At 63.3% G+C, this 57,671-nt stretch carries 48 protein-coding genes and 1 pseudogene (1 of these 49 running past the window's edge); 16 read left to right on the forward strand and 33 right to left on the reverse strand.

The window, feature by feature from the left end:
• From IE187_RS19735 to IE187_RS19835, 21 genes are all read right to left on the reverse strand, one after another.
• Window positions 1-422 (reverse strand): ArdC-like ssDNA-binding domain-containing protein (locus tag IE187_RS19735; protein ID WP_438810940.1); only part of this gene is annotated, 422 nt, incomplete at its 3' end.
• A gap of 95 nt (window positions 423-517) precedes the next feature.
• The gene (locus IE187_RS19740; protein ID WP_189677723.1) at window positions 518-2,581 is read right to left on the reverse strand and encodes a ParB/RepB/Spo0J family partition protein; all 2,064 of its coding nucleotides are present in this window, start codon (window positions 2,579-2,581) and stop codon (window positions 518-520) included.
• Between the two features lie 125 nt (window positions 2,582-2,706).
• Window positions 2,707-6,927: a strawberry notch-like NTP hydrolase domain-containing protein gene (locus IE187_RS19745; RefSeq protein WP_189677724.1), complete on the reverse strand. Its 4,221-nt coding sequence runs from the start codon at window positions 6,925-6,927 to the stop codon at window positions 2,707-2,709.
• A 177-nt stretch (window positions 6,928-7,104) separates the two neighbouring features.
• Window positions 7,105-8,007, reverse strand: a complete 903-nt coding sequence (locus tag IE187_RS19750) for a replication initiator protein A (protein WP_133192380.1) — start codon at window positions 8,005-8,007, stop codon at window positions 7,105-7,107.
• A gap of 265 nt (window positions 8,008-8,272) precedes the next feature.
• The gene (gene repC, locus IE187_RS19755; protein WP_189677725.1) at window positions 8,273-9,607 is read right to left on the reverse strand and encodes a plasmid replication protein RepC; all 1,335 of its coding nucleotides are present in this window, start codon (window positions 9,605-9,607) and stop codon (window positions 8,273-8,275) included.
• Between the two features lie 675 nt (window positions 9,608-10,282).
• The gene (locus IE187_RS19760; protein ID WP_189677726.1) at window positions 10,283-10,753 is read right to left on the reverse strand and encodes a MarR family transcriptional regulator; all 471 of its coding nucleotides are present in this window, start codon (window positions 10,751-10,753) and stop codon (window positions 10,283-10,285) included.
• The gene (locus IE187_RS19765) at window positions 10,723-11,202 is read right to left on the reverse strand and encodes a hypothetical protein (protein ID WP_189677727.1); all 480 of its coding nucleotides are present in this window, start codon (window positions 11,200-11,202) and stop codon (window positions 10,723-10,725) included. Before IE187_RS19765 ends, IE187_RS19760 begins: the two co-directional genes overlap by 31 nt.
• Window positions 11,203-11,222: 20 nt before the next feature.
• On the reverse strand, window positions 11,223-11,564 hold the full coding sequence (locus IE187_RS19770; protein ID WP_189677728.1) for a hypothetical protein: 342 nt from the start codon (window positions 11,562-11,564) through the stop codon (window positions 11,223-11,225).
• 28 nt (window positions 11,565-11,592) lie between these two features.
• Window positions 11,593-12,084 carry a helix-turn-helix domain-containing protein gene (locus IE187_RS19775; protein WP_189677729.1) on the reverse strand — a complete coding sequence of 164 codons (492 nt, stop codon included), beginning with the start codon at window positions 12,082-12,084 and terminating at the stop codon, window positions 11,593-11,595.
• A 234-nt stretch (window positions 12,085-12,318) separates the two neighbouring features.
• A complete protein-coding gene (locus IE187_RS19780; protein ID WP_229839580.1) occupies window positions 12,319-12,630 on the reverse strand; it encodes a hypothetical protein in 312 nt (103 codons plus the stop codon).
• Window positions 12,631-13,302: 672 nt separating this feature from the next.
• On the reverse strand, window positions 13,303-13,635 hold the full coding sequence (locus IE187_RS19785; protein WP_189677730.1) for a copper-binding protein: 333 nt from the start codon (window positions 13,633-13,635) through the stop codon (window positions 13,303-13,305).
• The gene (locus tag IE187_RS19790; RefSeq protein ID WP_189677731.1) at window positions 13,632-16,793 is read right to left on the reverse strand and encodes an efflux RND transporter permease subunit; all 3,162 of its coding nucleotides are present in this window, start codon (window positions 16,791-16,793) and stop codon (window positions 13,632-13,634) included. The genes IE187_RS19785 and IE187_RS19790 overlap by 4 nt, the downstream gene beginning before the upstream one ends.
• Entirely contained in the window at window positions 16,790-18,007 is a 1,218-nt protein-coding gene (locus tag IE187_RS19795) for an efflux RND transporter periplasmic adaptor subunit (RefSeq protein ID WP_189677732.1), read from the reverse strand. Before IE187_RS19795 ends, IE187_RS19790 begins: the two co-directional genes overlap by 4 nt.
• On the reverse strand, window positions 18,004-19,257 hold the full coding sequence (locus IE187_RS19800) for a TolC family protein (RefSeq protein ID WP_189677733.1): 1,254 nt from the start codon (window positions 19,255-19,257) through the stop codon (window positions 18,004-18,006). Before IE187_RS19800 ends, IE187_RS19795 begins: the two co-directional genes overlap by 4 nt.
• A 90-nt stretch (window positions 19,258-19,347) precedes the next feature.
• Window positions 19,348-19,716, reverse strand: a complete 369-nt coding sequence (locus IE187_RS19805) for a hypothetical protein (protein WP_189677734.1) — start codon at window positions 19,714-19,716, stop codon at window positions 19,348-19,350.
• Between the two features lie 135 nt (window positions 19,717-19,851).
• The gene (locus IE187_RS19810; RefSeq protein WP_189677735.1) at window positions 19,852-20,241 is read right to left on the reverse strand and encodes a DUF305 domain-containing protein; all 390 of its coding nucleotides are present in this window, start codon (window positions 20,239-20,241) and stop codon (window positions 19,852-19,854) included.
• A 94-nt stretch (window positions 20,242-20,335) separates the two neighbouring features.
• Entirely contained in the window at window positions 20,336-21,604 is a 1,269-nt protein-coding gene (locus tag IE187_RS19815; protein ID WP_189677736.1) for a copper resistance protein B, read from the reverse strand.
• Window positions 21,601-23,577: a copper resistance system multicopper oxidase gene (locus tag IE187_RS19820; protein ID WP_189677737.1), complete on the reverse strand. Its 1,977-nt coding sequence runs from the start codon at window positions 23,575-23,577 to the stop codon at window positions 21,601-21,603. Before IE187_RS19820 ends, IE187_RS19815 begins: the two co-directional genes overlap by 4 nt.
• A gap of 67 nt (window positions 23,578-23,644) precedes the next feature.
• Entirely contained in the window at window positions 23,645-24,214 is a 570-nt protein-coding gene (locus IE187_RS19825) for an RNA polymerase sigma factor (RefSeq protein ID WP_189677738.1), read from the reverse strand.
• On the reverse strand, window positions 24,211-24,651 hold the full coding sequence (locus IE187_RS19830; RefSeq protein ID WP_189677739.1) for a periplasmic heavy metal sensor: 441 nt from the start codon (window positions 24,649-24,651) through the stop codon (window positions 24,211-24,213). The genes IE187_RS19825 and IE187_RS19830 overlap by 4 nt, the downstream gene beginning before the upstream one ends.
• Window positions 24,648-24,923, reverse strand: coding sequence for a hypothetical protein (locus IE187_RS19835; RefSeq protein WP_189677740.1), 276 nt, complete (start codon window positions 24,921-24,923; stop codon window positions 24,648-24,650). Before IE187_RS19835 ends, IE187_RS19830 begins: the two co-directional genes overlap by 4 nt.
• Window positions 24,924-25,049: 126 nt before the next feature.
• Here IE187_RS19835 and copC point away from each other — a divergent pair, with 126 nt between their 5' ends.
• The 4 genes and pseudogenes from copC to IE187_RS19855 all read left to right on the forward strand — a co-directional run bounded on the left by copC (window position 25,050) and on the right by IE187_RS19855 (window position 29,410).
• A complete protein-coding gene (gene copC, locus IE187_RS19840; protein ID WP_189677741.1) occupies window positions 25,050-25,418 on the forward strand; it encodes a copper homeostasis periplasmic binding protein CopC in 369 nt (122 codons plus the stop codon).
• Window positions 25,419-25,422: 4 nt separating this feature from the next.
• Window positions 25,423-26,349, forward strand: coding sequence for a copper homeostasis membrane protein CopD (gene copD, locus IE187_RS19845; protein ID WP_189677742.1), 927 nt, complete (start codon window positions 25,423-25,425; stop codon window positions 26,347-26,349).
• Between the two features lie 418 nt (window positions 26,350-26,767).
• Window positions 26,768-29,030, forward strand: a pseudogene (locus IE187_RS19850) (heavy metal translocating P-type ATPase).
• Entirely contained in the window at window positions 29,027-29,410 is a 384-nt protein-coding gene (locus tag IE187_RS19855; RefSeq protein WP_010165232.1) for a MerR family DNA-binding protein, read from the forward strand. The pseudogene IE187_RS19850 and the gene IE187_RS19855 overlap by 4 nt, the downstream one beginning before the upstream one ends.
• Before the next feature lie 214 nt (window positions 29,411-29,624).
• On the opposite strand, the gene IE187_RS19860 is transcribed toward IE187_RS19855, so the two are convergent.
• The 9 genes from IE187_RS19860 to IE187_RS19900 all read right to left on the reverse strand — a co-directional run bounded on the left by IE187_RS19860 (window position 29,625) and on the right by IE187_RS19900 (window position 39,128).
• Entirely contained in the window at window positions 29,625-30,311 is a 687-nt protein-coding gene (locus IE187_RS19860; RefSeq protein ID WP_189677743.1) for a ZIP family metal transporter, read from the reverse strand.
• 10 nt (window positions 30,312-30,321) lie between these two features.
• A complete protein-coding gene (locus IE187_RS19865; protein ID WP_189677744.1) occupies window positions 30,322-31,278 on the reverse strand; it encodes a cation diffusion facilitator family transporter in 957 nt (318 codons plus the stop codon).
• A 126-nt stretch (window positions 31,279-31,404) separates the two neighbouring features.
• A complete protein-coding gene (locus IE187_RS19870; protein ID WP_189677745.1) occupies window positions 31,405-34,647 on the reverse strand; it encodes an efflux RND transporter permease subunit in 3,243 nt (1,080 codons plus the stop codon).
• On the reverse strand, window positions 34,644-35,804 hold the full coding sequence (locus tag IE187_RS19875; protein WP_189677746.1) for an efflux RND transporter periplasmic adaptor subunit: 1,161 nt from the start codon (window positions 35,802-35,804) through the stop codon (window positions 34,644-34,646). Before IE187_RS19875 ends, IE187_RS19870 begins: the two co-directional genes overlap by 4 nt.
• Window positions 35,801-37,060, reverse strand: coding sequence for a TolC family protein (locus IE187_RS19880; protein ID WP_189677747.1), 1,260 nt, complete (start codon window positions 37,058-37,060; stop codon window positions 35,801-35,803). Before IE187_RS19880 ends, IE187_RS19875 begins: the two co-directional genes overlap by 4 nt.
• 53 nt (window positions 37,061-37,113) lie before the next feature.
• Window positions 37,114-37,458 (reverse strand): hypothetical protein, encoded by a 345-nt coding sequence (locus IE187_RS19885; protein WP_189677748.1) that lies wholly within the window; start codon window positions 37,456-37,458, stop codon window positions 37,114-37,116.
• Between the two features lies 1 nt (window position 37,459).
• Window positions 37,460-37,810 carry a DUF3147 family protein gene (locus IE187_RS19890; RefSeq protein WP_189677749.1) on the reverse strand — a complete coding sequence of 117 codons (351 nt, stop codon included), beginning with the start codon at window positions 37,808-37,810 and terminating at the stop codon, window positions 37,460-37,462.
• A complete protein-coding gene (locus IE187_RS19895) occupies window positions 37,810-38,001 on the reverse strand; it encodes a DUF1289 domain-containing protein (RefSeq protein ID WP_189677750.1) in 192 nt (63 codons plus the stop codon). Before IE187_RS19895 ends, IE187_RS19890 begins: the two co-directional genes overlap by 1 nt.
• Entirely contained in the window at window positions 38,001-39,128 is a 1,128-nt protein-coding gene (locus IE187_RS19900) for a nickel/cobalt efflux transporter (RefSeq protein ID WP_189677751.1), read from the reverse strand. Before IE187_RS19900 ends, IE187_RS19895 begins: the two co-directional genes overlap by 1 nt.
• 42 nt (window positions 39,129-39,170) lie before the next feature.
• On the opposite strand from IE187_RS19900, the gene IE187_RS19905 reads away from it, so the two are divergent.
• The 12 genes from IE187_RS19905 to IE187_RS19960 all read left to right on the forward strand — a co-directional run bounded on the left by IE187_RS19905 (window position 39,171) and on the right by IE187_RS19960 (window position 54,580).
• Entirely contained in the window at window positions 39,171-39,545 is a 375-nt protein-coding gene (locus tag IE187_RS19905) for a metal-sensing transcriptional repressor (RefSeq protein WP_438810941.1), read from the forward strand.
• Between the two features lie 389 nt (window positions 39,546-39,934).
• Window positions 39,935-40,228, forward strand: a complete 294-nt coding sequence (locus tag IE187_RS19910; RefSeq protein ID WP_189677752.1) for a PepSY domain-containing protein — start codon at window positions 39,935-39,937, stop codon at window positions 40,226-40,228.
• 30 nt (window positions 40,229-40,258) lie between these two features.
• Window positions 40,259-40,936 carry a winged helix-turn-helix domain-containing protein gene (locus tag IE187_RS19915; protein ID WP_189677753.1) on the forward strand — a complete coding sequence of 226 codons (678 nt, stop codon included), beginning with the start codon at window positions 40,259-40,261 and terminating at the stop codon, window positions 40,934-40,936.
• A complete protein-coding gene (locus IE187_RS19920) occupies window positions 40,929-42,284 on the forward strand; it encodes a sensor histidine kinase (RefSeq protein WP_229839581.1) in 1,356 nt (451 codons plus the stop codon). Before IE187_RS19915 ends, IE187_RS19920 begins: the two co-directional genes overlap by 8 nt.
• The gene (locus IE187_RS19925; protein WP_229839582.1) at window positions 42,281-43,624 is read left to right on the forward strand and encodes a TolC family protein; all 1,344 of its coding nucleotides are present in this window, start codon (window positions 42,281-42,283) and stop codon (window positions 43,622-43,624) included. Before IE187_RS19920 ends, IE187_RS19925 begins: the two co-directional genes overlap by 4 nt.
• Window positions 43,621-44,646 carry an efflux RND transporter periplasmic adaptor subunit gene (locus IE187_RS19930; protein WP_189677754.1) on the forward strand — a complete coding sequence of 342 codons (1,026 nt, stop codon included), beginning with the start codon at window positions 43,621-43,623 and terminating at the stop codon, window positions 44,644-44,646. The genes IE187_RS19925 and IE187_RS19930 overlap by 4 nt, the downstream gene beginning before the upstream one ends.
• Window positions 44,643-47,753 (forward strand): efflux RND transporter permease subunit, encoded by a 3,111-nt coding sequence (locus tag IE187_RS19935; RefSeq protein WP_189677755.1) that lies wholly within the window; start codon window positions 44,643-44,645, stop codon window positions 47,751-47,753. Before IE187_RS19930 ends, IE187_RS19935 begins: the two co-directional genes overlap by 4 nt.
• Before the next feature lie 213 nt (window positions 47,754-47,966).
• Window positions 47,967-48,644 carry a winged helix-turn-helix domain-containing protein gene (locus IE187_RS19940; RefSeq protein ID WP_189677756.1) on the forward strand — a complete coding sequence of 226 codons (678 nt, stop codon included), beginning with the start codon at window positions 47,967-47,969 and terminating at the stop codon, window positions 48,642-48,644.
• The gene (locus IE187_RS19945) at window positions 48,631-50,040 is read left to right on the forward strand and encodes a sensor histidine kinase (RefSeq protein WP_189677757.1); all 1,410 of its coding nucleotides are present in this window, start codon (window positions 48,631-48,633) and stop codon (window positions 50,038-50,040) included. The genes IE187_RS19940 and IE187_RS19945 overlap by 14 nt, the downstream gene beginning before the upstream one ends.
• A 67-nt stretch (window positions 50,041-50,107) precedes the next feature.
• Window positions 50,108-51,112: a YncE family protein gene (locus tag IE187_RS19950; RefSeq protein ID WP_189677758.1), complete on the forward strand. Its 1,005-nt coding sequence runs from the start codon at window positions 50,108-50,110 to the stop codon at window positions 51,110-51,112.
• A gap of 71 nt (window positions 51,113-51,183) precedes the next feature.
• The gene (locus IE187_RS19955; protein ID WP_229839586.1) at window positions 51,184-51,807 is read left to right on the forward strand and encodes a phosphatase PAP2 family protein; all 624 of its coding nucleotides are present in this window, start codon (window positions 51,184-51,186) and stop codon (window positions 51,805-51,807) included.
• Between the two features lie 205 nt (window positions 51,808-52,012).
• Complete coding sequence (locus IE187_RS19960; protein WP_229839587.1) at window positions 52,013-54,580, forward strand: TonB-dependent receptor; 2,568 nt, start codon at window positions 52,013-52,015, stop codon at window positions 54,578-54,580.
• 302 nt (window positions 54,581-54,882) lie between these two features.
• On the opposite strand, the gene IE187_RS19965 is transcribed toward IE187_RS19960, so the two are convergent.
• From IE187_RS19965 to IE187_RS19975, 3 genes are all read right to left on the reverse strand, one after another.
• Window positions 54,883-55,164, reverse strand: a complete 282-nt coding sequence (locus IE187_RS19965) for a hypothetical protein (RefSeq protein ID WP_229839588.1) — start codon at window positions 55,162-55,164, stop codon at window positions 54,883-54,885.
• Window positions 55,165-55,576: 412 nt separating this feature from the next.
• Complete coding sequence (locus IE187_RS19970) at window positions 55,577-56,392, reverse strand: class I SAM-dependent methyltransferase (protein WP_189677762.1); 816 nt, start codon at window positions 56,390-56,392, stop codon at window positions 55,577-55,579.
• Between the two features lie 308 nt (window positions 56,393-56,700).
• On the reverse strand, window positions 56,701-57,671 hold the 3' portion of the coding sequence (locus tag IE187_RS19975; protein ID WP_189677763.1) for a polysaccharide deacetylase family protein. Its footprint extends 7 nt past the window's final position; 971 of the gene's 978 nt are visible here — the last part of the coding sequence; the start codon falls outside the window, past its right edge — the gene reads right to left on this strand; it ends in the stop codon at window positions 56,701-56,703.

Consider the following 57,671-nt stretch of genomic DNA (forward strand, 5'->3'; position numbering starts at 1 on the left):
CAGTTGAACACGGCGTAGGAGCGCAGCACGCGCCGCATCTCGTCGGTCGTGTCGCCGGTGACGACGGATTCGACGGTCTTGCTGTAGGATTTGTAGAAGATCGCGATCTGCGAGCGTTCGCCCTTGCGGACCTGGCCGCCAAGTGCCTGCGCCTGTTTGTACGTCATCCAGGTGCGCGAGTTGTAGCCGGTCCCCTCCGCACACAGCCACAGCCAGAAGCAATTTATGCCCTTGTAGGGGTCGCCGGTCGCGCGCAGCGGACGGCCGCCAAGGCCGGGGCGCCACGGCTTAACCCAGGGACGCACCCCGGATTCGAGCTTGTCGATGATGGTGTTGGTGATGATGTCGGCAGGCGAGGGCTTGTCGGTGATCTGTGCCACGATCGTTCTCCTGATTGAATTGAGGCAAACCCGCGTGAGCATCCTCCCCTCTGGAAGGGCGGTGCCGGGTCACAAAAAGAGGGGCGACACTTGCGCGAAGTGCCGCCCCCAGTTGCCTCGAAACGTGCAAGCCGGCGTCAGGCCGCTTGGCTGAAATCCTCCTCTTCCTCGTGATCGATCACTGCGTCGTCACCGGAGTCGAGATCGGTATCCTCGTCCTCGTCCGGATCGATGCCGGTTTCGTCATCGACGAAGCTGGAGCGCAGCGGCGTGCGCGCCGCCTTCTCTTGTCCCTCGAAACGCATCGCGTCGGGCAACCAGGCCGTCGCCTTCTCGCGGATTTCGGCTTCGACGATTCCCTGACCGTTGCACAGCGAGGCACAGGTGCCGGCAAGGTCGCCCTTCTTGGCGTCCTTGTAGCGGCCGCGGAGGATCGGGCCTCCGATTTCCTCGAGCGCGTCGAGCATGACGGTCTTCTTCACCCGGCCGAAGAAGTTCTCGGCCGTCGGACGCCACCAATTCTCGACCTGAATGTCGAGGAGGCGACCGAGATGGTCGTGGAAGCCGTTGCTCCGATAGCCCTCGGCGACGTTGAGCGTCGGTTCGAGAGTTCGTGCTATCGAGTATGCAACCCAAGCGCCCCGGGCCTCGTCGTCGAGCGCCCGGAAGGCGTCGAAGCGCGCGGTCATGGTGGGCAGACCCGCCCAGCTCGTGTCGAGCCGTTGGCGCTGGTCGTCGATCGTCTGCGACGCCATCGATCCCTCGTCGCGGAAGGCGAAGATCGGGAAGGCCGCGGCGCTCGACTTCAGGGTCGAGTGGTTCGGGATGTGCGCCTGCTCGAAGACGACATTCTGCGCCATCAGGAAGATAGTCAGGTCGAGTGCTAGTCCCGGGTCGCTGGTAACGTGAGCGGCGAGGATCTGGCGGCGCTGCGTCGCCAGTTCATCGATCAGCGTGGCGCTGAGCTTCGGACCCTGCTCGGCGTCGCCGGCATCGCCGTCCCCGGTTGCGCCGCCCGACTCCTTGGGCGGGGCGTTCGGATCCACGACCGGCTTTTCGCTGAAGAGGCGCGTGTGGACGCGGGGTTCGCCATCGCCCCCAATATAGATGAACGTCCCGATCTGCGCTTTAAGCGCCGGATCGATCTCGTGACGGGCGTCCTCGATCGTCTCCAGTTCGCGCTCGATCGCCTCGATACGCGCGTTCGCCGCCTCGGCTTCGGCGCTGCCGTCGGGCAGTTCCTGCTCGAGCTGGTCGATCAGCGCGTCGTTTTCGGCCGACAGGACTTCGACACGCACGGTCTCGTCCTCGGTGAGGGCGCGGGCGGGTGCGTGATACTCGTGAAGCTGGCGCTCGAGGTCGTAGGGGACGTGCGTCGCCGCGATCGGCGTGACGAACGCGAGGCCCTGGTCTCGCGCCAGTTCGGCCGCTGCGGCTTCGAGCTTCGAGGCGGCAAGCGTCTCGATCAGGTCGACGTCGATCCAGTTCTCATCGCCTTCCGTGGCGAAGAGGTCGCCCTCGATGCGACCGCCAGCGGCGACATAGGATTCGCGACCGACGAAACGGGCCTTGGCGTCGTTCGCCTTGACCGTGCCGTTGAGAATGGCGCGACGGATGTTGTCGGGATTGTCGCTATAGTAGGACGTTTTCATCTGGGCGAACACGCGCGTCTGGCGATCGACGTCGGTGGTGACGGCGTAAGCTTGCGCAACGCCGAGCGTGATCTCGCCGGCTGCGAGCGCCTCGAAGACAGGCGGGGCCAGCTCGGCAAGGCGCACGCGCTGCTCGACGAAGCGGGTGGTCACGCCCTGACGCTTGGCGACGTCCTCGGCGGTCATGCCCTTCTGGATCAGGAAGTTGAACGCGGTGCATTCGTCGGCCGGATTCATCGGCACGCGCTGGAAATTCTCGGCGAGGCTTGCCTCGATCGCGTTGTCGTCGTCGCTCAGCACGAGGACCGGCACGGTGTGGTCAGCGGGGAGGTCGCCCTGCTGGATCAGGAGTTGGAGCGCGCGGAGACGCCGACCGCCCGCCTTCACGGTGAACGTGCCCGCTTTCTTCAGCGGAGTGACGATCAGGTTCTGCAGCAGCCCTTGCGCTGCGATGTTCGCGGCGAGGGTGTCGATCCCTGCGTCACGGTTGGCTTTGCGCACATTGTCCTTCGACAGCGTCAGGTTCTTGACCTTCACGGACTGGATCATCGGTCATACTCCATTCGAGATCAGCGCGCCGTTGTTCGACGGTCACGCGAGCCTGCTCATCAAGCTCAAAAAGCCGAAGGCTCCCTCCCCTCCCTTTGATGATCGGGAAGAGAGCCTCGCTCCGGTCAGGCGGTAATGCGGTCGATCACGGTCGCGGCAGTCGCGACGGGAATGAACATCCGCGTCTTGTACTGGATGATTTCGGTGAAGCATCCGGCCGCCTTCAGCTCGGCCAGTCGCGTGTGCGGCCAGTCGAGCAATTCGAGGCGCTGCTGGCCTGCGACCAGGCTGCGCTTCAGCCGGTACGCACCGAACGCGGTGATCTCCCCACTGCCCATGACGTGCCTGGCGGTCTCGGCATCCGACACCGTGATGGTCGCGGCGATGCCGAAGGCGTCCGCGAGCTTGGTGACGAGCGGGGCGGGGACGATGCGGCCGAGGAAGGACTGGCCGTCATCGGTGTTGAGGCGCCAGACCTGGACGTGATCGTCGGGCAAGCGGTCCCAGACCGGCAGGAGCAGGCCGGTGACGAGGTAGAGCGTGTTGGTGCGGGTCTTGCCCGACATCTCCTCGACCTCGGCCTGCCAGAGCGCGGAAAACTCCGCCTCGCTGGCGTCTTCCCACATCGTTTCGAGAAGAAGATCCTGGCGCATCCGTTCGGTGCGCGTCGGGCGCACCAGCTCGTAGCGGCGCACGATTTCACCATCGTCATCGGTGAGCGAGTAGGTGCTGCACCGGATCGCGGCCTTGCCCGACTTGCGGTTGACGATCGGACGAGCGTCGTCGCCGAGGATCCGCATAGCGCGATCGAGCGCGAGCGGCTTGTAGCGTTCCTCGGTCTCCAAGCGGAGGATCTCGGTCTCGGCGCCGCTGGTCTGGTCGCGGCGGATGACGGTGCGATCGAGGATCGTGATCCGCTCGGCGTTGATGCTCTCGACGCCAAGATCGAGCGTGCCGGCTTCCTTCGCCGCCTCGATCCGTGCCTCGATCAGCCCGAGATACTCGTCGAAGATCGCGTTCTGCATGGCGATGCGCAGCGCCAGGATGCGATTGAGCCAGCGCTGGATCGGGGGCATCTCCTCCTTGAGCCCGCCACCTTCGCCCTCCAACTCGAGGCCGGTCAGCTTTTGGAACTCGTCCAGCGTGGTCGAGCGCAGCTTGCCATTGGCAAGCAGGCGAAACCACTGTTCGAGCGACTCCTTGGCATAGTCGCTTTCGAGGTTGTCGCGCGGGTCGAACAGGCCCTGACCGCCAGTCTGTCGCTGGCCGCGGGTGAGCGCGCCCAGGCTGTCGAGCCGGCGCGCGATCGTCGAGATGAAGCGACGTTCGCCGCGGCAGTCGGTCGACACCGGCCGGAACAGCGGTGCGATCGCCTGATGGGTGCGGTGCGTGCGTCCGAGCCCTTGGATGGCGGCGTCAGCACGCCAGCCCGGCTCGAGGAGGTAGTGATTGCGGCGCGACTGGTTCTCGCACGTCAGGCTCGCATGATAGCTGCGCCCGGTGCCGCCAGCGTCGGAGAAGATCAGGATTTTCTTGGCACCGCGCATGAAGGCGTCGGTTTCGGCCAAGTTGGTACGGGGCGAGCGGCTTTCGACGCGCTGGCGACCGTGCGCGTCCATGATGACGCGACGGCTACGCCCCGTGACCTCGGCGACCGCATCGGTGCCGAAATGCCCGATAATATGGTCGAGCGCGGACCCGACGATGGGTAGTGCACAGAGCTGCTCGAGGAGGTTGTCGCGCATCTCGAGCGCCTCCTGGCTGAAGACGGGGCGGCCGTCTTCGTCCGACATTGGTTCGGAACGGGTTTTGCCGGTCTCGTCGACGAAGGTCTTCATCTGCCGCACCGGGAAGGCGGCCGTGAGGTACGACATGAGGAACTCGCGGGGGGAAAGCTCGATGTCGAGATTGGCGCGTTCTTCGACGGTCAGCGCGGCCAGTGCCCGGTTGAGCATCGCCTCGGACGTCGAGACGAGCTGGATCACCACGCTCTCGCCGCGCGCGAGATCGGCGCGGACCGCGGGAACGAGTGAGGGCAGCTTCATGCCGATCAGGAGTTGGCAGAAGAAACGCTGCTTGGTGGACTCGAAGATCGACAGCGCGGCCGCCTTGGCGCCGCTGTTATAGGTGTCGTTCGAGAAGCTGTCCGTCACGCGGGTCGCGTCCAGCGCCGCGCGCAGGTTGCTGTGGATGATCGCCCACGCATCGGCATAGGCGTCATAGACCTCGATCTGGTCTGGTGTGAGGTTGTGCTGGAGGATATCGTATTCGACACCGGCGAAGCTCAGCGCGCGCGAGACGTAGAGGCCCTGCATTTTCAGGTCGCGCGCGATCAGCTCCAGCGCGGCGATACCGCCCCGGCGCAGGGAGTCGACGAAGGTCCGGCGATCGGCGAACGCCGTGCCCGGACCCCACAAGCCAAGCCGCGTTGCATAGGCAAGATTGTTGACGTCGGATGCACCGGTCGCGGAGACGTAGAGGACGCGGGCGCGCGGGAGGAGGTTCTGGAGACGGACGCCGGCGATGCCCTGGTCGGAGCCTTGTTTGGTGCCGAAGCTGCCTTCGCCACCTGCGACACCGGCCATCTCGTGCGCCTCGTCGAAAACGATCATGCCGTCATAGTCGTCGCCAACCCATTCAAGGATCTGCTGGAGCCGGGTGCCCTTGTCGCCGCGATTGGAGCGCAGCGTCGCATAGGTGAGGAACAGCACGCCCTCGCCAGCACCGATCGGCGTTCCCAGCTTCCACTGGTTGAGATGCTGGATATCGAGTGCGAGACCGCCAACAGCGGTCCAGTCGCGACGCGCATCTTCGAGCAGCGTCTCGGTCTTGGAGACCCAGATGTGTTTTCGGCGTCCGCGCAGCCACTGGTCGAGGATGATCGCGGCAACCTGACGGCCCTTGCCGGCCCCGGTGCCGTCACCGAGGAAGAAGCCGGTCCGGTAGGGACGCCCATCCTCGGACGGTGCGATCGAGAGCCCCTCCTCGACAGGTTTGAACAAGCCGGGGATATCGCGCTCGAACGCGTCGCCGGCATAGATCAGCGTTTCGAGCTGCGCGTCGGAGAGCGTCTTCGCATCGACGACGGCTTGCGGCAGGGTCGGGACATAGATCGGCCGCGGTGCGGTGATCGAGCCCATGGCGATCGATTCCACCAGAGCGGTTGGATGCGCCGATGCGCAGCCGATCGCGATGCGGCTCGGCCGATAGGGCAGGTACACACCGACAGACTCGCCGGTCGGGAGTGGCTCGGCGAACACGGTGTAATCGATCGGCGTCGCGGTCTGCGACCTCGCGGCTTTTGCAGGTGGTGCGTTGAGGCGCGGTTTGCTGGCGAGGCCGCCAAGCAGCGAGCTGCGCCCTGCAGGGCGCGCGAGCAGCGAGGCGATGCGCGGGACAGGCGCGGATACGGGGGAAGCGGCCTTTGCCGCGATCGCCGCGAGCGCCTCGGCGAGCGTCGCGCAGCGGATCAGTTCGGCCGGCGTGCCGGTGCCTTTTTCCAACACCATGATCTTCACGGCCTGGCTGGTGCCGTGCTTGGCATAGGCATTTGCCGGCAGCTCGAAGTGCAACGTGAGGGTGCAACCCTCCGTCGCTTTGGCCCAGGCGCGGCTCGATGTGTCCACGCGATCGGGCAGGATTGCGGCGCAGCGGCCTCCGGTGCCGAGACGCATCAAGGCGGCGCGAAGATGCCGGAACGCTGCCAGCGGGTCGGCGTGGCGACCGATGCTGCGCGAGAAGGGAGGATTGATGAGGACGGCCGTTGGCCGGATCGTTGGTTCGAGTAGATCGTGGATCAGCTCGCCGTCGTGCCGCGTGACAGCAACGCCCGGGAACGCGGCAGCGAGCATCTCAGCGTGCGCCGGATCGATCTCATTGAGGACCAGGCGGGCACCGACGCGGTGCGCGAAGGCGGCGAGTAGGCCTGTCCCGGCAGACGGTTCGAGGACCAGATCCGTGGCCGCGATCCTGCCGGCGAGCGCAGCGAGGTAGGCGATCGGGGCCGGGGTCGAGAATTGCTGAAGCTCGATCTGCTCCTCGCTGCGAACGGTATGCGTCGGCAGGTTGGCGACCAGCTCGGTCAGCGCGGCAAGGCAATCGCCGGGTGTGGACGGCAGGTCGGCCTTCGCCAGGTGCATGACCTCGGCGAGTTCGAGCATGTCGTAAGCGTCGCGTAGCGACCAACGACCGTCGGCCGAGGATCCGCCATAGGCTTGCTCCATGACCCACAGCAGCGTGTCGCGCTGGAGCGAACCGTTCCTGGCGATGGTGTCGGCGACCGCCTTGGCGGCCGTGATCGAGGGTTCGGTGAAGTCGAGTTCGAGAGCTGCGGCTGAGGTTCGCATCGAGGGCTTCCTTCTTGTCGCCCGGTGCTCATCACCGGATCAACAAGCCGAAGGCTCCCTCTCCTCTGAACGCGTTGTGCCCGACGAAACTTCGCTACCGCGAAGCCATCGTCCAAAGCTGGTCGGGACACGTCTGCCGCAGCTAGTCGCGCAGGCCGTCAGGCCTATGGATCGATATCAGGCGGCCAACGCGGCTCGACTTCCTGTCAAACGATCCTTGGGCTTCATCACAACAACCGTCTCGGGCTTCCCGACCCGTCGGCCTAGTTTATCCCGCGCAGGGACTTCCGGAACAACTTCCCGCACTTCGATTGAGTAGCTCGGCATTTTATTCTCGGCTGCGATCTTCTTCAGCTGACTTTTCAACGTGCGGAGCGGCGACGTTGAGCCGATCTTCGCACCCAGCATTTCCAGAGGCATTTCATATTCTTCATCACGACAATAGCAGTGCGCCAATTCATAAAGGCGTCGTTCAATCGAGCCGAGACGAAAATAGTCGTTGTGGTAGTCATAGATACGGCTGTCACGAGAGACCGCGCGGACGAGCCAGTCACAGAGCTGGACGCGGACCGGCATGAGTTGATCGACGCCGCTCGCCGTTTCGCGAGTGGTCGCCTGCGCTTCCGCGAACCAGGAGAAGAAGCCCTTCGTCCCGACGGTTCCAGTTTTGATGTTCGTCCGGATCTGCGTGCCCTGCAAACGACCGAGCGCTTCGATGAAGCGATCGTAATCACGCTTTGATGGGCGTCCAACGCCGGTCGCCCGGAAGAAGTCGTGTGCATTGAAGGTGAAGACGTTCTGTACTTCACCCCCGGTCCGACCAATATGCTGCACCATTAGCGACAGGACGTAGATCAGGACCTCTTTATCCCACATCGTCGCGATACCGCTCGAACTGGGCTTGATCTCGATTTTGACGCCGTCCATCTCGTAGGTCATCGCCTCCATCTGAGGCCGCTTCGCTAACGAGAAGAGTGGAAAGTCCATGATACTCTGCTCGCCACGGACTTTGCCGTGCAGCGGGCTGTCGAGATAGTCGAACAGCTTACCCTGGGTGAGAGCGACTTCTCGCGAATCCATCGTCGGGGCTCCCACCAGCTTCACTTAGCAAAGCCGCTTATAGCGGATCGGCCGCAAACCTGCAGTCGGATAAGCGACCGCGTTATCGATAGCACGAGGATTTGGAGCGATTTAGCCGGTAAATCGGGGTGTGTTTCACATTTCGGTAGGTGCGGGCCACCGCAAACTCGGTCGGGACTCGTGCTATCGGTAACGCCGTGAAAGCCGTTCGAAGACCAGGTGTGCAGTACGAGGTCCAGGCCTTTGAAAAGATGACGAGATCCCGTCATCGTAGTCCGGCTCCCCGGGAAACCAGCCGCGACATCAGGCTCCCGATCGGCGTCGCATCGGTCCCATCGGACATCCCCCGCATGGCGACCGCGCGGCTCGTGTCCTTGAGGCCGTGGAGCGTCCGCCCAAGGTTCAATTCGCCCTTGTCAGCTTTGCTGCTCATTCCGCGAAGATACGCGCCGGGCCGCTGAACCTCGCCGCGCCGGTATTTCTGGATGGTGGCGATGACGGAGGCAGCAGCACCTCGCTGGCCCATGATGCGACAGGCTTCCTTGAACGCGTGATTGCTAATCCCCGACTGGCCCGCAAGCCGCTCCGCGGTGGCGACCACCTCGCCCCACGATCCATCGCGGTAGAGCAGACCGGAACAGAGCTCCGGCGCGATCGACATCATGAATTCCGGGTCAACACCGTGTTTCTCCAGATCGTCGTCGACTGCAGTTTGAGGTTGAGAGGGGAGGGCGTCCCCATCCTCACTACTTCTATTCGCCAAGCCACTACGGTTATCTGCTTTAGCAGATTGGAGTTGGTTTGTAGTTGTAGAGTGGATGTCCTCAGGTCCATCCCAGCATGAACAATCATCCTGATCGCTAACCATATTGGGGACGGCAATCTTGGCCGAAACAGCCTCGGCAAGACGACGCGCACGCTCTTCGATCTGCTCCACACAGGCCGTCAGAAGGCCGGCATCGCGGACGCAGCGCATCTGGTCGGTGGCCATCAACGCCAACGCGAGATCGTCACCCGCCTTCAAATCGTGAAGGTCGGCGTCGAATGCCGTTTGGGCCAGAGCCCTGATATTCCTGCGGGCAGCGGCAAGGCGCTTGCGGAGCACTGTCAGTGCCGCGTCCTCTGCGGCTCCCTTGGCCGCGCGGGCAGCAAATTCTTGAAGCCTGGTCCCGATCGGAGCGAGCACGATGCCGTAGCCCCACGTGATGAAGCCGTCGGCCCCGCGGCGTCCACCACGATGACCGTTCGGACTATCCCGAAAGCTGATCAGACCGAAGGCCTGTGCCTGATTCAAGAGCTTTTGAACCTGTCGGACGGTTACGCCCAGCTTTTGCGCGAGCAGGTCGTTCGACGGCCAAACGACGGGGATTTGTCCACCCTGCCAGTCCTGCGGCTTCGTCCAGGCAAACAGGAGATCGATGACGGAGACCACGCGCAGGGGGACGCCCATATAAGGAGCCGCCCTTTTGAGCGCGGCAAGCGCGTTGGAAGGTGCCATTCCGGTCTCGAGCCCGCAAAACTCATCGACAAGCTTCGTCGCCTTGGCGGCATGCTCGTCAAACCGGCGTAGTCCCCGACCGGGGCTTTGGGCAGCAGCCATTGTTCGTTCTCCCTGGGAGGGGAGCCCGTGCAGACACAGCGACACCGTGGCGCCACGGTCGACGCTTTGGGGTAGCAATATGAAAGGGAGCCAGCTAAGTGAGGGTTCTCACATCCGCCCTAGCAGGCGTCCCGAAAAGCCCGGCCTCGTGCCGGGTTTTTCATGTCCGCACAGCGTCCCCCTTGATCGTTGTGGCGCCCGCCCGGGTGGACGGCGGCGGTCAGCGTCGAGCCGATCCACAACGTCGATTGTTAAGCATCGCTGGCGGGCCGGTCGTGCGCGATGAATCGTGCTATCGGTAACGGGACGGGCAATAATCACGTGCTATCGGTAACGAAGCGTCGATCTTCGCTCGTGCTATCGATAACGCCGTGCCGCCGAGACACGTGCTATCGATAACGCCGTCGCGCTCTCGCTCGTGCTTTCGGTAACGGCGTGAGAATCGGGCGATTCGGCAGCCTCACGTAACATGTAGCGCAGAAGCAGGGCGTCCTCCTCAGCGCCGGGCAGGCGTGGCGGGGCAATGGCATTTAAGTTAGCGAGGGATTGCAGGTTCGGGCTCGAAATTGGCTGACGCCGTCTGTCCAAGCGGTAGATCGAACGAGACCTTTTCAGTCGTTCGATATGTCACTGATGACCAAAAGAACGGAGTCTAGTGTGAGCCGTAGAAAATCGTCAGCCCGATCGCCGATCCTGTATTCGGGACTCCGCGATTTGAAGATCGAGCCACTGCTCCGAAGCAGCAAGAAGGGGAGCGAGCGTGCCGACGATCAGGCGGCGTCCGTCCTCGGGATCCGTTTGTCTGACTATGTATCCAAGCGCCTCGAGATGCTCGATGTGGCGCAAAGCGGTGGTCGTCGAGCCTCCGCTAAGCTTACAAAGCTGGGACACAGCGATGCGGCGCCGCTCGCATGTGGCCACGTAAAGCTCCAGGATCATGTCCCAGCTCGGATCATAGAAGCGGACCCCGTTGAAGTGGGTCGCCCGCCGACGCCGGCCGACCAACACCGCCCTGGCCTCGGCAAGCCTGCGCTCGGACAGCTCTCTCGCGTCTGGCGGCATAGACAGCAAAGTGTCCTCGATCGCCTTGCGCGGCAGCCGCACGACGACGTCAATCAGGTCGTCTCTTTCAAATGCTGAACCCATAATCGTCTTGATCCGTTTCGGATGTATGGCTCGGCGTCGCGGGGCAGGCGGAACGTGCCAAGCGCAAGGGCTCCAAGCGCGAGATAAGCATAGATCCCGAGCCCGGTATGATAGGCGAAGAGCGGGATTCCAGGCAGCAATGCGCCGAGAGCGCTCATGAACAGATCGCCGAGCGCAAAACCTGCCGCCCAGATCGGCCAGAAGCGGGTCGTGGTAATGCCCAGCCAGTAGAACCCGAGAGCAACCCCGAAGTCGATGGACATGATGATCACGTCGGCCGGCGCAAGGCGGGCTACGTCGTTTAAACGAAGAACCGACGACACCATAGAGGCAACAACATTGATTGCTGCCCCGCAGCGCTCAGGTCGACCGCCCCGGAAGAAAGCAAAACTGCAGATACCCACGAGAGTGGAATTGAACAGTAATGCCAAAAATATCCCGAGCGACATCGATTCTCCGTTCAGACAATTTACGCTGCCTCCAAGGCCATCTCGGTCAGCGTAGCCGTCGTCGGCTTCGGCGTGCCTTCGCCCCAGTTTGTCTCGGTGAGACCAAGTTGTCGGCCAACCCGCTCAACGGCCAGATGCGCTCGCATAGCCATATGGTCTTGGCCCTCAACCAACGACGCGAGCGCTGCAACGGTTGCCTTCACCGTCCGCTGCGTCATTGCAGGCGAAAGGCTATGCACCTCCGTCGCGTCGAGTGTCGTCAGAAGAAACTGAGCAGTGTCGCGCGTGGCGAGGTTGATCGACCGCTCCGCCTTGCGGAGCTCATCCGCGATTACCCGGCTCGTATTGGAAAGTCCTTGCATTACGGCTCCCTTGGACGACCAGCGCCCATCATAGTGGTTTCAGCCCGAGCAGAAGGAGCAGCGTAACGATCGCCATGCCGGCCGCAGTCAGGCCCAAGGGGGTCACGATCGAGATGATCGCGGTCCAGAAGGCAACCTGCTTCCAGGTGAGCATATTCGCTGCCGCCCCAGCGGTCGGCAACGGGAGGGGAAGCGGGAAAGTTGATGGCGCGGAAGGTAGGTCGTTTGCAGGGGGTAAAGGCTCTACCCCTCCGTCGTACTCCGCCAGGAGCCGCGCGGCATCGAAACGGGTCGGCACACCGAGGATATTATTGGCCTTTAACAGCTGCTTATCGACCGCCCGGTGGCTGCTACCCGTGGCCGCCGCGATCTCCTTCGAGTTGCGGTTCTGAAGCACAAGACGGAGATAAGACCGTTGCCGATCGGTCAGGCGGGCAATGCGATCAGGTGCGCTTACATCGGGCGTCGGGGTTGGGGGCGTCTGTTCGGCAGGACGTCTGCCCGGTTCGTTGGTCAGCATGCTCTCGAAAATACTCGCGACGCGGAATGATTCGGCTCCAGATCAGGGATAACTCCTGACGGGCTCTGTCGATCAAATTGACATCGCGAATGAGTTGAGTCGGCGCGCGAACGCGGCGAACAGGTCACGTTCGAGTGCCCACGACGCGTCGCCGAGTTCTAAATTTCGAAGCAGGGCGAAACCATGCGCACCTCGGCGATCGGCAGCGGCCGCCACTCAGCATGAGTGATAGCCCTAGTGAACGGACGGAAATTTGCCGAGAGTTGCGGCTGTGTCGTTCAAGCGTGAAGCCCAGAAGGAAAGGATCTGTCCCTCGGCAGGGCGATCTTCGGCTGTATGCGCCGCAAATTCGGACAGGGTGCGGGCGAGTTCGGCGCCTGTAATCACGCGTTCGCGTTCCAGTATCGTGGCCAGAAGAGCCAGCCAGTCACCATGTGCCTGCACCAGCGCTTCGACCTGAAGCATTCCCGAACCACTTCCGGAGAAACCCTTTGAAGGGCTTTGATGCCGGCGGAACCTCGTAAGCAAACTTTTGATCAAGGACATGGCGCGCGTTCCATCAACCGCCCGTAGCCGGGACGGTTGAACACGCGGGAACACTGGTAACCACGCCCCACGTATTCCCCGCACCGACAAGCGGTAGCAAGGTCTTGTATTTCGCGGGCCGCCCGACGGAAATCGGGGACCCAGCATTCGACCGCACATGCGGGCCAAGGATGGTGTTCAAGCCATGCCCAAGCCCGACCGCTATGGCACAAGGCTCAGGCGAAAACACGCTGTCATTGCAAATCCAAGCAGACCCCAGCATCCTGGAAGTAGGCGTCGCGCTCGTTGCCGGATCGATCTGCCGCATGGCGGGCGGCGCGGGAGCTCGCCCGGACGATCGTAGTGTCGATCGCCTCCGTGGGGGGAGGTCATCAACAACGATCGGCATTGCTCGCGCGGTGCGCGTCCACAGGTGTGCCACGTGGCACACCTCAAGCGAGGATCCTCACCCGCGAGGGCAGAGACGCTGGCACGGTGGCTTAGTCGGCGCAAATGCGCCGATGGAGCCTTGCCCGGTAGGGTCGCGCCCGATCATCGGCAAAAGAGTATGTTTCTCACAAGCCGGCAGCGGCGACTGCTACCGCGAAGATCCGGATACTTGGGGGGATCGGCTGAGTTCGGGAAGGTGCGATGGTCGCCGCGTACCGATGGAAACGATCGCACCGCCCAGGATCAACGAGCGCGGATCGCTGTAACCTCCGCCACGGAACCGCGCATCCTCATGGCAAAGTCGACCCGCTGTCCGACTTTCACGGTCTTGAGCAGTGCCGGTGGGATTGCCGTGAACGCCATCGTCATCGCAGGCCAGCTCAGTGCCGCGATCGGCCCATGCTTGATCGTCACTTTGGCCGCCTTGAGATCGATCGCAGTCACGACGCCACTGCCACGCCCGACCTTCACGGCCCCCTTCATCGGCATGCCCTGAATAAAAGCGCCCGCCTGCGCCGATGCTGTGGTCGTCGTGAGGCTGGCGAGGACGGCGAGTGCCAACAGGGTCTTCTTCATAGCGTATTCCTTTGCAGCGGTGGGACTGGGGTCGAAGGGTAAGGGGAACGCCGGGAGCGCCGCAGCAGCAGGAACGCTGCCGGCAGTACCAGCATCGAGAGCAACGGTGCGGTGAGCATGCCTCCGATCATAGGAGCCGCGATCCGGCTCATCACTTCAGAGCCGGTGCCTGTACCGATCAGGATCGGAAACAGGCCAGCCAGGATCACCGCGACGGTCATCGCCTTGGGCCGGACACGAAGGAGGGCGCCTTCGCGCACGGCAGCCTCGACCTCGGCATCGTCCGGCACCGGGCCCCGGGCATCCAGCGCATGCTTGAGGTAGATCAGCATCACCACGCCGAACTCCGCTGAGACACCGGCGAGCGCAATGAACCCGACACCGGTCGCGACCGATTGGTTGTAGCCGAGCAGATAGAGCAGCCATAGACCGCCGGTGAGCGCGAACGGGAGCGTGCCCATCACCAGCGCGGCTTCATCGAGCCGGCGAAAGGTCGCGTAGAGCAGCAGGAAGATGATGACCAAGGTCGCCGGAACGACGATCTTCAATCGCTCGACCGCGCGCTGCAGATACTCGAACTGGCCGGTATAGGTGACACTGACGCCGGGCGGCAGTTTCACCTTGGCGGCGATCGCGTTTTGCAGATCACGAACGATGGTGGTGAGCGGCGCGCCGCGTCCATCGATGTAGATCCACGTCACCGGTCGGCCGTTCTCGCTGCGCAGCATCGGCGGTCCATCGGTGATGCGAACGTCGGCGACGGTGCCGAGCGTGATCTGCTGCCCTGCCGGCGTCAGTACGGCCAGGTTTCGCAAGCCATCGATGCTGTCGCGCAGCTCGCGCGGGTAGCGCACGCTGATCGGATAACGCGCCAGTCCCTCGACGGTCTGGCCGATCGTCTCTCCGCCGATCGCGCCCGACACGATCGACTGCACGTCGGCGACGTTGAGACCATAGCGTGCCGCAGCGACCCGGTTGGTATCAACATCGATATACCGCCCGCCGGTGAGCCGTTCGGCGAGCGCAGACCCCACCCCCGGCACGGTCTTCGCGACCTGTTCGATCTCGCGCGCGGCCGCGTCGATCTCGGCGAGGTTCGCGCCTGCCACCTTGATCCCGATCGGACTCTTGATGCCGGTCGACAGCATCTCGATCCGATTACGGATGGGCGGAATCCAGAAATTGGCGAGGCCCGGCACCTTTACCGCGTTGTCGAGCTGATCGATCAATTTGTCCTGCGTCATGCCCGCGCGCCACTGATCCTTGGGCTTGAAGCGGATCGTGGTCTCGAACATTTCGAGCGGGGCAGGGTCGGTCGCGGTGTCGGCGCGGCCGGCCTTGCCGAACACGCTTTCCACCTCGGGTACGGTTTTGATGAGCCGGTCGGTAAGCTGGAGAAGCTGGCCGGCCTTGGCGGTGGAAATGCCGGGAAGCGCGGAAGGCATGTAGAGCAGGTCGCCTTCGTTCATCTGCGGGATGAACTCGCCGCCTAGCTGGCTGATCGGCCAAAGGCTGGTCGCAAACACGAGGCCGGCGATGACCAGCGCCTGTTTCGGCCGCGCCAATACCCAGTCGAGCGCGGGACGGTAGATGCGGGTGAAGACGCGATTGATCGGGTTGGCATTCTCGGACGGGATGCGACCGCGGATCAGCAACCCCATCAGCACCGGGATCAGCGTGATCGACAGGATAGCTGCACCCGCCATCGCATAGGTCTTGGTGAAGGCGAGGGGCGCGAAGAGCCGCCCCTCTTGCCCCTGAAGCGAGAAGATCGGCACGAACGAGAAGGTGATTATGAGCAGGCTGAGGAACAGCGCCGGGCCGACCTCGACCGCCGCGGCGGTGATCACGCGCCAGCGCTCGGCACCCGCCAATGTCTCGTCTGGATGATCGTGCGCCCAATGCTCGAGATGTTTGTGCGCGTTTTCGATCATGACGACGGCCGCATCGACCATTGCGCCGATGGCGATGGCGATGCCGCCCAGCGAGAGGATATTGGCGTTCAGTCCCTGCACGCGCATCGCAATGAAGGCGATGAGGATACCGAGCGGCAGAGTGAGGATGGCGACCAGCGCCGAACGGACGTGCCAGAGGAACAGCGCGCAGACGAGCGCCACGACGATGAACTCCTCGATCAGCTTGCCGCGCAGATTGTCGACCGCGCGATCGATCAGGCCCGACCGGTCATAGGTGGTGACGACCTCCACGCCGGGTGGCAGGCTTTTCTTCAATTCGTCCAACCGGGTACGAACCCCGTCGATCACCTCGCGCGCGTTCTTGCCCTGACGCATCACGATGACGCCGCCTGCAACCTCGCCCTCGCCGTTGAGCTCGGCCAACCCGCGCCGCATTTCCGGACCGATCTGAATTGTAGCGACGTCGCCGAGTGTCACGGGCACGCCGCCAACCGTCTTGAGCGGCACGCTGCGGAAATCGTCGAGTGTCTTCAGATAGCCGGTCGCGCGGACGATATATTCGGCCTCGGCCATCTCGAGGACCGATCCGCCGCTCTCCTGATTGCCGCGCTTCAGTGCCTCGGTCACCGCCTCGTGGGTGATGCCGTAAGCGGCCAATTTCTGCGGATCGAGGACGACCTGATACTCTTTCACCATGCCGCCGATGCTCGCGACCTCGGCGACCCCCGGCACGGTCTTCAATTCGTAGCGCAGGAACCAGTCTTGGATGCTGCGGAGCTGTGCGAGGTCATGACGCCCGGTTCGGTCGACCAGCGCATATTCATAGACCCAGCCCACCCCGGTAGCATCCGGGCCGAGCGATGCCTTTGCACCCTCGGGCAGGCGGCTTTGCACCTGGCTCAGATATTCGAGGACCCGGCTGCGCGCCCAATAGAGATCGGTCGCGTCGTCGAACAGGACATAGACGAAGCTGTCACCGACGAACGAATAGCCGCGCACCACGCGCGCGCCCGGCACGGACAGCATCGTGGTCGCGAGCGGATACGTGACCTGGTTCTCGACAATCTGCGGAGCCTGGCCCGGATAGGTGGTGCGGATGATGACCTGAACGTCGGACAGGTCGGGCAGCGCATCGACCGCGGTCGAGCGCAACGCGCCCACCCCGACGATGATCAGCGCGAGGGCTGCGAGCAGGACGAGGACGCGCGCCTTGACGGACGCCTCGATGATCCGCGCGATCAATTCGTGTCCCCCGTGATCGGGCGCGCGGCGATGCCGGTCAGGCTCGCCTCGCTGTCGAGCAGGAACTGGCCCGATGCGACGACCTTCTCCCCTGCCGCCAGTCCTGCGAGGATTTCGGTCTGACCGCTCGCCTCGCGCCCGATACGGACTTCGGCCGGTCGGAAACGACCCTTGCCGTCGGCGAGCATGACGAGCGTGCGCTTGCCGGTGCGGATTACGGCTTCGGTCGGCACCAGCAGCGCGGTGTCGGATGTCCCGCCTAGATGGACGGTCGCGAACATGCCGGGGCGCAGGCGACCACCCGGGTTACGCAGCTCGATCCGTACCGTCAGTGTTCGGCTGTCCGCCTGCGTCGTCGGCAAGATGGCAATGACGCGGCCGGTGAAACGCTCACCGGGGAACCCCGCCAGATCGGCCGTCGCCGTCTGCCCGACTTGGACAGCGCTCGCGCGCACTTCCGGCACCGCAGCGTTCAACCAGACCGTGCCGAGGCCGTTGACTTGCGCGAGCGTCTGGCCGGGTGCGAGCGTAACCCCGGCGCGGGCATCGAGTGTCTGGATAACGCCCCCGATTGGGCTCCGGATGGTGGTCATCCCACGCCCGCCCGCCACGCCGCCCGGAATGCCGATCAGTCGAAGACGCTGGCGTGCGGCAGCGATCAACGACGGGTCGCCGGTTTTGCGCACCGCTTCATATTCGTTCTGTGCGCCACCTAATTCGGGGACCAACACGTCGGCGATTGGCGCCCCGGCGCGGATTATGTCGCCCGGTGCGCGGCCATAGACCCGCTGGATGAACCCTGTGGCGCGTGACTGGATGACCGCGACATCGCGCTGGTTGAAGTCGATCGCGCCGGTCACATCAAGCGTGCCGGCCAACGTACCGGTGGTCGCGGTCGCCAGCCGGATGCCGAGGCTCTGCATTGCCGACGGGTCGACCGTGACACCTGGCTTTGCCGTCTGTCCGCTAGTTGCGTCGGCATATTTGGGAATCGTCTTCATCCCCATTGACGACAGGGAATCCGGATTGTCGTAATGCTCCTGCGGCACCATCGGGTCGTAATAATAGAGCGGCTTGCGAGGGGTGGCCGGAGTCCCGGCGGCAGGTGCCCCATTTCGCGAGCCGGCCAGATAATAGCCTCCAGCGCCCGCGACGAGGGCGACAGCGGCAAGCGTCGCAGCGAGCTGCGACCGTTGAAGTGACGTGAGGGTCATTGGTCGGCGCTCCCGAACAGGAGAATGAGCCGCGCGCCATCCGCGGCGACGGTTGCCTCGCGATCGAGCGTGGTGAGGATCGCGTCGGCAAGTGCGGCGTGTGCGTCGGCGATGTCGGTGAGGGTGGCGCGCCCGGCGCTGTAACTGCCGGTCTCGAGCGTCACCCGCTGCTCGGCGAGCGGCTGCAGCACGTCTCGCGCGCGCGACCATTGCGCGTGGTGCATCGCGTGATCGGCAAGACCCGTTTCGAGATCGGCGGTCAGCTCGCGCAAACTGGCATCTGCGCCGGCGCGCGCCATGTTAGCGTCGGCAGCGCGGGCCGCGATCAACGGTTCCTGACGCCACTTTTTGAACAACGGCAGGCCGATCGTGACCCCGGCAGACACGTAATCGCCGAATCGGGGATCGCGGCGTTGATAGGATAAATCGACGCCGAAATCCGGACGCCGTTCGGCCTCGGCGACGCGGAGGTCGGCATCCGCGCGACCGATGGTGGCACCCGCCAAAACCAGCGTCGGATGCTGGCGAAGCGATGCGCGCAGGCGCGCCGGCTCTACCGTGAAGTCCGGGATAGGACCTGCGATGCCGGGGTCGGCTTCGCCCGTCCAGCGCGTGAGGTCCGCGCGCGCGCGGCCGACCATCGACACCAGCTCGTCGCGCCGGTCCTGTAATTTCGCAAGGGCTTCGCGCCCGGCGAGCACCTGCGCTGGCCGCGACGCCCCCGACGCAACCGCACCGGGCGACGCTTTGACGAAGCGCTCGAGCCGTTGGAGCACCGTGTCGAGCGCCGTAAGTCGCTGCCGAGCATAAGCGAGACTGATCCAGGCAAGTGCGGCTTGAACCTTGACGATGCGGGCCTCCACGCCGGTCTCTGCGTCGGCGACGCCAATGTCCGCCTCGGCGCGACCACGTTGCGCGCGCCGCTTGGCGAGATTGGGGATGTCCTGCGATACACCGATGCGCGCCCAGGTGAAGTTATCGCGCTGCGGCTCGAACGCGAGCGGTCCGGAGATCGGAAAGCTGTCGATCCCGAGCGCGAGCTTGGGATCGGGCAATTGCCCCGCGGCGCTTCGCGCCGATCGCGTAGCGTCGGCACCGAGCGACTTCGCCTTGATCGACGGCGCATCGGTTGCAGCTTTTTGGAGCGCCGCGTCGAAGGTCAGCGGTCCGGCAATCGCCGGCATACTGACCGACGCGAGCGCGAGCCATACCAGCGCGCGCGACGCGCGGCGGCGTAAGGGGGTTCGCATGTCGTCATGTCCTGATCCTTGAGTTCACATCGCGTCGTACCCGGCGCATGCGCGCCGGGTCGCGTGACGGGCACGCGCGCGGACTTGAAATCAGATCAGGGTCGAAGGCGGTTCTGGTTCCGGAGCGGTCGAACGGCCCCGCAAGGCTGCGAAGATACCGATCTGCTCATCACGATCGGAGCGGGCCACAACTTGGAGAACCATCGATGCGTCGGACAGCATCATCGGCCCGCCCGACGCCATCATTGCGATGCAGCCGGCCAAGCCGCACTTGCACGGCTTATGGGCTGTGTCCTTCTCCATCGCTGACTTGCAATCCGGCATGGATGCCATGTCGCTCGTTGCCATCACTGCCATGTCCATCGCACCTGCCGGGGCGGCAAGCGCCTGGGCCGGCTGCTGCACAGCAAGTCCGACCATCACGCCGATCAGCATCAGGAAAAGAAATAGGCGCTTCACATGCACTTTCTGCGGGGCGCCTCTGAACCTGTCAATCGGCCGAGTCTTCTTGGTGGGATCATCGATTGGTTACATGACGAAATCAAAACCCGCCCTGTCAGGGGTAGAGGGATAACAGGGCGGGGTGGGCACCCGTTACTGGGGGCGCTTGCCGTGCTTGCGGAGCCAACCCTGTAGCTCAGCAATATCCTTTTCCTGCTTCGTGATCGTCATCTGCGCCATCTGCTTTATCTCAGGGTCTTTGGCGTCGCGGACTGCGACGCGAGACATGGCGACGGCACCGCGATGATGCTCGATCATTTTGCGCGTCCACATTTCGGCCGCGTCACCCTGCTTTGCAGCCATCATCTTCTGACGCATGTCCATTTCAGATTGAGCGTAAGGGTTGCCAGCCATCATCTTCGACATGTCGTCATGGTTCATGCCGGCCATCTGGCCGTGATCCATCCCCTGCATCCCGCCCTGCTGGGCAAGCGCCGGGGTGGCGATGACCGCCAAGGCAGCAAATATCGGTGCAAATCGCATGTTCGTCTCCTCTGTTATCTAAAGGTTCTACGCGCGCGCGGCGCGTACCCCTCACACGTCGGCAACGGCTCTATTTCCGCTATGTCCTTCGTCATCAGAACCAGATTCTCACGCCCGCCACGAAGCTCGTCGTAGACGGGTCTTTGCCCTCGGCGCGTGTGAAGTCTGCGGTGCGCCCGGTCTGCGCGACGTAGGAGACGCCGACATAGGGCGCGAACTGCCGCCTGAGTTCATAGCGAAGGCGAAGCCCTATCTCGGCGTCCGTGAGCCCCGCACCAAGCCGGTTTTCGGGCACGTCCTGCGCCGCCAAGTTCAATTCGACGCGCGGCTGTAGGATGAGCCGCTGGGTGATGCGCTGGTCGTAATAGCCCTCAAGGCGGCCTAGCAAATCGCCCTTGGTTGATAGGAACAACGCGCCTTCGACCTCGAACATATAGGGGGACAGGCCCTCGAACCCGACCGTTGCGTAAGTCCGATTGGGTGAAGGCTGGAAGTCATGGCGGACGCCCGCCTGTAGATTGAAATAGGGGCCGACTGCCCGGCTATAGAGCGCCTGCACCTCGGCGCTCTCGACGCCTTCGCGGAACCCGCCTTCACCTTCGCTTTTTAGCCAGACGCGATTGATGTCACCGCCAAACCACGCCTCGCCATCCCAACGATAACCGTCGCGACCCTGACGCGCCTGATATTCGGCAAGATTGAAAAGCACCTGGGAAAAGGGCTTGCCGCCGGAGTCGACCATCATGTCGTGCCGCGCCTTCGCCATCTCGGCCGGGGCGAACTGGCGATCGGCATAATGGTCCATAGGCGGAGCGGGAGCCGGTGCATTCCCAGCAGCTAAAGCGGTGCCGGTCTGCTGCATTCCGGGCATTGTCATGCCCGGCATCGTGGCCATGCCCGACATGCCGGGCATGACCTGGCTACCATGCTGATCGGCCGGCATGGTCATACCGGGCATCGACTGCATACCCGCCATCGGCTGCTGCGCGCCCTGGGCGGCCGGTTGACCGTTCGCAGGCATCTGCATCCCCGGCATGGATTGCATGTCCTGATGCGCGCCCTGCGCCGGCTGTGGGCTACTTCCGGACATATCCATTCCCGGCATCGAGGAGTGGTCCATGCCCTCCATACCCTTCATGCCCGCCATCGGCGCGGCTGAATGCTTTGCGGGCATTTTTCGCTTGGCGGGCGATAGCCTCGCCTTAGCCGGCCGCTTGGCCTTGGCCGCTGGTTTGGCGGCGGGCTTCTTCTTGGCAGGCATCGACATGCCCGGCATGTTCATGCCCTGCATCGATTGCGCCGCGACCGGGGCCGTGATGGACAGCATGGCTGTGGCCGCGAATATGGAAGCGAACCGCGTCATACGGCTTCTCCACGCGGACGGACGCTCACCGTTCGCATCATTCCGGCGTGCATGTGGTAGAGAAGATGGCAGTGGAACGCCCAATCGCCGACGGCATCGGCGGTGAAATCCCACGTCACTTTGCCCCCCGGTTGAACGATGACAGTGTGCTTGCGCGGCGCATGATCGCCGTGCCCTGTCACCAGCTCAAAAAAGTGGCCGTGGATATGGATCGGGTGCCCCATCATGCTGTCGTTGATAAGATTGATCCGCACGCGTTCGCCTTCGAGGAAGGGGATGGGCTCCATCTTGTCAGACATCTTCACGCCGTCGAACGACCACATGAAGCGTTCCATGTTGCCGGTCAGATGAATGTCGAGACTACGCTCGGGCGCGCGCACGTCGGGGTTGCGCGTTAAGGCCATCAAATCCCGATAGACGAGCACTTTGTGCCCGACATTCTCCAAGCCCTGGCCGGGTTCGCCGGTACGGTCCATCGGCATCGGCGAAATCGTCTGAACGCCCGGTCCTTTCTTGACCTGGGGCGCTTTCGAAAAGTCTCGCATCTTCATTGAGCCCATGTCCATCGCGCCCGTGCCGCCCTGGTGGCCGCCCATCGCGCTATGGTCCATGCCAGCCATGCCACCCGCGCTGCCGCCACTTGCCATCGCACCCGGGCTCATGCCGGTGTGATCCATGCCCGGCATCGCGCTACCGCCCGGCGTCATCCCGCTCATCGCCATCGCGCCTGCGGCCATGCCGGCACCGGGCGTCGTGAGTTTGGCGGACGGGTTCTTTTCGGCTGTAGAATCAGCTCCGCGCATCTTCGACATGTCACCGTTGGACATGTCCATGCCCTCCATGCCGCCCATCGCCGACATATCCATGCCCATGTCTTCCATGGTCGCGAGCGGGCGTGGTCGAAGTGCTGGCACCTCGGCCGCCATACCGGCGCGCGGGGCAAGCGTTGCCCGCGCGAGACCCGATCGATCGATCGCCTCGCCGACGAGCGTGTAGGCTCGATCATCGCTGGGCGTGACGATCGCGTCGTAGGTTTCGGCGACGCCGATCTGAAATTCGTCCACCTCCACGGGCATGACATTCTGCCCGTCCGCCTGGACGATGGTGAGCTTCAAACCTGGGATGCGGACATTAAAGGTCGTCATCGATGATGCGTTGATGACGCGCAGCCGCACGCGCTGGCCGGGTGTAAAGAGCGCGGTCCAGTTGTCGCGCGGGCCATGCCCGTTGACGAGGTACGTGTAGGCGGGGCCGGTCGCGTCGGAGATATCGGTGGGGTCCATCCGCATCTTGCCCCAATCGATGCGGTCTTTGGACCGCTGATCCTTGCCCGACAGCAGGCCGGCAAGCGTCTGGCGCTGATAATTGAAGTGGCCAGGATCGACCTTCATATCGCGGTAGATGGCTTCGGGGCTGAGCTGGCTATGGTCCGAAAGCACGATGACGTGCTCGCGATCGGATTGCACCGGATCGGTACTGGCCGGGTCGATCACGATCGGGCCGTAATGCCCAAGCTGCTCCTGAAGACCTGAGTGGCTGTGATACCAATAGGTGCCGTTCTGTTTGATTGGGAACTCGTAGAGGAAGCTCGACCGCGCCTTGATACCGGGGAATGAGATGCCCGGCACGCCGTCGAACTGCGGGGGAACGAGCAGCCCATGCCAGTGGATCGAGCTGTCCTCGTCAAGGTCGTTGATGACGTGGAGCCGGACGTTCTGCCCCTCGCGCAACCGGATCAACGGCGCGGGCACGGTGCCGTTGATCCCGATCGCCCTGGATGCCCGGCCGTCGATCATCATTGTCTGGCGCGCGATCCGGAGCGTTATGTCGTTGCCGGTGACGGTCGGCAGGGGCGTGGTAAGCCCGGCCGAATTGGTCTGCGCCCAGGCCGGCATGTAAGCCGACAACGCGAGTCCGCCGCCTGCAAGGGCGGCACCGCGTAGCATCTGGCGGCGGTCGATTATGCGGCTCATGCGATCCTCAAGGCTATCGAATGGGACTGGCCCTCTAGCCTTGATACGCGGTGCGTCGTGCTACCCCTCAACGATCGCCTAATCTCTCCAACAGCTTCGCCCGCGCGCGATAAAGCCGCGTTTCCACGGCCTTCTCGCTGATCGACAACACCGCAGCGGTTTCCGCCTGGCTCAAGCCCTCGATCGTCCGCAACACCAGCGGCTCCTTCAACGCAGCGGGGAGGGCGGCGATGGCGCGCGTCACCCGGTCCAGCTCCTGCCGATCGCTGGCGGCGTCGTCGATCGGCACCTGATCGTCTGTAACCGCCTCGGCCTCGATACCGACCGGGATCGCGAATGAGAGGAAGCGGCGCACGGTCCGCTTGCGTCCCCAATCACGGCATTTGTTGATCGCGATCGTGGAAAGCCACGCGCGCATCGACCGATTGCCATCGTAGCGCGGCATGGCCTGATGGGCGGCGACGAAGGTCTCCTGCGACAGGTCCAGCGCCTCGTCGGCTTCACCGACGCAGGCGCGGATTATCCGGAAAATCGGCTGCCGATGGCGACGCATGATCTCGGCAAAGGCGGCTTCCCGCCCCGCGATGCTGAGCGTCGCAAGCTCGGCTTCGGTGAGCGAGGTCCAGTCGAGGCTCAACGCTTATCATCGGTGAGCGCCTTCACCACCGCCTGATCGAACTGCCCGGTCTGGTTGGGCCGGAGAAGCTGCCGCATGGCGAATATATGCGCGAGCGTAGCCTTCTGAAGCTCGCCCATGACAGCGTGGCTCCGATCGACTGCCGCGACAACGCGCGGTCCGTTGCCGTGTTCGACTTCGATAGCCTCCGCGAGACGGGCGTTGTCGGCCCGCAACTCCAGCTCAAAGGCGCGGCGTTGGACCGCGAAGCGCTGTTCCAACACGTGGAGACGTGCCTGCTGATCTGCGTCCAGCGCCAGCTTATGATGCAGCACCTCGTGCAGCTCCGCGCCGGGCTGCACCGGCGAGGGGAGAAGTGCCCGCCCGATGAAGACACCGCCGACCGCCGCAATAAAGCAGGCGATCACGCACAATATCAGCCGGATGCGACCGCTCATGGCGCGCCGGCGAGCAAGACCGACGGGGCGAGCGGCGACATTGGCCCGAGTGGCGAGAGCGCCGACACCGCCCCGGCCTCTCTGGCCGGAAAGCCTGCGCCAAAGACGCCCATGATTAGCGCCGCGGCGATCGTCATCGCGCCGATACCCATGCCGGCTCGCGCCGCTGGCCGTGCGGCGATGCGCGCAAGCACCTTGGCTTCCATCCCGTCGAGGCTGGCGGGCACGGGAGCGTGCGCCACCATCGTCAACACTGCGTCGAGGTCATCCATGTCGTTCACTCCACCTCTCTAGCATAGGTTACGCGAGCCTCAGCCCAATCCCTCAGCACGACTTTTCGAGGGGTAGTCGATTGTAGCGCGTATCGAAGGATAGTCCCCATCACGAAGGAGCCATCCATGCGCCGCTTCCCTGTCCTGATTGCCGCTGCTGCGACCCTTGCGCTCGCCGGCACCGCCTACGCGCACCCCAAACTGCTGTCTGCGAGCCCGTCCGCGAATGCGACCGTTGCCAAGCCGACGCATATCGAGCTGCATTTCAGCGAAAAGCTGCTGCCAGCCTTTTCCAAGGCCGAGCTGACTATGGCGGCCATGCCCGGGATGGCCGCCATGAAGATGGCCAGCGTAGCAAAACTGGGGCCTGATCTTCGTACGCTGATCGTCACTCCCAACGGCTCGCTCCCGCACGGCCGCTATAGCGTGGCATGGCAGGTGGTCTCGACAGACACGCACAAGGTCGCCGGAAGCTATGCCTTTGCGGTGAAGTGAGACGATGGCCGATTGGTCACTGATCGGCATCCGCTTCGCGCTTTACCTGACGCTGGCGGCGCTGTTCGGCCTCTCTGCATTCGGCCTCTATGGGCTGCGGGCAAACGAGCGCGGTAACGCGCTCGCGCTCCGCGCATGGCTGGTCGGCAGCGCGGCCCTCGGCCTCTTATTTTCGGCCGCCTGGATTGTGCTGATGGCTTCCTCGATGGCGGGAACGCCAGCGTGGCCGATCGATGGCGAAGCGATCGGCGCGCTGCTCTCCGGCTCTGCCATTGGGGCGGCTTGGAAGCTTCGCATGGTCGTGCTCGTTGTCGCCGGGGTGGCGGCAATGATGATTGCTCGCCACGGAATCTGGCTGTGCATCGTCGCGCTTTGTGGCGTCGTTGCGATCGGAACGCTGGCGTGGACCGGGCACGGTGCGATGGATGACGCCGCGATCGGCTGGGTTCACCTTGGTGCCGATATTCTGCACCTCGTCGCTTCGGCGACTTGGGTCGGGGCCTTGTTCGGGCTGATCCTCCTCGTCTCGCGGCCCGCTGCGCGGGTTGATGCAGCACACCTTGAACTGACGCACCGCGCACTGCACGGGTTCGGGATGGTCGGAACGGTCGTGGTCGCTACGATCGTCGTCACCGGATTGGTCAACGGCTGGATGTTGGTCGGTGTCGACCACCTCACGGACCTCGGCAAGTCGCTCTATGGTCAGCTCCTGCTCGCCAAGCTGATGCTGTTCGCAGCCATGCTCGGTCTTGCCGCCCTCAACCGTTTTCGGTTGGCGCCGACTTTCGAGCGATCGATCGCCAGTACCGATCATCGCAGGGCTCTCGGTATGTTGCGCGCGAGCCTCGTAACCGAGACCGGGTGCATCGTCGTCATCCTCGGACTCGTCGCCTGGCTGGGGACCCTCGCTCCCCCTGCATCGGCGATGTGAGGATCGGCCGGGCGGTCCTCGTGGCTCCCGGCCTCCTGCTCTGATGGATCAATCGGAGGACCACTCCCGTTTGTTTCCAAGGGCAACCGACCCCGGCCGCGTAGAGTCTAGGTAGGCGGGCTTGACCTTGACACGATGTCAGACCCTACATGCCCTCGGGTAGAAGGAGTCTCACGCCATGAACGACCCTCATTCCCATACGCCTCAAGCCAGCGGGTGCGGCTGTTCCGGGCATAGTACCACTGGGCCTGCGGCCGGGACTGTCTCTCCCGCGCCAGCGGCCTGCTGCTCGGGCGGAGCGCCTGAGGGACCTCCCGAGACGGCCAGAAACGACGAGCATCACCCTGAGGCTGGAGGTTGCTGCGCTGGCAGCACGGTCTCTGAAGGCGCAGCGACGGTTACGGACCCGGTGTGCGGGATGACGGTCGATCCGGCGAAAAAGGGCCCATCATGCCGAGCACGCCGGCCAAACCTACCATTTTTGCAGCGCTGGTTGCCGGACCAAATTCGTCGCCAACCCTGATGCCTATCTCGGCGACAAGCCGAAACCTGAGCCAGCGGCGACGCCGGGAGCTATCTGGACGTGTCCCATGCACCCGCAAATCCGCCAGGAGGGACCGGGGACGTGTCCGATTTGCGGCATGGCGCTTGAACCGGAAGAACCGTCGCTCGATGATGGACCCAATCCCGAGCTGGTCGATTTCACGCGTCGGCTGTGGGTGGCGGGCGTGCTCGCCGTGCCGCTGCTGGCGATCTCGATGGTCGCCGAAATGCTCGGCGTCCATGTCGTCAGTCCTGCCGCATCGCCTTGGATACAGCTTGCGCTAAGCGCCCCGATCGTGTTGTGGGCGGGCTTGCCGTTTTTCCAGCGCGGATGGACTTCTCTTCGCACCCGCCATCTCAATATGTTCACGCTGATCTCGATCGGGGTCGGCGCTGCCTTCCTCTACAGCTTGGTCGCTACGGTTGCGCCCGGCATCTTTCCGCCGACCTTCCGCATGCACGGGGGCGTGGTCCCGGTTTACTACGAAGCCGCGGGCGTCGTGGTGGCGCTGGTTCTGCTCGGACAGGTTCTCGAACTGCGAGCCCGGGCAGCGACGGGGCGCGCGATCCGCGCCCTGATGGATCTTGCCCCCAAGACAGCGCGCCGACTGCGCGCCGACGGATCCGAGGAAGAAGTCAGCCTTGCCAACGTGGCGGCCGGTGATCGGCTACGCGTTCGTCCCGGGGATGCGATCCCGGTTGACGGCGTGGTGGTCGAGGGACGCTCCTCGGTCGATGAATCGATGCTCACCGGCGAGCCCGCCCCTGTCCTCAAGGAGGTTGAGGCGGCCGTCACGGGTGGAACGGTCAACGGCACGGGCAGCCTGGTCATGGAAGCGCGCGCGGTCGGGTCGGCTACCATGCTGGCGCGGATCGTCCGCATGGTTGCGGACGCGCAGCGCAGCCGTGCCCCGATCCAGGCAGTCGCCGATCAGGTGTCTGGCTGGTTTGTGCCGTTGGTCGTGCTGGTTTCTATCGCGACGTTCGTGGTGTGGTCACTGGTCGGTCCTGAGCCGCGCATGGGCCACGCCATGCTCAATGCCATTGCCGTGCTCGTCATCGCCTGCCCCTGCGCGCTGGGTCTCGCTACGCCCATGTCGATCATGGTCGGGACGGGCCGCGGGGCTCAGGCCGGCGTTCTGGTCAAGAACGCGGAAGCGCTACAGGGGCTAGAAAAAGTCGATACGCTGGTCATCGACAAGACGGGCACGCTCACGGAAGGCAGGCCTAAGCTCATCGCGGTCCAGACGATCGGCGCCATCATAGAGAACGACATGCTAGCGCTTGTTGCGGCCGTCGAAGGGCAATCGGAACACCCGCTCGCACACGCGATCGTCGTTGCCGCCAAGGATCGAGAATTGCAGCTCGGCACGGTCACGGACTTCGCCTCGCAAACCGGTCTAGGGGTCAGCGCCAAGGTCAATGGCCGTTCGGTCGTGATCGGCAACGCCGAGCAAATGAGCCGGATTGGCGCTGATCCCAAGCCGCTCGATGCCGATGCCGATCGTCATCGTGGCGAGGGTGCAGGCGTAATTCTGGTGGCGATCGATGGCGCTCTTGCCGGCCTGCTCGCGGTCGCCGATCCGGTCCGCGCCAACGCCGGAGAGGCAATTGCCGCACTCCGCCAGCAGGGCCTCCGCGTCATTATGTTGACCGGTGACAATCAGACGACTGCCGATGCGGTCGGCCGCGCCGTCGGCGGGCTCGACGACGTGCGCGCCGGTCTGCGCCCGGAGGACAAGGCGCGCATCATCGGCGAGCTGAAGGCGGGCGGCGCCAAGGTCGCGATGGCTGGCGACGGCATCAACGACGCTCCCGCTCTCGCCGCGGCCGATGTTGGTCTGGCGATGGGTACGGGAACGGACGTGGCGATCGAAAGCGCCGGCATAACGCTCACGCGCGGCGATCTCTCGGCGATGGTGCGTGCCCGGAAGCTCGCCCGGGCGACAATGCGGAATATCCGTCAGAACCTGTTCTTCTCGTTCCTGTTCAACGGGATCGGCGTGCCGGTCGCGGCCGGGGTGCTCTACCCCGTGGCTGGCATCCTCCTCTCGCCGATGCTGGCCGGCGCGGCGATGGCGCTATCGTCCCTTACCGTGGTCCTCAACGCGCTGCGGCTGAACACGGTGAAGCTATGAACATCGGAGCGGCATCAGATGCCAGCGGCGTCTCGCAGCGCATGATCCGCCATTACGAGAAGATTGGCCTCGTGCCCGCACCGGCGAGGCGTGGGAGTTACCGCGACTATGCCGACCCCGACGTTCATCGCCTTCGCTTCATTGCCAATGCGCGTGACCTGGGGTTTCCGATCGAGGAGATTAGGACGCTGCTCGGGCTGTGGTCCGATCGCAGCCGATCCAGCAGTGAAGTCAAAATGCTCGCGCAAGCGCGCGCTGATGAACTTGGGCGTAAGGCGGCTGCGCTCGAAGATATGCGATCGACGCTGCTGGAATTGGTAAACCGCTGCCACGGAGACGATCGACCGGACTGCCCGATTCTTCGCCGCATGGAAGCATGAGGTTGCGCCTACTCGCTAGGGCGACGAGCAACGCCGTCCCGCCACGGTCGTTGCGAAGAGCGAAGCGTGATCCGCAGTGACGCTGCCCGGCCGCGGATCGCGTCCATGGTTCGTCCCATCTCGCGCGCGATCTGTCCGACGGTCTGCCTGGCCGCCACGCGCCGGCGTAGCTCGGCGTCGGCCTCGTCCGTCCAGCGTGCGCCATGCTGATCGGTCAGCCCAAAATCTCCTCGATCAGGAGCAGACCCAGAAAACCGATGAAGAACATGGCGCTGATGAGCGGTGTGTCGGGCTTCTCGTGCGCCTCGACCAACAGCTCCTCGGTCACGAGGTAAAGCAGAGCCATCAGCCCGAAGCTCAGAAACCCGGCGATAACGACGGGCGGGAGTAGCGCCACGGGCGTCGCCAGCGCCGCGCCGATTGGGAGCAGCAGCGCGATCCCCACCGTGATCGCCACGATACGGGCCTTCGATCGGATCCTCTCGCCGAGTTCGGTCGTCACGGTCAACCCGAGGAACAGCACCTCGAGCGTCAAGGCGATGGTGAGCAATATGCCCGCCTTACCGCCGGCGACGAACGCCAGCCCCAGCACCAGCCCGTCGATCAAAATGTCGACGCCGACCGCGCCGAGCATCGCGATCGGCCCCTTGGCCCGACCCTCGATGGCTTTCAGCGAAAGCATGACGATGATGCCGATCGCCCCCCCGATGAAGGTCGCGATGGGCGAGCCTTCGTGCATCACCTGCGGAAGGATCTCGACTGCGGCTGCGGCGAACACCACGCCTGCTGCCAGATGTTGCATGGCGCTCACGAACGCTTCGCTCGGTCGTCGGGTAACAGCGACCAGCGAACCGAGCAGTACGGCCGTGACCGGGATCAGGGTGAAGACTAATGCCTGCATGTCGCGCCCCTCAAACGGTCTTGTCGGATTCGAGCGCGCACGGCGTACCCGGGTCGGTCTCGATCTGGATCGTCGCGTGGTCGATCCCGAACTTCTCCTTCAGGGCTGCCGCGACGCCGGCCGTGTAGGCGTCGCCGGGATAGCCGCTCGGGACGAGCAGATGCACGGTCAAGGCCGTCTCGGTCGTGCTCATCGGCCAGACGTGAAGGTCGTGGATATCCTGCACGCCCTCGCGTCCGCGCAGGAAGGTGCCGATCTCCTCGGGGTCGAGGCCAGGAGGTGCGGCCTGAAGGCTCATGTTCACGGAATCGCGGAGTAGCCCCCACGTCCCGATCGCGATCACCGCAACGATGACGAGGCTCGTCACCGGGTCGATCCAGGTGAGGCCGGTCTTCACGATGATAAAGCCTGCCACCACGACGCCGGCCGACACCGCGGCGTCGGCCGCCATGTGGAGGAACGCGCCCTTGATATTGAGATCGCCCTTGCGGCCCGACATGAACAGGAGCGCGGTCGCCGTGTTGACGACGATGCCGATCGCCGCGACGATCATCACCGTGCCGCCCGCTACCGGAGCCGGCTCGGAAAAGCGCCGGATCGCCTCGACCGCGATCACGACGATCGCGACGAGCAGCAGCAGGGCATTGAGGAACGCAGCCAGGATCGATGAGCTGCGGAAACCATAGGTGTATTTGCCGCCCGGGCGGCGCTTACCCAGTGTGGCTGCACCCCAAGCGATCAACAGCCCCAGCACGTCGCTCAGATTGTGGCCGGCATCCGCCAGCAGCGCCATCGATCCCGAGGCGATACCGTAACCGGCCTCGATAATGACGAAGCCGAGATTGAGCGCGGTGCCGATCGCGAAGGCAGAACCGAAGCTCTTGGGCGCGTGATCGTGCCCCGCGTGACCATGGCCTTTCCCGCTGTGGTCATGCCCGCCATGATCGTGTGCGTGCTCGGCGCTCACTTTGCGACACCGCGACTCACGAGCCGGGCAGCAACGGTCCCGACGGTGATCGTCTTTCGAATAATGGACATGATCGCTTCCTTGAATTGGTGGGTCGGCACAAGCAGCATCGATCGGACCTGACGATCATTCCGCAGGGACGGGGGTACCTTGTCGGGTAGGGGTTCGATCGCGACGGCGCGCGGTGAAGCGCGCCGCCCAAGCAGTGATCGCCGGGAGGACCAGCAGTGTCAGCACCGTCGACGTGATCAGCCCCCCGATGACGACAGTAGCGAGCGGACGCTGGACTTCCGCGCCCGTGCCCGTAGCAAGGGCCATCGGTACGAAACCGAGCGAGGCTACCAGTGCCGTCATCAGGACCGGGCGGACCCGCTCCATCGCGCCATCGGCAATGGCCTGGTCTTCGTCCTCGCCTTCCTCTCTGCGGCGCTTGATCGCGCTCATCATGACGAGCCCGTTCAGCACCGCGACGCCCGACAGGGCGATGAAGCCCACGGCCGCGGTGATCGAAAACGGGATGCCGCGAAGAAGAAGCGCGAACACGCCGCCCGCGAGGCCCATCGGCACAGCCGAGAAGACGATGGCGGCAGGGACGAAGCCGCCAAGCGCCATGTAGAGGAGCGCGAAGATCGCCGCGAAGCAGATCGGGACCACCAGCGCCAGACGCAGGCGCGCCGATTGCAGGCTCTGAAAGGTGCCGCCCCAATCGGTATACATGCCGGCGGGGAGCTGCATCGCAGCGACCTTTGCCTGCGCGTCCTTGACGAAACCGCCGAGGTCGCGATCGCGGACGTTGACTTGGACCGTTACCATCCGTTTGCCGTTCTCGCGGCTGATCTGGTTCAGCCCCTCGGTATAGCGGAACCGCACTACCTCACGCAGCGGGATGGAGCGGGCCGTCTGCCCATCGGTGGTAGGCAACATGACCGGGATCGAGCCGAGCGTATCAATGTCATCGCGCTGCGCGTCGGGTAAGCGGACGACGACGTTGAAGCGCCGATCGCCCTCGAAGACCACTCCCGCTTCCCGGCCGCCCAAGGCGGTCGCGACGGTGTTCGCTACTTCCTCGACCGACAGACCGAGACGAGCTGCGGCCTGGCGGTCGATCTGAACGTCAAAGGTCGGCGATCCCGACGTCTGCTCGACGCTCACGTCACCCGCACCGGGAATGCTGCGGACGGCCGCAGCGATACGTGATGCCTGCGCATTCATGGCGTCCAGATCATCGCCATAAAGCTTGATCGCGACGTCGGCGCGGACTCCGGCGATCAACTCGTTGAACCGCATCTGGATCGGTTGCTGGATCTCGGTGCGGTTGCCGATGACGCTCTTCATCCGCTCCTCGATGCGCCGGATTACGTCGTCCTTGGTTTTGACCCCGGCAGGCCATTCGTCCTGCGGCTTGGGAATGACATAGGTATCGGAAGCGTTCGGCGGCATCGGATCGGTGCCAAGATCGGCATTGCCGTTCTTGGAGAACACCAGCGCCACCTCTGGCAGGGTCTTCAACGCGTCCTCGAGCCGCATCTGGATCTCGGTCGATTGCTCGATCGAGGCAGACGGCACCCGGAAGTTGGTGACGGTGATATCCTTCTCGTCGAGATGCGGCATGAACTCCTCGCCGAGGAAGCCGAAGCAGAACACCGCAGCCGCCAACACGCCGGCACCGCCCAAAATGAAGGGCACAGGACGGGCGACGGCACGGGTCAGGACCGGCGCGTACCGCTCCTTGAACCAGCGGATCGGCCGAACCTCCGTCTCGCTGACGCGGCCCTTGATGACGATCGCGATCAGCGCCGGCACGAAGGTCAGCGACAGGATGAAGGCGCAGGCAAGGGCGATCATCAGCGTGAGCGCCATCGGCGAGAAGGTCTTACCCTCCACGCCCTGGAAGGTGAGGAGCGGCGTAAAGACGAGGAAGATGATGAGCTGGCCATAGACGGTCGGCCGGATCATCTCCTTCGCCGACGTGGTGGTGGTTTCGAGACGCTCCTCGAGCGTCAGCAACCGGCCTTCTTCCTGTTGTCGCTCGGCGAGGTGGCGCAGGGCGTTCTCGACGATGATGACGGCACCGTCGACGATGAGACCGAAGTCGAGCGCCCCAAGGCTCATCAGGTTGCCCGACACCCGCAAGGCATTCATGCCAGCGGCGGTCATCAGCATCGTGATCGGGATGACAGCGGCAGTGATGAGCGCTGCCCGCACGTTGCCCAGCAGCAGGAACAGGATCACGATCACGAGCAGCGCGCCCTCGGTCAGGTTCTTCTCCACCGTCGCGATCGTCGCATCGACGAGTTTCGAGCGGTTGTAGACCGGCTCGGCGAACACATCCGGCGGCAATGTCTTCTTGATCTGTTTGAGCTTGTCGGCGACCGAGGTCGCAACGATGCGGCTGTTCTCTCCGACCTGCATCAGCACGGTCGAGATAACCGCCTCCGAGCCCATACGGCTTCCCGAGCCTGTCCGGACAGCACCGCCGATGACGACCTGTCCGACGTCCTTTACTCGCACCGGCACGCCGTTGCGTGTCGCGACGACGGCTTCCTGAATATCCTCGATCGACTTCAGCCGGGCGTCGGCCCGTACCAGAAAGCTTTCGCCCGCACGCCGCACGTAGTTCGAGCCTGCGGACAGGTTCGCGCGCTCCATCGCGGCCGCCAGCTCGGTGATCGAGATGCCGTAGGAAGCAAGCGCGTTGAGGTTGGGTTCGATCAGATATTGCTTGATGTAGCCGCCATTGGAATCGACCCCGGCGACGCCCTTCACGTTGCGCATCTGCGGCCGGATGATCCAGTCCTGCACGGTGCGCAGATAGGCGGCACGGGCGAGCGGCGTGGTCAGCCGTTCGCCTTCGGGGGTGAGATAGCTTCCGTCCGACTGCCAGCCGGGCTTGCCGTCGACATGTTCCGGCCCCTTTCCGTCGGGGTGTTTCCAGGCGATCGAGTAGAAGAAGATTTCGCCTAGGCCGGTGCTGAGCGGGCCGAGATTGGGTTGTACGCCCGGCGGCAGATTGTCCTTGGCTTGTGTGAGGCGTTCGCTGACCTGTTGGCGTGCGAAATAGATATCGGTCGCGTCGGTGAACACCGCCGTTACCTGGCTGAAGCCGTTGCGCGAGATCGAACGGGTCATCTCAAGCCCGGGGATACCGGCCAGCGCTGTCTCGACCGGGTACGTCACTTGCTTTTCGATATCGACCGGTCCGAGCGTCGGCACGAACGCGCTGACCTGGACCTGCCGGTTGGTGACGTCCGGCACCGCATCGATCGGCAACCTGGTGATCTGCCAAGCCCCGAAACCGATGACGACGAGCGTGAGGAAGGCGACAAGCCAGCGAAAGCGGACCGACGTCGATAGGATGCGTTCGATCATTCCTCGCCCCCCTCGTTCTTCTCGAGTTCGGCTTTGATGAGAAAGGCGTTGGTCGTGGCGATCGGCGTGCCTGCGGCAAGGCCATCTGCGATTGAGACCATGCCGGCCGAGCGATTTGCTACGCGGACGGTCTGCGCCTTGAAGCCCTTGGCGGTGCGAACGAACACGACAGTTCGATCGCCGAGCGTCTGTACGGCATCTTGCGGGACCATGACGCCGCCTTTGGCGGCACCGCCACTGGCGAAGATCCGCGCCTGAACAAGCTGGCCGGGGGCGAGCGTGCTGGTCCCGGCTGTCGGCGTGATGACAACCGTGGAGGTACGCGACTGCGGATCGACAACGCCCGTCGACGCACGCACGCGCCCCTCGACAGTGCGTCCATCGGTCGTGGTCAGCTCGACCCGATCACCCGCCCGAACACGGCCGGCGTCTACCAGCGGCACGCTGGCAGTGATCTGAAGTTGGCGCGGATCGGCAACGCGAAACAGCTCGGTTTCCGCCGCGACGAATTGACCGAGGTTAGCGGCCTCGCTGGTGACGCGACCCGCAACCGGACTGACGATCGCAACCGAACGGCCATCGGCCGATACGCGCGCAGCGCCTGCGGCGGCACTGGCACGACGAGCGTCAGCCTGGGCGACCGAGAGGTTCGCCTGCGCGGACTCGAAGTCGGCACGGGGGCTGACGCCCTGTGCCAGCAGCGAGCGCTCGCGGGCGAGTTGCTTGGATGCGAGCGTCACGCGCGCCGACGCCGACGCACGATCGGCGACGATCTGGGAGGCATCCCGACTTTCGACCAGCGCGAGCGTCTGCCCTGCCCGAACGGGATCACCGATACGCGCGAAAATGCGCGTGACGGTGCCCGGCGCGCGGGCAGTCAGGACCGCCTCGGCATCGGGGGTCGCCTCGACGGTCGCAGATGCGAGGACCGCGGCATCCAGTTCGCCGGTTGCGGCAGGCGCAACGGTGATCTGCGACGTAGCGATAGCTTGCGGCGTGATAGTGAGCGTGCCGACTGGTTTGGCTGGTGCGGCTTTTTCAATCGGTGCTGGAGCGGGGGCGGGAGATTGAGTGAGACGGGCGGCGCCGAAGCCGAGCGCCGCGGCGGCGACCAGCCCAACGGCTGCGCCTGTGTAAAGACGATTGCGATCGGTCATTGGACCGGTTCTCCGGTAATGGTGAGGCCCTGCCGGCGGGCAAAGTCGATCCGGGCGTTGAAACGCGCGGCAGTGGCATCAACGACGACACCTTCCGCGAGCCCGAGGTTGCGGCGCGCGGCGATCAACTCGATTAGCGGGGACTTGCCCGCTCCGTAGGCGATCCGCGCAAGGCGATATGCCTCCTGCGCTGTTGCCAGTGTGCGGGCAGCGGCTGCGGCACGAGCGTCAGCGGCCCCGATCAGTGCGCCGGCAGTGCGGGCGTTCGCCTCGGCGTCGAGCCGGACAACCGCTGCACGGGCCTCCGCACCCTGTAGCTCGGCTTGTGCCGCGGCGATGTTACCCTTGTTACGGTCGAAGAAAGGCAACAGGATCGCGACGCCTGCGACGACGGCAGGTCCGCTTGCGAGGCGCACCTGGCGGACGCCCAACTGCGCGGTGATGTTAGGGATCGCGAGCCGCTGTTGAACCGCCACCTGACGTGCGGCGGCCTCCCGCTCGGCGTCGGCCACCCGTACCGCAGTCGATTGCAGCGGATCGACAGGGCCGCTGGCGGGTCGCGCTTCGAGCCGATCGAGCAACGATTCCGAGACACCGGTGAAGGGCGTGAGCGATCCTGCCAGTGCCGACAGACGCGCAAGCGCGACCGTTCTCTGTGCACGCGCGTCCTCGAGGTCGGCCTGGACGGTGTTCAATTCCGTCTCAGCCTGGACCTGTCGAAGCCGCGCTTCCTTGCCCGCGTCGACGAGCGCGCGCGCGACCTTGAGATCGCCGGACGCGGCCTCCAGATTTGCCTCCGCGAGACCGATCCTGCGTTCGGCGATCTCGGCCCCGGCATAGGCACGCGCCAGTTCGGTCGCGTAGCCAAGTCGCCCGTCCAACCCTCGGGCCTGGGCGGCAACGACGCCGGCTTCGCCGGCAGCGATCCTCGCGGACCGCTTGCCGCCAAGCTCAATGGGCTGGTCGACCTGAAAGGTTGTTTGCTGCTGGTCGGTCGCGTTACGCGTCCTGTCGCCGATGAAGTTCTCGGCATAGACGCTCAGGGACGGATTGAGCCGGGCGCGTGCCTGTTGGGCAAGACCTTGTGCGCGCGCGACGTCGGCATCGAGCGCCGTCACCCGCGGATTATCGCGGGCTTGGCGAAGAAGTTGAGCATAGGGCGGCGCGGATTGCGACCACGCCGCGCCCGCGGGCATCAACGCCGCGAGACTGCCGAGCAGCACGAACGCGCGCTGTTGGCCATGATGACCGTTCATGTTCTTTGATCCTCCAGGGGGAAAGCCTTGCGGCGCACAAGCGCCGGAGAGGCTCAGCCCTGGGGTGGTCTCAATGGCCCGGAAGGATCGCTGCCAGCGCGAAAGAGGGTAACGAACGGGAGCCAAGCTTGATCGGCGAGCCCCTGTAGCACCGTCGCGACCGGCTGAGCCTCGATCGATACGAGGGAGGCGGTGGCATGGGCGACGACGTGGATCGGACCGTCGGGGTCGGCCTTCTTATGACGGCCATTACTTTGCCCGATCGATACGGCGTGGATCGGATCGGTGTCGTCAACTACCGCGCTATGCCAGCTCGACAGTGCGAACACGCCAAGGATCGCCGCGAAGGCGAGCAGCGCGCCAAAAAGCGAGAAGCCGGGGCGACGCACCGTCATCATATCAGAGGCGAAACCCGAACCGGGGCGCCAGCAAGGTCATCGCCAAATAGAGCACTATTGTCAGTATACACCCAAGCGTCAGCGCAAGCCAGAAGGGGAGGCCGGAGCGCAACAGCGCGGGGATGAGGAGAAACATCGGCAGCGACGGAATGACGTACCAGAACGTCGCACCAGCATGCGCCGCCATATTCTCGGCGTCGGGCTTGTCGCGCCATAGCCAAATCATGCCGAGGACAGAGACGAGCGGCAGCGAGGCGATCAGCGCACCGAAGCCGGGAAAACGCTTCGCCACCTCCGACGCCGCGGCGATCAGGATACCGGAGATGAGGGCTTTGACGGCGAGGTAGAACATCAGCGCGCACCGTCCTTGGCAAGGCGGGTACTCAGTTTCGCCAGACGCTGCGGCAGGTCGCTTGCGACGCGCCGTGCGTCGCCAGGCCGGAGGTTACGCCAGCGGCGGACTTCCTCGCGCGTGCGACCGCAGCCCTGACACCAACCGGTTCGGGCGTCGAAACCGCAGAGTTCAACACATGGCGAACGCATCAGATCGCGCCGATGCGGCTGAGTCCGCTCAAGCCGGAATAGGCCATATAGCTCGCGATTATGATCATCAGACCAGCCGATGCGTACGGTGCCTTGCGCGCGAAATCACCGAAGCCGGACCAGCGCTTCTGAATCTGATTGACGCTGAGGGCAGCAATGACGCCTGCGCTGACCATCGTCACCGCCAAGCCGACGCTGAACGCGCTGACCAACACTACACCCAGCGAGAGGCGCTTGAGTTGGAGGCAGAGCAGGAGAACGGTGACGGCTGCGGGGCAGGGGATAAGCCCACCCGTGAGGCCAAACAGCGCGATCTGGCCGGTCGTCACCTTCCGGTCGGCGAAACGGCGACTGATGTCGGAGGCATGGGCGCGCTCGTGGGCGTCCATGTAGGCATCGTCGCCCGTCACCTTGAGGCCGTCCGTCGGCGCCCCATGGTCGTGACCGTGATCGTGTTCGGCGAATGTGAGATCGTAGTCGTGGCTGTGACCGCCATGTCCGAGCGATACCCGCGCTGCAAAGGCGTGCGGCTCGGGGATCTCTTCAACGCTCTCGATAAAGTCGCCGCGATCGACGAAGCGGAAGGTCTGCGACCGTCCCTCGTCGCGGGTCGTGGTGACGGTCACGTCGTCAGCCTTCCAACCGCCCTTGCCGAAGCGCGCGCGCCAGCGAGGCGGTACGCCGTCCTCGAAGATTTCGAGACGCATCATGCCGTGGCCGGTATCAATTGAGCGAACCTCATCCTCGCCATGATGATGGTGATCGTGCGCCGCTTCCGCCTTCTGGTCCGCACGCGTGCGCCAGACCATCCAGAGGCCGATGCCAAGTACGATGACCGCAGAGCCGAGTAACAGGTAAGGCTCGGTCGTCTCGGTGTTGATGCCGCGGCCGAGATACTGCCCGCCGAGCGCGATCCCCCAAACGATCGCAGTATGCGACAACGCTGCGCAAAGGCCGAGTAGCACGGCTTGGCCGACAGTGCCGCGCACCGCGATAATGAACGCGGCCATCATCGTTTTGGAATGACCGGGCTCCAAACCATGCAACGCGCCCAGCAGCAACGCGCTCGGGATGAACAGCCAAAGGTTCGTGCTACCCTGCTGAATGAGGTCTGCAAACGAGGTCATCATATTTCCCGATGTTTCAGAGCGTCCAAACGATAGCTGTGCATGGGTGCCGAGATCGGGCTTCTGTATCCCCCCAGGGGGATCAAGTCCATCCCCCTGGGGGGGGATACTCGACAATCGTTCAAGGAATGTCCTACATGGGGTGACATGGCCCACAGCGATCATTCCAGTCATCCTGCGATCATCAAGCGGCTGAACCGTGCGAACGGCCACCTTCGCAGCATCGTCAGCATGATCGAGGAGGAGCGCCCCTGCGTCGACATCGCGCAACAACTTCAGGCGGTCGAGAATGCTATCGCCAGCGCCAAGCGCGCGCTGATCAACGACCATATCGACCATTGCCTCGTCCACGCCGAAGAGGGCGAAGGGACCAAGGCCGCGGCGGAGCAGTTCCGAGCAATCTCGAAATATTGGTAGAAGCGCCGCTCCCTCGCTCTGCGGGGGAGCGGCGCTTGATTCTCTGGCCCTAGTCGACGCGTAAGGTGGCGCCCCTGATCGGGTCACGCGGCCGCGTTTATCTGCTGCACGCCCTCGGCACCCATCCGGGGCAACAGCCAACCGGCTGCGGTCTGTGCCTGCGCCACGGCCATAGCCCCGGCGAGCAGGACCGGAGTTGCCCTCCGCGTACCCGTTCGATTTCCTCGCAGTGAGGGCCGACGGGGATCGATGTGCCTTATCCACGATGGAAAAGTGTCCAAAGGATCTCACATTGGGTTTTTATAACGCGGCCGCATCGATGGCCCAATGTAGGGTGGTGTACCAATCCGAGGTGCTCAACGCAGAGCAACTTTGAGAAAGGACTGATAATGAACAAGCTTCCGCTCTTCGCCATGGCCGCCGCCGCTGCCGGTTTGGTTCCCGCCATGGCCGTTGCCGCGCCGAACAAACCAGCGGCTAAATTGTCGATGGCACAGGCGCGCGCGATCGCGCTCAGCAAGGCACCCGGCAAAGTCGCCGATGCCGAGTATGAAAAAGAAGGTGGCGGTTGGCGCTATTCTTTCGACATCCGACAGGGAGCGCGCATCCACGAAATCGGTGTCGACGCCAATACTGGACGTATCGTCGAAGACAAATTTGAAGGTCTGAATGCAAAGGACTGACACTTTGTCCTTCGTCGCTGCCGCGATCAGATGCGCATCCTGATCGCAGAAGATGATGATGATTTGGCCGAGTTCCTCGAGCATTCGCTCGGCGAACTCGGCCACGTCGTCACGTGCGTCCGGTCGGGGTTGGATGCATTGCATTTTGGTTCGGTCGAGGTGTTTGAGGTAGCAATCCTTGACCGAATGTTGCCTGGAATGGACGGCGTCGAAATCCTGAAGCGATGGCGGGCTGCGGACATCGTGACCCCGGTCCTTATGCTAACTGCTCTTGGTGGAATCGCGGACCGTGTTGGCGGACTCAATGCGGGCGCAGACGACTATCTCGTCAAGCCCTTTGTCTTTTCGGAACTCGCTGCCCGCCTCGCGGCACTGGCGCGCCGCCCTACGATCCGCGAGCCGCAGACGCAGTTTACCGTGGGCGACGTGACGCTGGATCTTCTCGACCGCAACGTGAAACGCGCTGGTCGCGACATCGCCTTGCAGCCACGGGAATTTGCTTTGCTTGAGCAGCTGATGCGTCACGCTGGGCGTATCGTCACCCGGACTATGTTTCTGGAGACAATCTGGGGATATCATTTCGACCCCAAAACGAACATCGTCGACAGCCACCTCAGTCGCATGCGGGCGAAGTTGAATTTCGACTTTGATTTCGATCCGATCGAGACTGTGCGCGGCGTAGGATATAGGATACGCACCGATGCCTGAACGTCGCTCCAGTGCGGCGTATCGGATCGCATTCACCTATTCAGCTGGGTTCGCGTTGCTAGTGGCCGTTTTGGGGGCGATCGTCTTCCTGGCGGCCGATCGAAGCTTCAGGCAGCAGCAGGATGCCGCAATCGCCGAGGAGTCCGCGTCGCTCTTGCGGGATTATCGCGATGAAGGCCTCGGCGATCTTCGCGAGCGGATCGATGCGCGCGAAGCCAGCCATTCGACCAATTCGTTCAGCTACGCCCTCTTCGACGGTGCAGGCAAGCGCATCGCCGGCGGCCTGAATACCAAACCGAAGGGCTCAGGGTGGCACGACATTGTCTTTGTCGATCCCGAGGAGGGGGCTGATCCGGCGCGAGCCCTAGCCACGAACCTGCCTGAAAACATTACCTTGATGGTGGCGGCGGATACGGAAGCGCTGGAGCGGATCGACCATACGATCCTCGTGCTGTTCGGCGGTGCATTCGTTCTTGTCCTCACCGCCGGCGCCGCAGGAGCGTTGATCCTAGGGGGCTATCTGCGCCATCGGCTCGGCCGGATCAGCGGGACCGCGCGCACCGTGATGGCCGGCGATTTCAGCCAGCGGATGCCGGTCAGCGCGCGCAACGACGAGTTCGACGCTGTATCTGCATCGCTGAACGCGATGCTCGACCGCATCGCCCTTCTTCTGGAAAATTTGCAGCAGGTTTCCAGCGATCTCGCGCACGATTTGCGTACGCCTCTGGTCCGGATGCGCAATGGACTTGAGCGCGCGCTCGCGGACGATGCGCCGCGCGGAACACAGCAGACGGCCATTCAGGCCGCGCTTCGGGAAAGCGATGATCTGCTCGACTTGTTCGCCGCGATACTGCGGATTTCGGAAGTCGAAGGCGGGGAGCTGATAAAATCGTTTGCACCCGTCGATCTCGTCGCCTTGGTTCAGGACGTCTGCGAAAGCTGTGAACCTGCGGTCGTAGACGGCGGACGCACTCTTCGGTGTACCATCGAAGGTTCGGTCTTCGTCGCTGCGGACCGGGAACTGCTGGCGCAGGCGATCATCAATCTCCTTGAAAATGCGCAAATCCATACGCAGACCGGAACGAAGATCACGATCGAGATGGTGCACGACGAAGCGTCAGCCAGCATCATCGTCTCCGATAATGGAACGGGTGTCGCCGTGGCCGACCATGACCGCATACTGCGCCGGTTCGTACGACTAGATGCCAGCCGGACCACCCCTGGCAACGGTCTGGGTCTAAATCTCGTATCGGCCATCGTGATGTTGCATGGAGGCGGCGTCACTCTGTCCGACAACGAACCAGGGCTGCGCGTCACAATTAACTTGCCGAGGCTGCTCGAACGATGAAACGCCATTTCGCCTGTTCCTTAGCCCTATTGGCTTCGGGCTGCGCCACCTACCATCCCGTGCCGCTGCCTCTGGCTGGCGGAAATGATCTTTCGCGTGCTTCGATCAACGCGGTGCTGGCTCACGACGCGACAACGATCGACAGACCATATCTAAAACCGACGTCAATCGACCTCTCGCGACCGCTCGATCTCAACGCGGTCGGCGTCATTGCGGTAATCGCCAATCCCGACCTTAAGGCGATGCGCGTGCGAGCAGGGATTGCCGACGCGCAGGTATTTGTAGCGCGCCTCATGCCCGATCCAACGCTCAGTATAGGGGCGAGCAAGGTCTTAAGCGGACCAGATCCGCTCCTTGACCTGACAAGAGCCCTTGGACAGGACATCAACGCTCTTCGCACGCGCGGTGCGCGCATTGCCGCGGCGGGCGCGCAAGCAAGGCAGGTCCGGCTAGATCTCGCTTGGGCAGAGTGGCAAACCGTAGGTCAATCGCGGATCCAGGTCGTAAGGATCGCAGGTCTGGAGCGGATCTATGAGCTCGCGCGGTCAAGCTTCGCGGCGACGGCATCGTTGCTCGACCGAACGTTGCGAGCAGCGGGGCGCGGCGACATCGGCGCGGAGCAGGTGCAAGCCGCGCGGCTTGCAGCCTTCAGCGCCCAGCAACAGGTCCGCACGAGTGAACGCGATCTCACCGCGGCGCGTTACGAACTAACGCGGTTGCTGGGTCTCCCGCCCGCAACAAAGCTGGAGCTGGCGCCGCTTCCACTGCCCAAACAACCGGCCTCGCCCTCGGCGCTTTTTGCGGTCGCTTTGCGTCAGCGGGCCGATCTTCAGGCGCTTCAGGCGGGTTACGCTTCACAGGAGGCGGCTGTGCGGCTTGCCATTCTAAACCAGTTTCCCACGCTTGCGCTGAGCGTCAATGCAAACCGGGATTCAGCCGGCAATCAGTTGCTCGGACCAGTCATCGATTTCACACTGCCGCTGTGGAACCGTAACAGAGGTGGCATCGCGGTGGAACGCGCAACGCGAGAAGCACTCAGGGCTGAATATGACGCACGCGTTTTTCAGACGCGCGCCCAGATCGAAGCAGCAGTCGGAGGAATCGCGGTCGCTCGGTCGCAACGCGACACGGTGCTAAAGGGGCTGCCAGCACTCCAAAGGTTCGAGGTGGCAACAGCGCGTGCGGGGAAACGTGGCGATCTGCCGCCCGCCACTGCCCAAACCGCCGCGCAATCGCTGCGCGACCAGGAGACGCTGCTCGCGCAGACGACGCAGGACATCGAAGAGCAGACGATCGCGCTCGAACTGCTGACGGGAACACCGAAAGAGACATGGCCATGAATCTGAAATTGCTCGGTCCCGCTGTCGGCCTTTTTCTCACTGCTTGCTCCGGAAGCGACAGCAGCGCCGATCAAGCGACACCTCCTACTGCTTTGGTCACGCTCGCGCAGGCGACGCAGGGCTCGATTGCCGAGACCGTGAAGCTCTACGGCGTCGCGGAGGCAGGACCTGCCGGAAGCATCGCGTTGTCGGCACCGACTGAAGCCATCGTCGCCCGCATCGTTGCGCCGGTCGGCACCAGGGTCACACGCGGTCAACTGGTCGTTCAGTTGTCTCCGGCACCCAATACCCGCCTCGACCTCGCAAAAGCCTCTGCGGATGCCCGCGCCGCCGATGCTGCATACGCTCGCGCGCAGCGGCTTCGTAAAGACGGACTGGTTGGAGACGCCGATGTGGAAACGGCTCGGGCTGCGGCGCAGAGTGCCGACGTAACGCTGGCAAGCTTGCGCGGTCGTGCAGGTAGCCTGGCGCTGACAGCCCCCGCTGCAGGGTTTGTCGCGAGTGTCGCCAACAATCCCGGTGATCTCGTTCAGGCGGGCGCGTCAATCGCGATGATCACGAACGGGAGCGGTCTGCGTGCGCGCTTCGGGGCCGATCCCACGGTCGCAAGGACCTTGTCGTCTGGTGCACAGATCAAAATCGCCGGCACCAAGGGCCGCGCGACCGTGTCCGTGCCGATCCAGTCGATTGATCCGGTCGTAAACTCGAACACCCGCCTCGCATCAGTGTTCACGACTCTGCCTCCGTCCCTCGGCATCGGCTCTGGCGAGGTGCTGCAGGGGGAAGTTGCCACGCAGACCCAAAGCAGCGCGGTGACCATTCCTTATCAGGCGTTGCTCGATGATGGCGGCCAGCCATACGTCTTCGTGGTCGCGAGCGGCATCGCCCACCGTCATGACGTCCAAACCGGACCGACCGGCGGCGATCGCATCGCGATCGTCAAGGGCGTCAGCTCGGGCGACAGGGTCGTGACCGATGGTGGGACTGCGCTCGAGGATGGCATGAAGGTCCGCACGAAGTGAAGAGAGGTATCGCTCTTCATGCGCGCGCTCTCTGGCTTGCAGCGATCCTATTGACGCTCGGGGGCGTGGCTGCCGCCATAAAGCTGCCGGTCAGTCTATTTCCGTTCATCAACTACCCGCGGGTTGTCGTGTCGATCGACGCCGGTGAACGTGACGCGGCGCAGATGACTGCGCAGATCACGCGGCCGATCGAGATCGCGCTGCGCGCGGTGCCCGGCGTTTCCGGAATCCGTTCGACAACCAGTCGTGGGACCGCCGAGGTCGCGCTTAACTTTGCCTGGGGTCACGATATGGTGTCGGCGACGCTCGCGACGCAGAGTGCGCTGGCCACTGTAGTGCCCGATCTGCCGGCCGGCACCAGGTTCGACGTTCGCCGCTCCGATCCGACCATCTTTCCGGTGCTCGGAGTAGCGCTCACGTCGAAGACTCTCGATCAGGAGGCCTTGCGACAAATCGCCGAATTGACGGTACGGCCTGCTTTGACAGCCGTCGGCGGGGTCGCAGGCGTGGACGTGCTGGGGGGAAGTCCTCGCGAGTTCGCGGTCGACATCGACCCCGCTAAAGCGCAGGCCTTGGGGCTGAGTCTGCAGGATGTGGTGGCCGCTTTGACCAAGGCGAACGACGTTCGCGGAGTCGGTCGGATCGAGGATCGGCATCGGCTATATCTGGTCCTGGCACAAAACCGGTTGGCGACGATCGCCGACATTTCCGCCACCCCCCTAAAGGCGGCGAGCGTGCCGAATGGTACTTCCCAGGCGGGATCCCGCGGCACCGGTGTTCCAAACCAACCGGAAGTCGGTGTCTCAACGTTAGGACAAATCGCCAACATCCGCGTCTCGACAGCGCCAAGCTATACCCTGGTCACTGCCGGTGGCCAGCGCGCTGTTTTGGTCAACGTTCGTCAGGCGCTGAACGGCGACACGACGAAGATCGTGAATGAGGTCGATGCTCGGCTAGCAACGCTCGGCCTGCCTCCATCCGTCAAAGTGACTCCATTCTACGATCAGTCGGAACTCGTGACGGGTGCCGCAAACGCAGTACGGGACGCAATCCTCTTGGGCGCAGTGCTGGCCGGCGTTGTGTTGTTCGTATTCTTACGCTCGGCCCGGCTAATGGTCATCACCGGCCTGATGCTGCCCGCTGTTCTGGCGGGCACGGGCCTCATCCTGCTCGCGACCGGCATGACCTTCAACATGATGACGCTCGGCGGTATGGCAGCGGCAGTTGGCCTCGTCGTCGATGACGCCGTCGTCATGCTCGAACACATCATGCGCCGCATGCAGGAGGGAACGGCGAAAGGGGTAAAGGGGATCCTAGCAGCGGCAGCCGAGATGAGCTCACCCTTGTTTGGTTCGACCTCGGCAACGATCGTGGTTTTCCTGCCACTCGCCCTCATCAGCGGAGTGACTGGCGGCTTCTTCAAGGCGCTTGCGCTGACCATGGTCGCCGCGCTGACGTTGTCGCTGTTGTATGCCCGCTTCGTAATCCCGCTCGCGTCCGCCTATTGGCTGCGGGAGAAAGATGCCGAGGCTGCCGAAAAAGCCGGAGGGTTCATGAGCCGCCTCGATCGTGGTTATGCGCGCGCGGCTGACCGTAGCTTCGCTAAACCGCGACTGTTTGCAGCACTGTTGGGCATTGGATTGGCGGTCCTTGGCTATGCCGCGTGGAGCCACGTCCCATCAGGGTTCATGCCGCACATGGATGAGGGGGGGTTCATCCTCGACTACAAGGCGCAACCGGGTGCTGCGCTATCAGATACCGATCGGTTGCTTCGTCAGGTAGAGACGATCATCACATCGACGCCTGAAGTTGCGAGCTATTCCCGCCGCACTGGCCTGCAGCTTGGCGGAGGCCTCACCGAGGCAGATGAAGGAGATTACTTCATCCGCCTGAAGGGTGGCTCGCGCCGTTCAATCGATGGGGTGATGGCCGAAGTCCGGCAGAAGATCGACGCTCAGGTTCCTGGCCTCCAGATCGAAACCGCGCAGCTGATGGAGGATCTGATCGGCGATCTCACCGCGGTGCCGCAGCCGATCGAGGTGAAACTGTTCGGCGAGAATCCCGCGGTGCTGGAACAGGCGGCCAAGCGCGTGGGGGCCTCTATCGGCGGCATATCGGGTGTGGTCGAGGTGGTCGATGGCCTGCGCGTCTCCGGCGATGCGATCGACATCACGGTCGACCCTGCCTCTGCGGCGCTTCAGGGTCTCGATCCTGATGCTGTAGCAACCCAACTCCAGGCGTTGGTGGGCGGTACTACAGCAACCCCAGTGCGGATCGGTGAGCAATTGGTAGATGTGAGAATTCGGGCGCCGGCCGATTTGCGATCTCGCGCGTCGGAACTCGGCCGTCTGATCCTTACAGCACCCGACGGGCATGCCGTTCGGGTCGATCAGGTCGCGAAAATATCGATCAGCGCTGGGCAGAAGCAATTGACCCGCGAAGACCTCGCCCCGTTCATTGCGGTCACGGCGCGGCTGGAGGGGCGCGATTTGGGTTCGGCCATGAAGGAGGTGCGATCGCACGTCTCCGCACTGAACCTCCCCGGTTCGATCCGCGTCGAATATGGCGGATTGTATGCCCAGCAACAGCAAAGCTTCGCTGATCTTTCGATGGTGTTCGCCGCCGCGCTGTTGCTGACCGCGCTGCTTCTGACATTCTTGTTCGAGCGTTTGATCTGGACGCTGTCGGCCCTCGTTACTGTGTTGCTATCCGCAGCAGCAGTGCTGATTGGGCTGTGGGTAACGGGTATTGAACTCGACATCTCGGCTTTGATGGGGCTGACCATGGTCATCGGGATGGTCACCGAGCTCATTATTTTCCTGTTCGCCGAGATCGATCGAGATCAGGTGGTTGACCTAGGTGCGCTCCGCGAGGCGGCCAGTAAACGTCTCCGGCCGATCCTGATGTCGGCATTGATCGCAATCCTGACGTTGTTGCCGCTCGCGCTCGGGATGAGTCGCGGTTCTGGCCTTCAGAAGCCGCTTGCGACTGCAATCATATTCGGGTTGACCGCGTCGGTCCCCCTCGTGTTGCTGTTTTTGCCGGCGATGATCGCGGCGCTGACGCGGCGCAGAGCTGACCACAGTCGACAGGAGGAAGCGATTTGAGAAGGTTCTTGGTCCGGGCAGCGGTGGCGTCGACCCAGGTTCTTTAAGCATCCGATGCGGACAATCGGTAGGTCCGACGTTGGTGATCGTCGTGACCCAGTCAGCCGTATGACATGCGCCGCAGGTGATCCGGGTGGTGTTTATCCCTAACTTGCTCGGTGCAGCGAGCCGTTGGCTAGTCGTTGCACAACCGCAGATGCTCGAGAGGATGCCATGAAGCTGTTGCTGCTCGAGGATGACGACGCCACACGGGTGCATCTGGAACGCACGCTGGTCGCCGCCGGCTATGTCGTCGACGTGTGCAGCGACGGGCGCCACGCGATCGCTCTCGGCTCGATCAATGAGTACGCCGTGTTGATTTTCGACCGCATGGTACCCGGCATCGACGGTCTTGGCGTACTCAAAGCACTCCGCGCAGCGGGGGTTCGATCGCCGGCACTGTTCCTAACCGCGATCGATGGCGTGCACGATCGCGTCGAGGGACTCGACGCTGGGGCCGACGACTATCTGGTCAAGCCGTTCGCTGCGATCGAACTCATAGCGCGCGTGAACGCGCTGTTGCGGCGACGGCCTGCGACTGACGTCATGACCGCGCTCCGCGTCGCTGATCTCGAAATCGATCTGATCAAGCGCAGCGTCAAACGGGCGGGGCAGCAGATCCTACTTCAGGCACAAGAGTTCAAACTGCTCGAGTATCTGATGCGCCATGCCGGCGAGATCGTGACGCGCTCGATGCTGCTCGAAAATGTCTGGTCGTTCCATTTCGATCCGCAAACCAACATAATCGAGAGCCATATGAGCCGATTGCGGTCCAAGGTCGACCGCGGCTTCGACCGGGAACTGATCCACACGATCCGCGGATCGGGTTATAGTCTCGATGCGCTGGCTTAGCGGTTTTCGCAGCGGCGCTTTTCGCTTCGCACTGTTTCTCGCACTCGTGTTTGGGGCGGGCGCCGCGCTGCTCCTCGCTGTCGTTGAACGCTCGATCTCACGCTATGCCGTTGAAGCAACCGATGGAGGCCTGAAAAGCGAAGCGGCCATCCTGCAAGGTGAGGATCGCGAGGGCGGTCGGTCCAACCTGCTCCAGGCGATCGCTCTTCATCGGAGGGCTGGCGGTGAAGAGGCCTTTCGCTACCAACTGACCGATCGCCGGGGGCGCTTGCTCGTAAACGATATCGGCACAAGCAACGCAAAGATAGGGTGGGGCGAAGTCGAGGTTTTGGACGATCCGCAGGACGCGGGTGCCCGCCCAGAAATGCTGAAGAGCCTGGGCGTGCCAATGCCCGAGGGAGGCGTGTTGGTCGTCGCAACCGACACTTACGACGTTCAGGAGCTACGCCGCGGGCTTGATCGCTTCACGCTCTTCGCCGGGGTTTTCATCACGTTGTTCGTGCTGGCAGGCGGGTATTTACTCGGGGGTCTGTTCATGCGGCGGCTGGACCGCGTCAACGTCGCGATCGGCCGGGTCATGGCAGGTAATGTCGCGGAACGGCTGCCGACGATCGGGATCAGCCGCGAATTCGACCTTCTGTCGTCGAACCTCAATGCCATGCTCGACCGGATCGGCGCGTTGATGGAAGGTTTGCGCCAAGTGACGACCGACATCGCGCACGATCTGCGCACACCGTTGACCAGGCTGCGCCAGCAACTCGAGGCGACGCGAGAGGCAAATAGTATCGACCACTACACAGCGGGAATTGATGTCGCTGTTCTCCAGACCGATCAAATCCTTGCGATCTTTCGAGCATTGCTGCGGATCGGCACGCTGGAAGGGGGTGACGGCCGGCAATATTTTCGCCCCGTGAATTTGAGCGAGGTCATCGGGCACGTGGTGGCAGCTCACCAGCCGGTGGCAGAAGATGACGGCAAGGCCCTGCTGGCGGAGCATGAGCCTGGGCTCGTCGTCGCGGGAGACGCGGAATTGCTCACACAAATGCTGACCAACCTGATCGACAATGCAATCCGGCACACCCCCGCTGGCAGCCTGATCGTCAGTAAGCTGGAACGCATGGACGACAGTGTCATCGCGACCATCAGCGATGATGGCCCGGGCGTTCCGGCGGGGGAACGCGTCAATGTTCTTTCCCGCTTTTACCGACTTGATCGTAGCCGTCATCTGCCCGGCACCGGTTTGGGCATGTCGCTCGCGGCGGCGATTGCCGGACTCCATCATGCGCGCATCGACCTCCTGGATAATAGCCCGGGGCTGCGCGTGCGCATAACCTTTCCCAAGTCCCCACCAGCGTTAGAACACAGCGCCAGCCCGTCAAAAAACCAAGCAGATTAGCAATCCCTAACGTGACGTGCGGCACCCGCCGGGTCAGAAGGCGCTGGCTATTATCCCGGAGACCGCAATGCCCCGCCATTCGCTTCCTGCCTTGCTCGCCGCTGCTGCCATGCCGCTCGTGATCGCCGCAACTCCGACACCGACCTATTCGGTGGCCCAGTCTATCGCCGGACCCGATGGGTCGTGGGATTATGCGAGAGCCGATGATGACGGCAGCCATGTCTATGTCGCGCGCAGCAATGCCGTCACGGTAATCGACGTGACGACAGGCGCGGTTTCTTCGCTCGGTAATGTGCAGCGCGGACACGCGGTCGTGCCGCTGCCCGGGGGCAAGCTCCTCGTGACGAGCGGGACCGATGGCACCGTGCGGTTGTTCGACACCGGGTCGGGCACGGAATCCGCGAGCATTCCGGTCGGTAAGAAGCCCGATGCTGCTATCCTCGACGCCACGATGACTCACGCGTTCGTCATGAATGCCGACAGCGGTACCGTATCGGTGATCGACCTCGCCGCGGCAAAGGTGACCAAGACCATAAAGGTGAGCCCAGCGCTCGAATATGCAGCGTTCGGGTCGGACGGCACGCTGTTCATCAATAACGAGGACAAAGACGAGATCGATACCGTCGATGTCACGCGCGGGGCTGCGGGCAAGACGATCGCGCTTCCGGGCTGCAAGGCCCCCACCGGCCTTGGCTATGACAAAGCGCATGACCGGCTGATCGCATCGTGCGCCAACGGCAAGGCTGCCATTGTTGATGCGCACAAGCGGCAGCTGACGGCGCTGGTCGATATCGGTTCGGGGCCGGATGCGGTGATCATGGATGAAGCCCGTGGTCTCGCCTTCATCCCCTGCGGAAAGGATGGCATTCTCGATATCCTCGCCCTCACTGGCGTCGCAGTGACGCATGTCGGAGTCGTTAAGACCGAGGTCGGCGCACGGACCGGAGCGCTCGATCCAAAGACGGGGTCGATCTATCTACCGACTGCTAAGTTCGGCGCCCCCGCTACTGCCGGTGGCCGACCTGTGATGCTGCCTGGGTCTTTTCACGTCCTGGTCTTAAAGCGGGCGTGATCGGCAGGGCACGCGCGTACGCTAGGGAGCGTCCTGAGCTGGTCGTCCTGCTAGCGTTCGCGCTGACTGCCTTGACGCTGCTAATCATCTTCTATCTCGGCTCGGAGGTGATGGAGGGCGACACCGAGGCTTTCGACATAGCTGTCCTCACGCGCCTCCGTCACGCTACAGAGGGCGATGCGCCTTGGAAAACGGCGTTGCGGGCAGCGATGCTCGACCTCACTGCGCTTGGCGACAACGCCACCCTCGTCATCGTCGTGGCGATGGTATCTGGTTTCCTCACGCTGGCGCGCCAAAGACAGCTCGCGCTTCTGCTCGTCGCCGCGTCTGCAACCGGCGGTCTCCTCACCACCGCGCTGAAGCTCTTGTTTGATCGCCCCCGTCCCAACGTCGTGGCGCATCTTGCCAGTTTTGGTACCGCGAGTTTTCCAAGCGGCCATGCGATGAACTCGGCCGTCATCTACCTTACACTTGCTGGGCTGGTCGCGCTTGCGGTGCCGACTTTGCGCCTTCGCGTCTATATCCTGTGCTGCGCCGTCGCGCTCACATCGGCGATCGGTCTGTCGCGCCTATACCTGGGAGTCCATTGGACGACTGACGTCGTCGCCGGCTGGATCGCCGGGTCGGGATGGGCAGTGCTCTGGTGGTCCATCGCATGGTGGTTCCGAGCGCATAAAGCTTACTCGCCGAAGTAGACAGTATAGCTTTGGAGTTCGGCGGCAATGTTGCGATCTCAAAACGATCTTGCGCTGATCTCCTGAAGATTGATTCTTGCCAACGTTAGGAAAATAGGCCGCCAAGTCCCATTGCTGTAACAATTCATCCCCACCCCGATGTCACCGGGAGCGTCAAAGAGCGCCGTCGATAAGGCGAGCGTACGCATAGATTGGGATGAGCATCATGAAGATTCGGACGTTGTCGCTTCTCTCGACGGCGGTAGCAGCGCTTGCCCCGCTCAGTGCACAAGCACAGACCGCGCCCGCGCCAGCACCCGCGGCGCAAACTGACAGCCGCGATATTATCGTCACCGGGGCTCGAGCAGCGCAAACTGCGCGCGCCGAGGAGAGAGCTGCAGTAAACCTGGTGAATGTTCAGGCAGCGGAAGACATCGTCAAATATCCCGACTTTAATGCCGCCGAAGCGCTTGGCCGCATCCCGGGCGTCAGCCTAGCGATTGACACCGGCGAGGGCCGTTTCGTCAACATCCGCGGCATCGACGGCAATCTGAACGGCACCACGTTTGGCGGCGTAACGTTGCTCAACACGCAGCCTGGCGGCACCTATTTTGGCGGTGGCGGTCGCGCCGTCGAGCTCGATACCGTGCCGATCGGTTCAATCGACCGGCTGGTCGTGCGCAAAACTGGCATGCCAGACCAGGAGGCCGAGGGGCTGGGTGGTTCGGTCGAACTCACACCGCGTACGGCAGTCGGTTTGACGAAGCCGTTCTTCGAAGGGACCATCGGGGGCGGTTATCAGAACGCGCACAAGAACGGGGACGTCTTCATCGGAGAGGCGTCGGCCGGGACGGCTTTTGGGCCAAATAAGCAGTTCGCAATTGTGCTAACTGGCTCGTTTCACGCTGACAAACGCGGCTTTGACGATGCCGAGCCCGGTCTGCTCGACGCCGTGCAGCCCGGAACTCCGGGTGACCGCATCCTCGATTCGCTCGATCTGCGGCGCTATAGCTACAACCGCCGTCGCTTCGGCTTTGGCGGCGAGTTCGACTGGAATCCAGACGGGCAGAACCACTTCTACATTCGTGCAAACGATGCGGGCTATACCGAGTCGGTGCACCGTTCAGTGCTCCAGTATCGGGGCCTGGGTGACACTACGACCACCAATGGCAGCGTCATCACTGCAACGGGCGTCGATGCGCACGTTACGCTGCGTGACGAACAGGAGACTCATCTCAATTTCATCACGGCGGCGGGCGGCCGAAACGATCTGGGCAAGGTCATTCTCGACTATCAGCTGTCTTATACGGCTTCGACCTATCACCGCGATTACGACCGCAACTCCACCTTCACGCGCCCAGGCCAGCCGGGCTTCACCGTTGCCTATGACAATACGAGCTTGCTCTATCCGACGCTGTCGCCCTCGGGCTTCAATCCGAGTGACCCGTCGCAATTCACCCTTACCGGCGCGAACAACGCGACCGAGCGCGCTCATGACCGGGAATATGCAGCCGTGCTCAATGTGACGGTTCCTACAACCTTGCTTGGTGGTGACGGCGCGTTCAAGGTTGGCGGCAAGCTGCGTTTTCGTGACAAGATCGATCAGCCGAACAATCTGAGCTATGCGGGCGTGCCGGCGACGTCGTTATCTGCTGTGCTTGGGGACGGGCCGTTCACCAATTATTATGCCGGGACCTACAATGTCGGCTATGCTCCGAGCATCTCCGGCGTTCGCGCCGTCTTGGCGCCGCTGACCCAGTTTACCAGCGCCGCCAACGCGGTGCGTAATGCCTCCGGATTCTTCAACGACACAGAGAACATCTACGCGGCCTATGCGCAATATTCCGGCAAATTCGGGAAGCTGAACGTTTTTGCAGGGCTGCGGGTCGAAAATACCGACGGCACCTATCGTGGTACGACGCGCACGACCAGCGCCTTGGGCGTTGACTCGTTCTCGCCAGCGTCACGCAAGTCGAGCTACACCAATTTCTTCCCGACCGTTCAGCTTCGCTACGATCTGGCCAAGAACTTCGTCGCACGTGCAACCTACTCGACCGGGATCGGGCGTCCGGGCTTCCTGCAACTGCTGTCCGGCGCGACGGTGGATGTCGGCAACCGTGCGGTCTCCGTCGGTAACCCGAGCCTCAAGCCAACGACGGTCAACGCGTTTGACGGGCAGGTCGAATATTATCTGCCCAATTCAGGCGTCCTATCGTTCGGTGCATTCGACAAGGAGTTCAACAATTACATCATTAACGGCGTCACCCGGGATCCCAACTATCCCGGCATAACCGATGGCATCACCACGATCACGACCTACACAAACGTCGCCAGCTCACACGCCCGTGGCATCGAAGCGCAGTACAGCCAGAAGTTCACCTTCCTGCCGGCGCCGTTTGATGGCTTCGGCGCCCTGGCCAATGTGACCTATGTCTGGTCGAAGTTCGCCATTCGACCGGGCGAGACGAGCCGTTTGCCGGGCACGTCGCCGCTGACCTATAATCTCAGCCTGTTCTACGAAGCGCATAAGGCACAGCTGCGGCTGTCGCTCAGCCATGTCGATGGCGCCATCTTCGGTGTCGGCGGAGCTTCTGGATTCGATACCTTCGAAGATCAGCGGACTCAGCTCGACCTGACGTCGTCGTATCAGGTGACGCAGCATATGGCCGTGTATTTTAACGCGAAAAACCTCAACAATTCACCGCTCCGCTATTATGAAGGCTTGCCCAACCGGACGACGCAGCGCGAATTTTATGAGCAGAGCTATGAGGCGGGCTTTAGGTTTAAGTTCTGAAGTCGAGCGAACAGCAACATCGGCAAGAGCGAGTCCTTAGTAGTAATACAACTTTGCGATCCCAGTCGGTGACGAGCGGTCGAGGGGACGTTGTTTCGAGAGCGGCTTACCCACATTTCGTAGTGCGCGCCGTGGTCTCGAGATACGCGCCATAGTGGGGTCGCAGCGTTCGTATCAATGCGGCCTTAGACCCGGCGTGGCCGGCCGGCAGCAGGTTTGCAGAAACAAGTCGTTTCGTGGTTCGCCACGACTTGGTAGCGATGAAGCGCGGATTTCGCACCTCATCGCTACTTGGTGCGGCGTTATTTCTTGGCGGCCGAGTCCATGGCATCCGCCTTGTTCTCGCCAGCCTCGCGGACCGCGTCCGCTTTGTTGTTCAAGGCATCAGCGCGATTGTCCATCGCGACTTCGGTGTTGCCACCCATAGCGTCGGCGGTATCCCGGATTGCAGATGCGTTTGCGTCCATCTTGTCCGCGGCATTGTCGGTAACAGCGGCCACGTTGTCGGCAGCAGCGGTTTTGTGACCGCACGCAGTCAGCGACAGCAGGCAGAAGCCTGCGGCGAGCACGAGTTTCTTGTTCATTTGCATCCCCTAGAGAGTTGCTCGACCGATCTGTCGATGCGTCCGTGATCTTCCTGAAATCTTCGCGGGCAGCAAGTGGAAAGCGATCATTGTGCTGGCGCATGATCGCCCATGGGATTACATTTCGATCACCACGGACGATGGTTCGGGTGGGCCGCCGCGCTCTTAGCTCCCAAGCCAGCGCGGCGGCTCCGTTGCTTCAAGTTTTCTGAGCGAGAGCAACGGCCATGAAAGGCCATGCTGCAGATCTCGCTGCCGTGAGACGAGATCCCAGTCTGAAGGGTCTCATTGATCAACCAACCCGCATTGGATTTTGAGCCCGAATATTCGTGGTTGGGAGTGTTTAACTTGGCGAGCGCAAGCGAGCTCGCGGCCTACCGGGTCACTGGTAGCAAGCACACACAGGTCGCCCTCACTTGACCAGCACGGTCACACGGAGGAACGCTGCCGATATCGCCGTCACATCGTTGACGGGGCTGTGATTTTGCTGTTCGAACAGCGCGAGGAGCTCACTCTTCAGCTGCTCGGCGCGGCCGTTGCTCTCGGCTGACTCAACCGCGTTAATCGTCGGACCGTAGAACTGGATGAAATCGTTCATGAGCGCCGCGGGCGGACCTGGATACTCGAAGGTGTAAGTATCTCGGCTACAAGAGATGCAGCTCGGTTCAATGTCGGCGGCTTGGAAGCGTGCGACAACCTCGTCCTCCGTGCCCCAAAGCATCGGACTGACGAAGCCGGCGGGCGGGGGTGGCGAGTAGGCCGAGCTGATCTTTAGCACCTGCGCGACGAGCGTCGGATCGCCGGGTATCCAGTTCCCCATTACGATCCTTCCGCCCGGCCGAGTCACGCGGACCATCTCTTTCGCGACGTCTGAGGGCGACGGCGCAAACATCGCTCCAAAGATGCTAATGACGAGGTCGAACCGATCATTCTCGATATCATCGAGGTGCGAAGCGTCGCCCTCTTGGAAATGCAGATTGACCAGCCCTTCGGCTGCGGCCCGCCTGTTGCCGGCTGCGACGAGGTTACTCGCAATATCGACACCGAGCACGTCCGCTCCGAGCTTGGCGGCAGGTACCGCGGTAGTTCCGTCTCCGCAGCCGAGATCCAGTACACTCTGACCGCTCTTGATCCCGATCGACGCCGCCAGTGCCGTGCCGCTATCCCGCATGGTCGCCGCTATCCGCGTGAAGTCGCCCTTCTCCCAAAGTGCCTTGTTTGCGTTCATGGATCCCTCCCTGTCTGCTTCTTGCCTATACCCTGATATCGCTGAGCTCGCGAGTCGGGTGGTGACGGTAAATCTCCGGTGAGTGTTCTTGTTTCGAAGCCCACAACCTGATCCCCCCCACACACACTGTCGAACCAGCCGAATCCCCTATTGGCCGGCGACGAGGTCCCGAATATGGCTGCCGCTGAAGAAGCTCTGCGAACGCGGTGGCGCGCGCCGACGCATATCGTCGTTATTGTCGCCGTGTCGCGAAAGCTGTTCGATGAGGCAATCTCGCGAGCGCGGCGCGAGGGGCCGCCTATAAGGCACTATGGCGTTAAGGGTATGTCGCCGCCGAGTGGCGACACGGCGCGCGGATCCTCCTTGAATTCCAGCCTCATGTCGCTCGCGGCAATAGCACTTGGGACCTCAGGGATGCTCTCGAATGGCAGGTCGCGGTGTAGGGTCGATGACCAGCGCTCCAGCCACTCGTTGCCGTCGCGCCCAACATATCGATCCGGCGTGCGATAGGCGGGGTCACGCATGCCAGCGTCCAGCGACACGACCCTAAGCCCCTCGGCACGCAGGATGCCTGCAAGGCCCTCTAGGCTGGCTGCGTTAAGCCGGCTGGCATGGAGCAGAAAAACGAACGCGGGCTGGCGCCCGAACAGCGCGCGGCCTGCCAATCTATACCAACCGACGATCCTCCGCGTGAACGCAAGGTATGAGCGCTTTATGGCTGCCGCCCCGCGAGCGTCCCCGCGCTCGACTGCATCATCGTAGGGTGCCGAGAACTGCCAGTCGCTATTTTCCATCGTGACCGGGGCCACCCGATACCTACGGCTTCGTAGCCAGTGCTCGAACGTGGCGCGTTCCGCCACGGTCGTGCCCGTCTCCAGATAGGGATATCGGAACCATCGCTCGCGGCGACCCTCGGCGGCAAGGAGCGGGGATGTAACCAACTCGCCGCGTGCGACATCGGCGATGTAAGCGTCGACCGGTGTCGTGTTCAGAGACAGGTGCGAGAAGGTGTGGTTGCCGAGGTCCATGCCGGCGTCGAGCCATTGCTGTAGCAGCGCGATGCGTTGCGGACGGTCGGCGGCTTCGAGTTGGACCTCGTTGACGAATCCGGTCACCTTCCAGCGGTGCCGCGTCATCCCTGCGAGCAGACGGTCAGTGACCTCGGCACCATCTGCCGCGGATTCGAATTTTCCGAAGACCGGCAGGTCGTCGAACGTAAGGGCGACGCGCCCGGACGAAGTTAATCCCGCGGACGGCAGGGCCGTCAGCGCCGAAAGCA

The organism is Sphingomonas glacialis, from assembly GCF_014653575.1.
Lineage (GTDB): Bacteria > Pseudomonadota > Alphaproteobacteria > Sphingomonadales > Sphingomonadaceae > Sphingomonas > Sphingomonas glacialis.

Excerpts from the sequence above, each read along its gene's own strand:
- IE187_RS19740 (WP_189677723.1), bottom strand. The coding sequence starts at position 2,581 with ATGATCCAGTCCGTGAAGGTCAAGAACCTGACGCTGTCGAAGGACAAT.
- IE187_RS19745 (WP_189677724.1), bottom strand. The coding sequence starts at position 6,927 with ATGCGAACCTCAGCCGCAGCTCTCGAACTCGACTTCACCGAACCCTCG.
- IE187_RS19750 (WP_133192380.1), bottom strand. The coding sequence starts at position 8,007 with ATGGATTCGCGAGAAGTCGCTCTCACCCAGGGTAAGCTGTTCGACTAT.
- repC (WP_189677725.1), bottom strand. The coding sequence starts at position 9,607 with ATGGCTGCTGCCCAAAGCCCCGGTCGGGGACTACGCCGGTTTGACGAG.
- IE187_RS19760 (WP_189677726.1), bottom strand. The coding sequence starts at position 10,753 with ATGGGTTCAGCATTTGAAAGAGACGACCTGATTGACGTCGTCGTGCGG.
- IE187_RS19765 (WP_189677727.1), bottom strand. The coding sequence starts at position 11,202 with ATGTCGCTCGGGATATTTTTGGCATTACTGTTCAATTCCACTCTCGTG.
- IE187_RS19770 (WP_189677728.1), bottom strand. The coding sequence starts at position 11,564 with ATGCAAGGACTTTCCAATACGAGCCGGGTAATCGCGGATGAGCTCCGC.
- IE187_RS19775 (WP_189677729.1), bottom strand. The coding sequence starts at position 12,084 with ATGCTGACCAACGAACCGGGCAGACGTCCTGCCGAACAGACGCCCCCA.
- IE187_RS19780 (WP_229839580.1), bottom strand. The coding sequence starts at position 12,630 with ATGTCCTTGATCAAAAGTTTGCTTACGAGGTTCCGCCGGCATCAAAGC.
- IE187_RS19785 (WP_189677730.1), bottom strand. The coding sequence starts at position 13,635 with ATGAAGAAGACCCTGTTGGCACTCGCCGTCCTCGCCAGCCTCACGACG.
- IE187_RS19795 (WP_189677732.1), bottom strand. The coding sequence starts at position 18,007 with ATGACCCTCACGTCACTTCAACGGTCGCAGCTCGCTGCGACGCTTGCC.
- IE187_RS19800 (WP_189677733.1), bottom strand. The coding sequence starts at position 19,257 with ATGCGAACCCCCTTACGCCGCCGCGCGTCGCGCGCGCTGGTATGGCTC.
- IE187_RS19810 (WP_189677735.1), bottom strand. The coding sequence starts at position 20,241 with ATGCGATTTGCACCGATATTTGCTGCCTTGGCGGTCATCGCCACCCCG.
- IE187_RS19815 (WP_189677736.1), bottom strand. The coding sequence starts at position 21,604 with ATGACGCGGTTCGCTTCCATATTCGCGGCCACAGCCATGCTGTCCATC.
- IE187_RS19820 (WP_189677737.1), bottom strand. The coding sequence starts at position 23,577 with ATGAGCCGCATAATCGACCGCCGCCAGATGCTACGCGGTGCCGCCCTT.
- IE187_RS19830 (WP_189677739.1), bottom strand. The coding sequence starts at position 24,651 with ATGAGCGGTCGCATCCGGCTGATATTGTGCGTGATCGCCTGCTTTATT.
- IE187_RS19835 (WP_189677740.1), bottom strand. The coding sequence starts at position 24,923 with ATGGATGACCTCGACGCAGTGTTGACGATGGTGGCGCACGCTCCCGTG.
- copC (WP_189677741.1), top strand. The coding sequence starts at position 25,050 with ATGCGCCGCTTCCCTGTCCTGATTGCCGCTGCTGCGACCCTTGCGCTC.
- copD (WP_189677742.1), top strand. The coding sequence starts at position 25,423 with ATGGCCGATTGGTCACTGATCGGCATCCGCTTCGCGCTTTACCTGACG.
- IE187_RS19855 (WP_010165232.1), top strand. The coding sequence starts at position 29,027 with ATGAACATCGGAGCGGCATCAGATGCCAGCGGCGTCTCGCAGCGCATG.
- IE187_RS19860 (WP_189677743.1), bottom strand. The coding sequence starts at position 30,311 with ATGCAGGCATTAGTCTTCACCCTGATCCCGGTCACGGCCGTACTGCTC.
- IE187_RS19870 (WP_189677745.1), bottom strand. The coding sequence starts at position 34,647 with ATGATCGAACGCATCCTATCGACGTCGGTCCGCTTTCGCTGGCTTGTC.
- IE187_RS19875 (WP_189677746.1), bottom strand. The coding sequence starts at position 35,804 with ATGACCGATCGCAATCGTCTTTACACAGGCGCAGCCGTTGGGCTGGTC.
- IE187_RS19880 (WP_189677747.1), bottom strand. The coding sequence starts at position 37,060 with ATGAACGGTCATCATGGCCAACAGCGCGCGTTCGTGCTGCTCGGCAGT.
- IE187_RS19885 (WP_189677748.1), bottom strand. The coding sequence starts at position 37,458 with ATGATGACGGTGCGTCGCCCCGGCTTCTCGCTTTTTGGCGCGCTGCTC.
- IE187_RS19890 (WP_189677749.1), bottom strand. The coding sequence starts at position 37,810 with ATGTTCTACCTCGCCGTCAAAGCCCTCATCTCCGGTATCCTGATCGCC.
- IE187_RS19895 (WP_189677750.1), bottom strand. The coding sequence starts at position 38,001 with ATGCGTTCGCCATGTGTTGAACTCTGCGGTTTCGACGCCCGAACCGGT.
- IE187_RS19900 (WP_189677751.1), bottom strand. The coding sequence starts at position 39,128 with ATGACCTCGTTTGCAGACCTCATTCAGCAGGGTAGCACGAACCTTTGG.
- IE187_RS19905 (WP_438810941.1), top strand. The coding sequence starts at position 39,171 with ATGGGTGCCGAGATCGGGCTTCTGTATCCCCCCAGGGGGATCAAGTCC.
- IE187_RS19910 (WP_189677752.1), top strand. The coding sequence starts at position 39,935 with ATGAACAAGCTTCCGCTCTTCGCCATGGCCGCCGCCGCTGCCGGTTTG.
- IE187_RS19915 (WP_189677753.1), top strand. The coding sequence starts at position 40,259 with ATGCGCATCCTGATCGCAGAAGATGATGATGATTTGGCCGAGTTCCTC.
- IE187_RS19920 (WP_229839581.1), top strand. The coding sequence starts at position 40,929 with ATGCCTGAACGTCGCTCCAGTGCGGCGTATCGGATCGCATTCACCTAT.
- IE187_RS19925 (WP_229839582.1), top strand. The coding sequence starts at position 42,281 with ATGAAACGCCATTTCGCCTGTTCCTTAGCCCTATTGGCTTCGGGCTGC.
- IE187_RS19930 (WP_189677754.1), top strand. The coding sequence starts at position 43,621 with ATGAATCTGAAATTGCTCGGTCCCGCTGTCGGCCTTTTTCTCACTGCT.
- IE187_RS19940 (WP_189677756.1), top strand. The coding sequence starts at position 47,967 with ATGAAGCTGTTGCTGCTCGAGGATGACGACGCCACACGGGTGCATCTG.
- IE187_RS19945 (WP_189677757.1), top strand. The coding sequence starts at position 48,631 with ATGCGCTGGCTTAGCGGTTTTCGCAGCGGCGCTTTTCGCTTCGCACTG.
- IE187_RS19950 (WP_189677758.1), top strand. The coding sequence starts at position 50,108 with ATGCCCCGCCATTCGCTTCCTGCCTTGCTCGCCGCTGCTGCCATGCCG.
- IE187_RS19960 (WP_229839587.1), top strand. The coding sequence starts at position 52,013 with ATGAAGATTCGGACGTTGTCGCTTCTCTCGACGGCGGTAGCAGCGCTT.
- IE187_RS19965 (WP_229839588.1), bottom strand. The coding sequence starts at position 55,164 with ATGAACAAGAAACTCGTGCTCGCCGCAGGCTTCTGCCTGCTGTCGCTG.
- IE187_RS19970 (WP_189677762.1), bottom strand. The coding sequence starts at position 56,392 with ATGAACGCAAACAAGGCACTTTGGGAGAAGGGCGACTTCACGCGGATA.